The 56,581-nt window shown below is 61.9% G+C and carries 53 protein-coding genes and 1 other RNA gene (1 of these 54 cut by a window edge); 41 read left to right on the top strand and 13 right to left on the bottom strand.

Features of this window, described 5'->3' with window-relative positions; genetic code table 11:
* Positions 1 to 169: 169 nt before the first annotated feature.
* The 4 genes from rplU to proB all read left to right on the top strand — a co-directional run bounded on the left by rplU (position 170) and on the right by proB (position 3,302).
* On the top strand, positions 170 to 481 hold the full coding sequence (rplU, locus tag HW452_RS14560; RefSeq protein ID WP_224106824.1) for a 50S ribosomal protein L21: 312 nt from the start codon (positions 170 to 172) through the stop codon (positions 479 to 481).
* Positions 482 to 513: 32 nt separating this feature from the next.
* Entirely contained in the window at positions 514 to 771 is a 258-nt protein-coding gene (gene rpmA, locus HW452_RS14565) for a 50S ribosomal protein L27 (protein WP_224106825.1), read from the top strand.
* A 137-nt stretch (positions 772 to 908) separates the two neighbouring features.
* Entirely contained in the window at positions 909 to 2,096 is a 1,188-nt protein-coding gene (gene obgE / locus HW452_RS14570; RefSeq protein WP_224106826.1) for a GTPase ObgE, read from the top strand.
* 66 nt (positions 2,097 to 2,162) lie between these two features.
* Positions 2,163 to 3,302: a glutamate 5-kinase gene (proB, locus tag HW452_RS14575; protein WP_224106827.1), complete on the top strand. Its 1,140-nt coding sequence runs from the start codon at positions 2,163 to 2,165 to the stop codon at positions 3,300 to 3,302.
* A 78-nt stretch (positions 3,303 to 3,380) separates the two neighbouring features.
* Here the strand turns inward: proB and HW452_RS14580 are convergent, their stop codons facing one another.
* Complete coding sequence (locus tag HW452_RS14580; RefSeq protein ID WP_425348114.1) at positions 3,381 to 4,391, bottom strand: DUF1853 family protein; 1,011 nt, start codon at positions 4,389 to 4,391, stop codon at positions 3,381 to 3,383.
* A gap of 121 nt (positions 4,392 to 4,512) precedes the next feature.
* Here HW452_RS14580 and HW452_RS14585 point away from each other — a divergent pair, with 121 nt between their 5' ends.
* The gene (locus HW452_RS14585) at positions 4,513 to 5,883 is read left to right on the top strand and encodes a Glu/Leu/Phe/Val family dehydrogenase (RefSeq protein WP_224106828.1); all 1,371 of its coding nucleotides are present in this window, start codon (positions 4,513 to 4,515) and stop codon (positions 5,881 to 5,883) included.
* A gap of 86 nt (positions 5,884 to 5,969) precedes the next feature.
* Here HW452_RS14585 and HW452_RS14590 read toward each other — a convergent pair whose 3' ends face one another.
* On the bottom strand, positions 5,970 to 6,446 hold the full coding sequence (locus tag HW452_RS14590) for a PepSY domain-containing protein (RefSeq protein WP_224106829.1): 477 nt from the start codon (positions 6,444 to 6,446) through the stop codon (positions 5,970 to 5,972).
* Positions 6,447 to 6,586: 140 nt separating this feature from the next.
* Between HW452_RS14590 and HW452_RS14595 the strand changes: the two genes are divergently transcribed.
* The 11 genes from HW452_RS14595 to HW452_RS14645 all read left to right on the top strand — a co-directional run bounded on the left by HW452_RS14595 (position 6,587) and on the right by HW452_RS14645 (position 19,113).
* On the top strand, positions 6,587 to 6,973 hold the full coding sequence (locus tag HW452_RS14595) for a PepSY domain-containing protein (protein ID WP_224106830.1): 387 nt from the start codon (positions 6,587 to 6,589) through the stop codon (positions 6,971 to 6,973).
* 11 nt (positions 6,974 to 6,984) lie between these two features.
* Positions 6,985 to 7,659 (top strand): winged helix-turn-helix domain-containing protein, encoded by a 675-nt coding sequence (locus tag HW452_RS14600; RefSeq protein WP_224106831.1) that lies wholly within the window; start codon positions 6,985 to 6,987, stop codon positions 7,657 to 7,659.
* Between the two features lie 74 nt (positions 7,660 to 7,733).
* Positions 7,734 to 9,050: a sensor histidine kinase gene (locus HW452_RS14605; RefSeq protein ID WP_224106899.1), complete on the top strand. Its 1,317-nt coding sequence runs from the start codon at positions 7,734 to 7,736 to the stop codon at positions 9,048 to 9,050.
* Positions 9,047 to 10,969, top strand: a complete 1,923-nt coding sequence (locus HW452_RS14610; RefSeq protein WP_224106832.1) for an alkaline phosphatase D family protein — start codon at positions 9,047 to 9,049, stop codon at positions 10,967 to 10,969. Before HW452_RS14605 ends, HW452_RS14610 begins: the two co-directional genes overlap by 4 nt.
* Positions 10,970 to 11,166: 197 nt before the next feature.
* Positions 11,167 to 12,921, top strand: coding sequence for a bifunctional diguanylate cyclase/phosphodiesterase (locus tag HW452_RS14615; RefSeq protein ID WP_224106833.1), 1,755 nt, complete (start codon positions 11,167 to 11,169; stop codon positions 12,919 to 12,921).
* Between the two features lie 99 nt (positions 12,922 to 13,020).
* The gene (gene phnD / locus HW452_RS14620; protein WP_224106834.1) at positions 13,021 to 13,986 is read left to right on the top strand and encodes a phosphate/phosphite/phosphonate ABC transporter substrate-binding protein; all 966 of its coding nucleotides are present in this window, start codon (positions 13,021 to 13,023) and stop codon (positions 13,984 to 13,986) included.
* A gap of 75 nt (positions 13,987 to 14,061) precedes the next feature.
* Complete coding sequence (gene phnC, locus HW452_RS14625; RefSeq protein ID WP_224106835.1) at positions 14,062 to 14,895, top strand: phosphonate ABC transporter ATP-binding protein; 834 nt, start codon at positions 14,062 to 14,064, stop codon at positions 14,893 to 14,895.
* The gene (gene phnE, locus HW452_RS14630; protein WP_224106836.1) at positions 14,892 to 15,725 is read left to right on the top strand and encodes a phosphonate ABC transporter, permease protein PhnE; all 834 of its coding nucleotides are present in this window, start codon (positions 14,892 to 14,894) and stop codon (positions 15,723 to 15,725) included. Before phnC ends, phnE (HW452_RS14630) begins: the two co-directional genes overlap by 4 nt.
* 74 nt (positions 15,726 to 15,799) lie before the next feature.
* Positions 15,800 to 16,615, top strand: coding sequence for a phosphonate ABC transporter, permease protein PhnE (gene phnE / locus HW452_RS14635; RefSeq protein ID WP_224106837.1), 816 nt, complete (start codon positions 15,800 to 15,802; stop codon positions 16,613 to 16,615).
* A 110-nt stretch (positions 16,616 to 16,725) separates the two neighbouring features.
* Positions 16,726 to 17,211 carry a C40 family peptidase gene (locus HW452_RS14640; protein WP_224106838.1) on the top strand — a complete coding sequence of 162 codons (486 nt, stop codon included), beginning with the start codon at positions 16,726 to 16,728 and terminating at the stop codon, positions 17,209 to 17,211.
* Between the two features lie 132 nt (positions 17,212 to 17,343).
* On the top strand, positions 17,344 to 19,113 hold the full coding sequence (locus HW452_RS14645; RefSeq protein WP_224106839.1) for a putative bifunctional diguanylate cyclase/phosphodiesterase: 1,770 nt from the start codon (positions 17,344 to 17,346) through the stop codon (positions 19,111 to 19,113).
* Between the two features lie 12 nt (positions 19,114 to 19,125).
* On the opposite strand, the gene HW452_RS14650 is transcribed toward HW452_RS14645, so the two are convergent.
* Complete coding sequence (locus HW452_RS14650; protein ID WP_224106840.1) at positions 19,126 to 19,743, bottom strand: putative metalloprotease CJM1_0395 family protein; 618 nt, start codon at positions 19,741 to 19,743, stop codon at positions 19,126 to 19,128.
* A gap of 114 nt (positions 19,744 to 19,857) precedes the next feature.
* Here HW452_RS14650 and HW452_RS14655 point away from each other — a divergent pair, with 114 nt between their 5' ends.
* From HW452_RS14655 to HW452_RS14670, 4 genes are all read left to right on the top strand, one after another.
* Complete coding sequence (locus HW452_RS14655) at positions 19,858 to 20,085, top strand: DUF2835 family protein (protein WP_224106900.1); 228 nt, start codon at positions 19,858 to 19,860, stop codon at positions 20,083 to 20,085.
* Between the two features lie 174 nt (positions 20,086 to 20,259).
* On the top strand, positions 20,260 to 20,838 hold the full coding sequence (locus tag HW452_RS14660) for an antibiotic biosynthesis monooxygenase (RefSeq protein ID WP_224106841.1): 579 nt from the start codon (positions 20,260 to 20,262) through the stop codon (positions 20,836 to 20,838).
* Positions 20,839 to 20,972: 134 nt separating this feature from the next.
* Complete coding sequence (locus HW452_RS14665) at positions 20,973 to 21,644, top strand: glutathione S-transferase (protein WP_224106842.1); 672 nt, start codon at positions 20,973 to 20,975, stop codon at positions 21,642 to 21,644.
* Positions 21,645 to 21,739: 95 nt separating this feature from the next.
* On the top strand, positions 21,740 to 24,262 hold the full coding sequence (locus HW452_RS14670; RefSeq protein ID WP_224106843.1) for an EAL domain-containing protein: 2,523 nt from the start codon (positions 21,740 to 21,742) through the stop codon (positions 24,260 to 24,262).
* Between the two features lie 46 nt (positions 24,263 to 24,308).
* Here the strand turns inward: HW452_RS14670 and nhaD are convergent, their stop codons facing one another.
* Positions 24,309 to 25,784 (bottom strand): sodium:proton antiporter NhaD, encoded by a 1,476-nt coding sequence (gene nhaD, locus HW452_RS14675; RefSeq protein WP_224106844.1) that lies wholly within the window; start codon positions 25,782 to 25,784, stop codon positions 24,309 to 24,311.
* A 549-nt stretch (positions 25,785 to 26,333) separates the two neighbouring features.
* Here nhaD and HW452_RS14680 point away from each other — a divergent pair.
* Complete coding sequence (locus tag HW452_RS14680; RefSeq protein ID WP_224106845.1) at positions 26,334 to 27,302, top strand: TAXI family TRAP transporter solute-binding subunit; 969 nt, start codon at positions 26,334 to 26,336, stop codon at positions 27,300 to 27,302.
* A gap of 96 nt (positions 27,303 to 27,398) precedes the next feature.
* On the opposite strand, the gene HW452_RS14685 is transcribed toward HW452_RS14680, so the two are convergent.
* On the bottom strand, positions 27,399 to 28,358 hold the full coding sequence (locus tag HW452_RS14685) for a calcium/sodium antiporter (RefSeq protein WP_224106901.1): 960 nt from the start codon (positions 28,356 to 28,358) through the stop codon (positions 27,399 to 27,401).
* A gap of 287 nt (positions 28,359 to 28,645) precedes the next feature.
* Between HW452_RS14685 and HW452_RS14690 the strand changes: the two genes are divergently transcribed.
* The 3 genes from HW452_RS14690 (at position 28,646) to HW452_RS14700 (ending at position 31,496) form a co-directional block, all read left to right on the top strand.
* Positions 28,646 to 29,365, top strand: coding sequence for a metal-binding protein ZinT (locus HW452_RS14690; protein ID WP_224106846.1), 720 nt, complete (start codon positions 28,646 to 28,648; stop codon positions 29,363 to 29,365).
* Positions 29,366 to 29,583: 218 nt separating this feature from the next.
* Positions 29,584 to 29,982 carry a lysozyme inhibitor LprI family protein gene (locus HW452_RS14695; protein WP_224106847.1) on the top strand — a complete coding sequence of 133 codons (399 nt, stop codon included), beginning with the start codon at positions 29,584 to 29,586 and terminating at the stop codon, positions 29,980 to 29,982.
* 152 nt (positions 29,983 to 30,134) lie between these two features.
* Positions 30,135 to 31,496, top strand: a complete 1,362-nt coding sequence (locus HW452_RS14700; RefSeq protein ID WP_224106848.1) for a GntP family permease — start codon at positions 30,135 to 30,137, stop codon at positions 31,494 to 31,496.
* Between the two features lie 154 nt (positions 31,497 to 31,650).
* Here HW452_RS14700 and ssrA read toward each other — a convergent pair.
* Positions 31,651 to 32,030: a transfer-messenger RNA gene (ssrA, locus tag HW452_RS14705) on the bottom strand.
* 44 nt (positions 32,031 to 32,074) lie between these two features.
* Positions 32,075 to 32,566 carry an SsrA-binding protein SmpB gene (gene smpB, locus HW452_RS14710; protein WP_224106849.1) on the bottom strand — a complete coding sequence of 164 codons (492 nt, stop codon included), beginning with the start codon at positions 32,564 to 32,566 and terminating at the stop codon, positions 32,075 to 32,077.
* A 126-nt stretch (positions 32,567 to 32,692) separates the two neighbouring features.
* On the opposite strand from smpB, the gene HW452_RS14715 reads away from it, so the two are divergent.
* A complete protein-coding gene (locus HW452_RS14715) occupies positions 32,693 to 33,127 on the top strand; it encodes a type II toxin-antitoxin system RatA family toxin (RefSeq protein WP_224106850.1) in 435 nt (144 codons plus the stop codon).
* Positions 33,117 to 33,428 (top strand): RnfH family protein, encoded by a 312-nt coding sequence (locus HW452_RS14720; RefSeq protein ID WP_224106851.1) that lies wholly within the window; start codon positions 33,117 to 33,119, stop codon positions 33,426 to 33,428. Before HW452_RS14715 ends, HW452_RS14720 begins: the two co-directional genes overlap by 11 nt.
* Before the next feature lie 9 nt (positions 33,429 to 33,437).
* Here the strand turns inward: HW452_RS14720 and HW452_RS14725 are convergent, their stop codons facing one another.
* Positions 33,438 to 33,908 carry an outer membrane protein assembly factor BamE gene (locus tag HW452_RS14725; RefSeq protein ID WP_224106852.1) on the bottom strand — a complete coding sequence of 157 codons (471 nt, stop codon included), beginning with the start codon at positions 33,906 to 33,908 and terminating at the stop codon, positions 33,438 to 33,440.
* A 72-nt stretch (positions 33,909 to 33,980) separates the two neighbouring features.
* Between HW452_RS14725 and fur the strand changes: the two genes are divergently transcribed.
* The gene (fur, locus tag HW452_RS14730) at positions 33,981 to 34,433 is read left to right on the top strand and encodes a ferric iron uptake transcriptional regulator (RefSeq protein WP_224106853.1); all 453 of its coding nucleotides are present in this window, start codon (positions 33,981 to 33,983) and stop codon (positions 34,431 to 34,433) included.
* A gap of 114 nt (positions 34,434 to 34,547) precedes the next feature.
* Here fur and recN read toward each other — a convergent pair whose 3' ends face one another.
* Positions 34,548 to 36,221 (bottom strand): DNA repair protein RecN, encoded by a 1,674-nt coding sequence (gene recN / locus HW452_RS14735; protein ID WP_224106854.1) that lies wholly within the window; start codon positions 36,219 to 36,221, stop codon positions 34,548 to 34,550.
* A 230-nt stretch (positions 36,222 to 36,451) separates the two neighbouring features.
* Here recN and grpE point away from each other — a divergent pair, with 230 nt between their 5' ends.
* From grpE to HW452_RS14770, 7 genes are all read left to right on the top strand, one after another.
* Positions 36,452 to 37,081 (top strand): nucleotide exchange factor GrpE, encoded by a 630-nt coding sequence (grpE, locus tag HW452_RS14740; protein ID WP_224106855.1) that lies wholly within the window; start codon positions 36,452 to 36,454, stop codon positions 37,079 to 37,081.
* Between the two features lie 130 nt (positions 37,082 to 37,211).
* Positions 37,212 to 39,143 carry a molecular chaperone DnaK gene (gene dnaK, locus HW452_RS14745; protein WP_224106856.1) on the top strand — a complete coding sequence of 644 codons (1,932 nt, stop codon included), beginning with the start codon at positions 37,212 to 37,214 and terminating at the stop codon, positions 39,141 to 39,143.
* 125 nt (positions 39,144 to 39,268) lie between these two features.
* On the top strand, positions 39,269 to 40,426 hold the full coding sequence (dnaJ, locus tag HW452_RS14750) for a molecular chaperone DnaJ (RefSeq protein WP_224106857.1): 1,158 nt from the start codon (positions 39,269 to 39,271) through the stop codon (positions 40,424 to 40,426).
* Positions 40,427 to 40,504: 78 nt separating this feature from the next.
* Complete coding sequence (locus tag HW452_RS14755) at positions 40,505 to 41,404, top strand: DMT family transporter (RefSeq protein WP_224106858.1); 900 nt, start codon at positions 40,505 to 40,507, stop codon at positions 41,402 to 41,404.
* A gap of 218 nt (positions 41,405 to 41,622) precedes the next feature.
* A complete protein-coding gene (locus HW452_RS14760; RefSeq protein WP_224106859.1) occupies positions 41,623 to 42,384 on the top strand; it encodes a gluconate 2-dehydrogenase subunit 3 family protein in 762 nt (253 codons plus the stop codon).
* Positions 42,385 to 42,392: 8 nt separating this feature from the next.
* A complete protein-coding gene (locus HW452_RS14765; protein ID WP_224106860.1) occupies positions 42,393 to 44,159 on the top strand; it encodes a GMC family oxidoreductase in 1,767 nt (588 codons plus the stop codon).
* Positions 44,156 to 45,382 (top strand): c-type cytochrome, encoded by a 1,227-nt coding sequence (locus tag HW452_RS14770; RefSeq protein WP_224106861.1) that lies wholly within the window; start codon positions 44,156 to 44,158, stop codon positions 45,380 to 45,382. Before HW452_RS14765 ends, HW452_RS14770 begins: the two co-directional genes overlap by 4 nt.
* 72 nt (positions 45,383 to 45,454) lie before the next feature.
* On the opposite strand, the gene HW452_RS14775 is transcribed toward HW452_RS14770, so the two are convergent.
* From HW452_RS14775 to HW452_RS14785, 3 genes are read right to left on the bottom strand one after another with little or no spacing between them, the layout of a single operon-like run.
* Entirely contained in the window at positions 45,455 to 46,204 is a 750-nt protein-coding gene (locus HW452_RS14775; RefSeq protein ID WP_224106862.1) for an ABC transporter ATP-binding protein, read from the bottom strand.
* Positions 46,198 to 47,268, bottom strand: a complete 1,071-nt coding sequence (locus HW452_RS14780; protein WP_224106863.1) for a FecCD family ABC transporter permease — start codon at positions 47,266 to 47,268, stop codon at positions 46,198 to 46,200. Before HW452_RS14780 ends, HW452_RS14775 begins: the two co-directional genes overlap by 7 nt.
* Positions 47,258 to 48,382, bottom strand: coding sequence for an ABC transporter substrate-binding protein (locus HW452_RS14785; RefSeq protein WP_224106864.1), 1,125 nt, complete (start codon positions 48,380 to 48,382; stop codon positions 47,258 to 47,260). The genes HW452_RS14780 and HW452_RS14785 overlap by 11 nt, the downstream gene beginning before the upstream one ends.
* 266 nt (positions 48,383 to 48,648) lie before the next feature.
* Here HW452_RS14785 and HW452_RS14790 point away from each other — a divergent pair, with 266 nt between their 5' ends.
* The 5 genes from HW452_RS14790 to greA all read left to right on the top strand — a co-directional run bounded on the left by HW452_RS14790 (position 48,649) and on the right by greA (position 55,078).
* On the top strand, positions 48,649 to 48,936 hold the full coding sequence (locus HW452_RS14790) for a DUF2218 domain-containing protein (RefSeq protein ID WP_224106865.1): 288 nt from the start codon (positions 48,649 to 48,651) through the stop codon (positions 48,934 to 48,936).
* A 79-nt stretch (positions 48,937 to 49,015) separates the two neighbouring features.
* On the top strand, positions 49,016 to 49,828 hold the full coding sequence (dapB, locus tag HW452_RS14795; RefSeq protein WP_224106866.1) for a 4-hydroxy-tetrahydrodipicolinate reductase: 813 nt from the start codon (positions 49,016 to 49,018) through the stop codon (positions 49,826 to 49,828).
* A 331-nt stretch (positions 49,829 to 50,159) separates the two neighbouring features.
* On the top strand, positions 50,160 to 51,305 hold the full coding sequence (gene carA, locus HW452_RS14800; protein WP_224106902.1) for a glutamine-hydrolyzing carbamoyl-phosphate synthase small subunit: 1,146 nt from the start codon (positions 50,160 to 50,162) through the stop codon (positions 51,303 to 51,305).
* A gap of 69 nt (positions 51,306 to 51,374) precedes the next feature.
* Complete coding sequence (gene carB, locus HW452_RS14805; RefSeq protein WP_224106867.1) at positions 51,375 to 54,605, top strand: carbamoyl-phosphate synthase large subunit; 3,231 nt, start codon at positions 51,375 to 51,377, stop codon at positions 54,603 to 54,605.
* The gene (greA, locus tag HW452_RS14810) at positions 54,602 to 55,078 is read left to right on the top strand and encodes a transcription elongation factor GreA (RefSeq protein WP_224106868.1); all 477 of its coding nucleotides are present in this window, start codon (positions 54,602 to 54,604) and stop codon (positions 55,076 to 55,078) included. The genes carB and greA overlap by 4 nt, the downstream gene beginning before the upstream one ends.
* A gap of 108 nt (positions 55,079 to 55,186) precedes the next feature.
* On the opposite strand, the gene yhbY is transcribed toward greA, so the two are convergent.
* On the bottom strand, positions 55,187 to 55,513 hold the full coding sequence (gene yhbY / locus HW452_RS14815; RefSeq protein WP_224106869.1) for a ribosome assembly RNA-binding protein YhbY: 327 nt from the start codon (positions 55,511 to 55,513) through the stop codon (positions 55,187 to 55,189).
* Between the two features lie 114 nt (positions 55,514 to 55,627).
* Between yhbY and rlmE the strand changes: the two genes are divergently transcribed.
* Positions 55,628 to 56,275, top strand: coding sequence for a 23S rRNA (uridine(2552)-2'-O)-methyltransferase RlmE (rlmE, locus tag HW452_RS14820; RefSeq protein ID WP_224106870.1), 648 nt, complete (start codon positions 55,628 to 55,630; stop codon positions 56,273 to 56,275).
* A 201-nt stretch (positions 56,276 to 56,476) separates the two neighbouring features.
* Positions 56,477 to 56,581, top strand: partial view of an ATP-dependent zinc metalloprotease FtsH gene (gene ftsH, locus HW452_RS14825; protein ID WP_224106871.1) — the start only. Its footprint extends 1,902 nt past the window's final position; the window shows 105 of its 2,007 coding nt (coding positions 1-105); it begins with the start codon at positions 56,477 to 56,479; the stop codon falls past the right edge of the window.

Genomic DNA, 56,581 nt, shown 5'->3' on the forward strand with positions numbered 1-56,581 from the left:
CTTGTGATAGATCTTGTGGTAGAGGGTGAATGTCGTTATAATCCGCGACCCACTCATCATGCTCCCTGTCAGATGGCTGCCAAAAGGGGCGCCACTCGCAGCAGGTCGACAAGAGCGTAAGGCGATGAGCGCTGCCGAAGCGGCATTAACGACAAGTCCGGAGAGCGACATGTACGCAGTTATCAAAAGCGGTGGCAAACAGTACCGCGTTCAAGAAGGTCAAACGCTCAAGCTCGAGAAAATCGAAGTCGCCACCGGCGAAACGATCGAGTTTGACGAAGTGCTGCTGGTAGCAGATGGCGACGACTTCAACATTGGTGCGCCGCTGATCAGCGGTGCCAAGGTTTCCGCAGAGGTCGTGTCTCACGGCCGCGGTGACAAGGTGACGATCATCAAGTTCCGTCGTCGTAAGCACCACATGAAGCGTCAGGGCCACCGTCAGTGGTTCACTGAAGTCAAGATTACCGGAATTTCCGCTTAAGCGGTTGAATTCCCTCAGAGGAGGTTTTTGCAATGGCACATAAAAAGGCAGCAGGCTCCACGCGTAACGGTCGCGATTCCGAATCCAAACGCCTGGGTGTGAAACTGTTCGGTGGCCAGGCAGCAAGCGCTGGCAGCATCATCGTTCGTCAGCGTGGCACACGCTTCCACGCCGGCACCGGTGTTGGCCTGGGTCGTGACCACACGCTGTTCGCTCTGAACGAAGGCGTCGTGAAGTTCGAGACCAAAGGTCCGAAAAACCGTAAATTCGTCAGCATCGTTTCTGCCTAAGCAACCTAGTTGCGCAGGACGTAGTTGATGAAAGAAAAGCCCCGCTATGGCGGGGCTTTTTTGTCTGTTTGAACCCGTTTGCCCGCGTCGGGCAGGGTGTTGCATATCAGGGCGGCGGAAGCGGCCGGGAGAATCCAATGCAGTTCGTCGATGAAGCCTCGATCATTGTTGAGGCGGGAAAAGGCGGCAATGGCTGTCTGAGCTTTCGCCGCGAGAAATATGTCCCCAAGGGCGGCCCCGATGGGGGTGATGGCGGTCACGGCGGCAGCGTCTATCTGATCGGTGACGATGCGCTCAATACGCTGGTGGATTTCAAGTTCCAGCGTTTCTACAAGGCGGAAAATGGCCAGGGCGGCATGGGCCGTCAGATGAGCGGCAAGGCCGGCGCCGACCTGCACGTCAAGGTGCCGGTCGGCACCACCGTGGTGGATGTCGATACGCTGGAAGTCATTGCTGACGTGACTGAAGCCGGTCAGGTCGTACTGGTGGCGGAAGGGGGGCGCCGTGGGTTGGGCAATATCCACTTCAAGTCCTCCACCAACCGCGCGCCACGGCGCACCACGCCGGGTACCGAAGGCGACCGGCGCAACCTGCGCCTGGAAATGAAGGTGATGGCCGATGTGGGCCTTTTGGGCATGCCCAATGCGGGTAAATCCACCCTGATCCGCTCGGTCTCCGCGGCCAAGCCCAAGGTGGCCAACTACCCGTTCACCACGCTGGTGCCCAACCTGGGTGTCGTGAAGCTGGGCATGCACGAGCACTTCGTGATGGCCGACGTGCCGGGGCTGATTGAAGGCGCCTCGGACGGCGCGGGGCTGGGACTGCGCTTTCTCAAGCACCTGACCCGCACGCGGCTGCTGTTTCACGTGGTCGACGTGGCGCCCTTTGATGAGTCCGACCCGGTAGAAGCCGCCCAGGCAATCGTGCACGAGCTGGGCCAGTTCTCGCCTGCGCTCTCCGAGCGCCCGCGCTGGCTGGTGCTCAACAAGTTCGACCTGCTGCCGGAAGAGGAGCGCGAAGCGCGCGCCGAGGCGATCATCGAAGCGCTCAACTGGGAGGGCCCGGTGTTTCGCATCTCGGCGATCTCGAGTGAAGGCACCGACAAGCTGGTTCAGGCGGCCTACCGCTGGCTGACCGAACAGCGCCGGCTTGAGAACGAGGACGAAGAGGCCCAGGCCCGCGAGCAGGAAATGCGCCGGCGCATGGAAGAGGAGTCCGTTGCGCGTATCGAAGAGCGTCTCGGGCGTCGGCGTAAAAAGACCGAAGACGATGATGACGACTTCGATGACGACGATTATGACGTGGAAGTCGAATACGCGCCCTGATCACGCGCTTGTCCAGCGGTGGCAATATGAGCGTGCTTAATAACGTGCCTTGAAAGGTAGGAGCGGATGGAGAGTCATGAGCTGGGGGTGGGCCGCACGGCCCTGAGCCGCGCCCGACGTATCGTGGTCAAGATCGGCAGTGCGCTGTTGACCAACGATGGCCGCGGCCTGGACGAAGCCGCCATTGGCGGCTGGGTCGATCAGGTTGCCAAGCTGCATCAGCAGGGGGTGGAAGTGGTGCTGGTCTCCTCCGGCGCGGTGGCAGCGGGCATGGTGCGCCTGGGCTGGCAGGCCCGCCCGAGCGCGGTGCACGAGCTTCAGGCCGCCGCAGCGGTCGGCCAGAATGGCTTGACCCAGTGCTATGAGCAGCATTTTGCCCGCCACGCCATGCTGACGGCTCAGGTCCTGCTCACCCACGATGATCTTTCCAACCGCAAACGCTACCTCAATGCGCTGTCTGCCCTGCGTACCCTGGTCGAGATGCGCGTGGTCCCGGTGATCAACGAAAACGATACCGTGGTCACCGACGAGATCCGCTTTGGCGACAACGACACCTTGGGTGCCCTGGTCGCCAACCTGCTGGAAGCCGATGCGCTCTTGCTGCTCACCGACCAGGAAGGCCTGTTCGACGCCGACCCGCGCCACAACCCCGACGCCCGGATGATTACCGAAGGGCGCGCCGATGACCCGCGCCTGGCCGCGGTGGCGGGCAGCGGCGGGGCACTGGGGCGGGGCGGCATGAGCACCAAGGTGCGGGCGGCCAAGCTGGCGGCGCGTTCCGGCGCGGTGACGGTCATTGCCAGCGGCCGCCAGCCGGAGGTCATCAACCGCATCATGGCCGGCGAGGCGCTGGGCACGCTGCTGCACCCGGAGCAGGCGCCCATGGCCGCGCGCAAGCGCTGGCTGGCGGGCCAGCTTCAGGTACGCGGCACGCTGGTGGTGGATGCCGGGGCGGTCAAGGTGCTGCGGGAGCGCGGCTCCAGCCTGCTGCCGGTAGGCGTGCGTGGCGTCAAGGGCGAGTTCAAGCGCGGCGATATGGTGGTGTGCGTGGATGAACAGGGCACCCCGGTGGCCAAGGGGCTGGCCAACTATGGCGTGGATGAAGCGCGCCTGCTGGCCGGCCAGCCCAGCCATCAGATCGAAGCGATTCTGGGCTATGTCGAGGCCCACGAGCTGATTCATCGCGATAACCTGGTCGTCCTGTAGCGTCTTGGCGTTATCCACCATCTTGCAACGGCCGAATAGCACGCCGCTTATCGTTTCAGATAAGCGGCGTTTTTTTGTTCACCCCTTTTGAGCAGGCGGCAGGGGCACCTGACGAGGCCAGTCATCCGGCACGATGAATACGCGCTCGAAGTGCTGCTGCTCGGGCAGGTAGAGCATGACCTGCTGCGGCCCGCGCTTTTCAATCTGCTGCTGAATGGCGGGCATCACCAGGCGGGGCGAGTGAAAGTCTTGCAGGCCGGGTGGAGCCAGCCAGTGGGGCTTTTGCAGCCATGCCAGGGTGAACGGTGAAGCCTGGCTTTGTGCCAGGGCGGGCCAGTCGCGCAGAAAGCACCACCGGCCGCGTCGATGTGCTGCTGTAGCGCCCTCGGGGGGTGGCAGCGGCGCGTGCCAGGGGTAGAACAGCACGCCGGGCATGGCCAGTCGCTGGCTCAGCATGAGCGGGCGGTCAAGCGGCCCTTGGGTATCGCGGGGCGTCAGCCAGTGGGCGAGGGCAGCAAGCGCCAGGGGCGTGGTGGAAAGCGGCAACTGATGGCGATGCAGATGGCTCGCCTTCAGCGCCAGGCTATCGAGCCCGCCGGGGCCGATCCAGCGGCTCTGGCTGTGAGCCTTGCCGGGGCCTTCCGGCAAACCGAGATAGAACTTGATCGCCACTTCCAGGTGTACCGGCGCCGGGTTGGCGCGGGTACGGTAGAGCATGTCCAGCTCGCCCAGGGTATTGCGTCGGTGGGCAATGCGCACGTTGCGGGCAAGCAGACGTGTACCGGGAGCATTGCCCAGCATGATATGCCACAGCCGCTCGTGATAATGCCCCAGCCGCGTGGCCCGCGGGTCCTGGGCGCCGGCAAGCGACGCCTTGGAAAGCGTCAGCAGCCACTGTTCGAGGACGGGCTCTGCCAATCCCAGTTCAACCAGGGTGGGCCGCCCCGCGCAGGGAATGGGCGGGGCAAGTTCCACCAGGTCGGGGGCGTGCGCCAGCCAGGCCATATCGCGCAGCAGCGCCGACGCCGGGCGCTCGGGCAGCGTATAAAGTGCGGCACTTACACCTTCGGCGTGTGGGGGAGTGGGCAAGGTGATCTCCTGGGGCGCTAACGGGGGCAGCGCACCGCCCGGATCCGCGCCAAGCTGCTACGCTTTCCTTGATCGACATTAACGCGATCCCCCGCACTAGCCAAGGAAAGGAGTGTGTCGAATGGGTAAGTCCAAATCCAGAAAAGCCAAGGCGCAGCATGAAAAATCCCGGCCAGAAGCGTCCCGGTCAGAAACCCCCCAGGCGCAGCGGTCGGCCCCGCAGGCCCTGACGCCGGAAGTCGGCGCGGCGCTGTTCGAGGATGCCCGCTCACGGCTTGAGGACGTGTTTACCGCGCTGGATATCCACCCGGATGCACGGGCACGCCTGATGCAGCCAAGCCTGTCGCTTCAGGTCAGTGTCCCGATCCGCATGGATGACGGCAGCCTGAAGGCGTTTCCCGCCTGGCGAGTGCAGTACGACACCAGCCTGGGTCCGGCCAAGGGCGGCGTACGCTTTCATCCGGACGTCAACCAGCACGAAGTCACCACCCTGAGCTTCTGGATGGCGGTCAAGTGCGCCGTGGTGAATCTACCCTACGGCGGTGGCAAGGGCGGCGTGCAGGTGGATGCCAAGGCGCTTTCGGCGCTGGAGCGCGAGCGTCTGGCCCGCGGCTATATCCGTGCCATTGCCGATGTGATGGGCCCGGATCGCGATATTCCCGCGCCGGATGTCAATACCGATGCGACCGTCATGGGCTGGATGATCGATGAGTACGAGCAGATTGCGCGCGCCCATGCGCCGGCGGCGATAACCGGCAAACCGCTGGCGCTGGGCGGCTCGCCGGGGCGGGTAGCGGCCACCGGCCGGGGCGCACTGAAAGTGCTGGACCTGTGGGCCGCGCGCGAAGAGCGCAAGCCCGAGGAGACCACCGTGGCGGTACAGGGATTTGGCAACGCAGCCTATCACTTCGCCCGCCTGGCCGAGGCGCGAGGCTACAAGGTAGTGGCGCTTTCCGACTCCAGCGGGGCGATCTACCGCGCCGACGGCATCGACATTGCCACCGCCCACAAGGACAAGGCCCAGCACGGCAAGCTGAGCAAGAGCGACGCGGGCAAGCACATCAGCGGCGCCGAGCTGCTGGCCCTGGAGGTCGATGTGCTGGCCCTGGCCGCGCTTGAAAACCAGATTCACGACGAGAACGTGGGCGAGGTGCAGGCCAGCACGATTCTGGAAATTGCCAACGGCCCGCTCACCAGTGCGGCGGACGACGCCCTCGCCAAGCGGGACGTACCGGTGCTGCCGGACGTGCTGGCCAATACCGGCGGCGTGGTGGTCAGCTACTTCGAGTGGCTGCAGAACCGGGCGGGTGAAACCTGGGAAGAAGAGGAGGTGAATCGCCGCCTGGAGGCCTTGCTGGAGGCGGAAGCCGGGCGCGTGTTGAGCCGCGCTGAAGAAGAGGGCGTTACCTATCGTCAGGCTGCCTATCGCCAGGGGATCGAGCGCATCGCCGATGCCATCATGGCGCGGGGCAATTGCCTGGATAGCCGCTAGTCACGGCTGAACCAGGACGGGCTCCCGGAAGGGAGCCCGCTGGGGGCGAGGATATAGAGCAGATAAAGGAGATATAGAGCAGATAATCAGTCGCGGTCGATCCGGGTCACGTCCGCAGAGCCCTGGCGCACGCTGATCTCAAGCTCGCGGCCGCTTTCGTCGCGGCCTTCGATATCGATGATGCCGCTCTTGTCGATGTCGATATCTTCAAACTCGGTCATGCCTTCCTGCCGGGCGACTTGCAGGGCTTGACGAATATCGTCCTCGCTCATGCCCCAGGCGCCGGTAATCAGGCGCTCGCGCTGCTCCTGAAGCGTCTCGCCGCTGTCGATGGAGAACTCCACATCAGCGTACCACTCGTCATCCAGCCAGCCTTCCACTTCGGCGCGGCCGCGATCTTCTATACTGATCTCTTCATACTGGGTGAAGCCATAGGCGGCAGCATGCCCCAGAACGTCATCGATGCGGTCGATGGGTAGTGAGTCGGCCTGGGCGCTACCTACCGCCGCGGCGAACAGCAGGGCGGAGGTCGGGATGACGAACATTTTTTTCATGGCGTTCATGGCAAAATCCTTCTCTGGTTGAAGACGAACGTGAAATAGCATTCAGCGAATGCGACATGACCGTTATAGCACCCGGGTCTTGCCATAAACTGAATGGGCCGTTCATCTAACGTTCATGTAGCCTTAGGCATGCTGACACCATGAAAGCCACCCTGCAGTTCCCTGCCGCTTTTGGCCGTATCGGCCGTTGTCTGTCCCGATGCCTTGTCGGTACCGGGCTCTTGCTGGCCGCTTCTCTGGGCGCCGGGTTTTCTGCAGGTGCGCTGGGTGATCAGCACTGGGAAGCGCTGCACGGTGACGTGCGCCGCGGCGACGTGGTGCCGCTTGAAACCATTCTCGACTGGCTGGACGCTCACTATATCGGCGAGGTGCTGGAAGTGGAGGTAGAGCGCGAGAACGGCTATATCGAGTATGAAATCAAGCTGCTGGGTCCGCAGAACCAGGTGGTCGCGTTTGAATTCGATGGCCAGAGCGGCCGGTTAATGTCAATCGAGGGCGTGCGCATCGACGACATGCGCCGCCCCTGAGGCGTATGAAAATGAAGTGTTTGCTGGTAGAGGATGACCAGGCACTGGCGCGGGAACTCAGCCAGGCGCTATGCGACGGTGACTGGCTGGTGGAGCATGCCGAAAGTGGCCAGAAGGCCGATTTTCTGGTTCGAACCGAAACCTACGATACGCTGATTCTGGATGTGGGCCTGCCTGACGGCGATGGCACCCGCTGGCTCGCCTCCTGGCGCGATGACGGCATCGACCTGCCGGTGCTGATTCTCACCGCTCGCGAGCGCTGGGCCGACAAGGCCGCAGGCTTTACCGCCGGCGCCGACGACTACGTCACCAAGCCGTTCGAATCCGCCGAGGTCCTGTTTCGCCTGCGTGCGCTGGTACGGCGCAGCCACGGCCACGCCCATCCGGTACTCAAGGTAGGCGAGCTGAGCCTGGATACCCATACCCAGCACGTGACGCTGGCCGGCAGGCCGGTGGGCCTGACCGCCCAGGAGACCCGCCTGCTGGGCTATCTGATGCACGCCGCCCCCCGCGTGGTAAGCCGCAGCGAGCTTGCCGAACACGTTTACGACCGCGACCAGGAACCCGACTCCAACGTGATCGATGTACAGATCAGCCGGCTGCGCCGCAAGCTGGGCGCCTGGCGGTTTGCCACGCTCAGGGGCCAGGGCTACCGGCTGCTGGCCGACGAGCCGGACGGGCAGTGAGCGCCTTGCCCGTATGGCAGAAACGCTGGGCGGCGCGTTCGATCAGCCTGCGCCTGCTGCTGGCCGTCGTGCTGATGATCGGCATTGCCTTGCCGGTGGCAGGACTGCTGCTGGCACACCACTTTCGCACCGCTGCTACCGAGGCCTTCGATGAGCGGCTGGAGGCCACGCTTAACGTGATCATTGCCGGCGTGGCGTTCGATCCCATGAGCGAGACGCTCGACTACCAGGGAGCGCTGGGGGAGCCGCGTTTTGATCAGGTATTTTCCGGCTGGTACTGGCAGGTGACCGACCAGCGAGGCCATACCACCACGTCGCGCTCGCTGTGGGACCAGCGCCTGCCGGTCACCGACAGTGAAGAGGCCCGCGGGCGCAGCATCGCCGGACCGCGCGGGCAGACACTGCGGGTCATGGAGCGGGATATCTATCTGGCGCCGCTGGAAGCGCCCCTGCATGTCAGCGTGGCGGTTCAGGACGATGAGCTGAAGCGCGATATAGGTGAGTTTCAGCGCCTGATGTGGCTGGGCCTGCTGAGCCTTGGGGCGCTGCTGCTGGCACTGCTTGCCCTGCAGGTGCGCTGGGGGCTGGCGCCGCTGCGGCGGATGAAGGCCAATCTGCAGGAAGTGGAGCGAGGCGACGCCGAACAGCTCGACACCGACCTGCCCGAGGAGCTTGCGACACTGGCCGCCTCCATGAACGCCGTGCTGGCGCGCGACCAGCGGCTGATCGAGCGGGGCCGGCATACTGCAGGCAATCTGGCCCATGCGCTGAAAACGCCGCTCAGCGTCATGCGCCTGCTGGTGCGCCAGTTGCCCGAGGCCAACCGCGCCGCCTGGGAGGTCGAGCTTTCTCGGGTGGACGACGCCGTTCGCCACCATCTGGCGCGAGCGTCGGCGGCCGGAGAGGGCGTGCGCTTTGCCCCCATCGACCTGCATGACACCCTGGCCCCGCTGCTGAACGGCCTGGCCCGGCTGGCCCGGCGGCGCGAAATTACCCTCGACACCGCCTTTGAAGGCTCGCCGCGTGTGCATGTCGACACCCAGGATATCCAGGAACTGGTCGGCAACCTGCTGGATAACGCCCTGCGCTGGGCGCGGTGCGAGGTGACCTTGCGGGCCCAGGTGATGGACCGCACGCTGCGCCTGACGGTCAGCGATGACGGCCCGGGCATGAGCGAGCAGGAGTGCCAGGCCGCCATTGGCCGCGGCCACCGGCTCGATGAGCAGCGCTCGCAAAGCGGCCTGGGTCTGGCCATCGTGGCGGACCTGGTCACGCTGTACCGCGGCAAGATGCGTCTCGAACGCGCCGAGGTGGGCGGACTTGCCGTCATCATCGACCTGCCGGTGATCGTGCGCGGCGAGGCAACAAGCAGCAGAGGAGGCCGAGCATGAGAGAGGTGCTTCCCGATGTGCTGGTGGGCCCGCTGCTGCGCCGGATAAGCCCCACCCGTCTGGTAATGTGGCTGGTGGGCACGCGTGCGCTGACGCTTTCGCTGGTGCTGCGCCCTGGAGCCGGTGATGAGCAGCGTTTCAGCCTCAACGACCATCAGCAGTGCCTGCCCATTGGCCGGCACGCATACATTCACCTGATTGACCTGCATTTGCCCCAGGCGCTGCCCGTCGATGAGCGCATCGAGTACGACCTGCGGGTGCAGACCCTCAAGGGCGAATGGCAGCCATTGTCTGAGTGGGCGCCCTGGCTGTGTTACTCGGGGGAGCGCTTTCCGGCCTTCGTGTTGGCCTCGCGCCATCACCGGCTGATGCACGGCTCGTGCCGCAAGCCCCATCACCCAAGTGCCGATGGACTGGTACGCGCCGACGGTTGGTTGGCCGACAATCAGGCGGCGCCCGAAGAGTGGCCAGCCTGGCTGTTGATGACCGGTGACCAGGTGTATGTGGACGACGTGGCCGGCCCCACGCTGCGCGCCGTGCATGCCCTGATCGAGCGCCTCGGGCTGTTCGACGAACGGCTCGAAGGCGCCACGGTGGAGGACAGCCAGGCGCTGTATATCTCGCCCCAGAGCTACTATCACCGCGAGGCGCTGCTGCCGGACGTGACCAGCAACGTGGCCCTGCGTGAGCGATTCTTCGGCGGCGTCAGAAAACCGGTGTTTACCTCGGCGAACGCCTCCAATCACCTGATGACGCTTGCCGAGATGTTCGCCATGTACTGTCTGGTGTGGTCGCCCACGCCCTGGCAGGTCATTGCCCCGGTGATGCCTGCGCTTAGCCGGGAGAATGCCGACACCTACCGCCAGGAGCAGGGCGCAATAGACGATTTCGTGGCCGGGCTTCCCCAGTGTGCAAGGCTCCTGGCGCATCTCCCCTGCCTGATGATCTTCGATGATCACGACGTTACCGATGACTGGAACCTGACGGCCGACTGGGAGCGCTGCGCCTACGGGCATCCGTTTTCCAGGCGAATCATCGGTAATGCTCTGATTGCCTACTTGCTGTGCCAGGGTTGGGGCAACGCGCCGGACAAGCTTGCGCCGCTGGTCGCCCAGGCCACCGAGCTGTTGAGCACGGGGCCCACGCATTTGCCGCTGGAGGCGCAGGATGTGTTGATCGAGCGGCTGCTGAGCTTTCAGGGCTGGGGGTTTCACGTACCCGGCACGCCCGCGCTGATCGTGCTGGATACCCGCACCCGGCGCTGGCGCAGCGAACGAAGCCCCAGGCGGCCTTCAGGGCTGATGGACTGGGAAGCGCTGATGGAGATGCAGCAGGCGTTACTGGGCTGCAAGAGTGCGGTGATCGTCTCTCCGGCGCCGATGTTTGGCGTCAAGCTGATCGAGGGCGTGCAGAAACTTTTCACCGTGCTGGGCAAGCCGCTGGTGGTGGACGCCGAAAACTGGATGGCCCACCGGGGCGCAGCCAACGTGCTTTTGCAGATATGGCGCCACTCCAGGACGCCCGGCAACTACGTGATTCTATCGGGGGATGTACACTACTCGTTTGTCTACGACATCATCGTGCGCCGTCGGGAGCGGGCGCCGCACCTGTGGCAGGTGACTTCCAGCGGGATCAAGAACACCTTTCCGGTACAGCTTCTCAACACCTTTGATCGGCTCAACCGCTGGCTCTACGCGCCCTGGTCGCCGCTCAACTGGCTGACCAAACGACGCAAGCTGAGCATTCACCCGCGGGATCCCAGCCGGGCGAGCGCCGGAGAGCGGCTGTGGAACGCCAGCGGTATCGGCTTGGTCACGCTGGATGAGCAGGGTCGCCCGGTGGATATTCGCCAGCTCGATGTCAGCGGCGATGACGTACTTTTCCCGCCGCCGGAAGACCTGGCAAGCCCCGCGAAGTAACCGCCATGGGCGTCATTAAAGTGTCATAAAGATGCCGCACGCTTGCAGCCGGTATCGCCCACTGAAAAACCTTAATAAACAGATCAGTAACAAGGCATTCCGTGAGGCGTCATCCGGCGTTGTACACCGTCTCTACCAACAAACATCACGACGTTTTCGGCACCGGCACGGCTGGCGCCGGATGAGGCAGCAGGCATATGACCGCTCAAGAAGCGCACTGGCTTAACCGCATTATTGCCGCAGAAGATCTGCATGTACTCTTTCAACCTATCGTGGATGCCAGCCAGCAGGCCATTTACGGCTATGAAGCGCTGGTACGCGGCCCGAAAGGCTCGCCGCTGCACTCGCCGCTACGCCTTTTTGATGTGGCCATGCAGGCAGGATTGATGGTGGAGCTTGACCTGTTGTGTCGGCGGCTGGCCATTCGCCGCTTTGCCGAGCTTGAGCTGCCGGGGCTTCTGTTTCTCAACGTCATGCCGCTGACCATCGTCGAGCGCGATTTCAAGGAGGGCATCACGCTTGGCTTTATCCGCGAAAGCGGCCTGCCGCCGGAGCGGGTGGTGATCGAACTGACCGAACACGTGCCGATCCATAACTATGACCTGATGCGCCAGGCCGTGGCTCACTACCGCGACATGGGCTTTCAAGTGGCGCTGGATGATCTGGGCGCCGGGCACTCGAGCCTGCGCCACTGGTCGGAGCTGCGCCCGGATTTCGTCAAGCTGGACCGCCATTTCATCTCGGGCATTGACCAGGAGCCAGCCAAGCGCGAGTTTCTGCGCTCGATACTGGACGTGGCGCGAAGCCTTGACTGCCAGTTGATCGCCGAAGGGGTGGAAACCGCCGCCGAGCATCTCTGCCTGTGGGAGCTTGACCGCGGGCTTGCCCTGCTGCAGGGCTTTTACTTCGCCAGGCCGAGTTCGGAGCCACCGCTGCAACTGCATACGCTTCTGCCCGCCGCCACTACTCAGCTGACAAGCCCCGCCGGGCGTACGGCGCGCTCGATCTTTCGCCCGCTGGAAGCGGTTGCGCCCGACTGCTCGGTCCTCACCCTGGCCGAGCGTTTCCGCCACCGCCCGGCGCTTCGCTGCGTGGCGGTGGTGGATAACGGCAAGCCGGTAGCCGTCGTGCGCCGCAACGCGTTTCTGACGCTGTTCACCAATCCCTACAGCCATTCGCTGTACGCCAAGCGCCGGGTGCTGGACGTGGCGGATTCCCGGCCGCTGGTCGCCGATGCGGATATGCCGCTTGAGCTGCTCAGCCAGCAGCTCACCGACAGCCATGATATCGAGCAGGAAGATTTCGTGATCGTGGACGGCAGCGGCGACTACCTGGGCATGGGCAGCATCGTCGACCTGCTGCGCGAGATCACCGCGATTCAGGTGCGCCAGGCCCGCCATGCCAACCCGCTGACCGGGCTTCCGGGCAACATTCTGATCAACGAGACGCTGACCCAGTACCTGGCCGAACGCCAGGGCTTTGCCGCCGCCTACGTGGACCTGGACAACTTCAAGGCATTCAACGATGCCTACGGTTACGCCCGCGGCGATCACGTGATCATTTCGCTGTCGCGCCTGCTGCAGGCCCAGGTGGAGAGCGCCGGGGGCTTTATCGGCCATGTCGGCGGGGATGACTTCATGATGCTGCTGCCCCTTGGTCACTGGGAGCACGTGTGCCAGCAGATACTGCGTTCGTTCGAGCTGATGGCGCCGGACTTCTACGCAGAGGAGGACCGTGCTCGCGGCGGCATCACCATCGAAAACCGCCAGGGCCAGGCTGATTTCTTTGCCTTCGTCAGTGTGTCCATCGCCGTCAAGCCGGTCATTGACACGGCCACCTGCAAGGCGCTGGATATTGCCGCCCAGCTCTCGGAACTCAAGCACCAGGCCAAGAAGATTCCCGGCAACAGCCTGTTTACCGAGCGCCGGGGCTGCTGCGTAGCGGCATCCTGAGCGCTTGAGGGCGTCACCAAGCGGTCACCGAAGTGTCTTCGTCCTGTCATATGCGGTGGGCAGGATAGCGCTATCTTCGAACAACACCTCAGGTGACCCATGTCTACTCTGTCTCTGCCCCGTACTCTTCTCAGCGCGGCCGTTGCCAGCGCCTTTGCTCTGGCCGCTGTCAACGCGTCGGCCGACCTGTCCGCCCGCTATACCGATAGCGACGGCGACATGGTGGCGGATGCGCCGAGCGATGAGTCCCAGTGGGTAGACCCGGATACGCTGGTATTTGCCTACACGCCGGTGGAAGACCCGGCGGTGTACGCCGACGTGTGGTCGGATTTTCTGAGTCACCTTGAGGAGGCCACCGGCAAGCGGGTGCAGTTCTTCCCCGTGCAGTCCAACGCCGCCCAGCTTGAAGCGCTGCGCGCCGGGCGCCTGCACGTGGCGGGGTTCAATACCGGCAGTACGCCGGTGGCCGTCAACTGCGGCGGCTTCCGCCCGTTTGCCATGATGGCCGCCGACGACGGCAGCTTCGGCTACGAGATGGAGATCATCACCTACCCGGGCAGCGGCATCGAAAACGTTGAAGACCTGGAAGGCCGCCAGATGGCCTTCACCTCCGAGACCTCCAACTCAGGCTTCCGGGCGCCCTCGGCGCTGCTGCGCTCCGAGTACGGCCTTGAAGCCGGTGAAGACTTCCAGACAGCCTTCTCGGGCTCTCACGACAACTCCATTCTGGGCGTGGTCAACAAGGACTACGACGCGGCGGCCATTGCCAACTCGGTAGCCAAGCGCATGATAGCCAGGGGCGTGGTGAACGAAGGCGATTTTGAGGTCATCTACACCTCGGAAACCTTCCCCACCACCGCCTATGGCTTGGCCCATAACCTGAACCCGGAACTTGCCGAGAAGATTCAGGACGCGTTCTTCAGCTACGACTGGGAAGGCACGCCACTTGAAGCCGAGTTCGCCAACTCCGGCGAAGCGCAGTTCATCCCGATCACCTACCAGGAGAACTGGTCGGTGATACGCACCATTGCCGATGCCAACGGTGTGACCTACGACTGCGACTGATGCGCTGACTAAATGGCTGCACGGCCAGAAAGGCTCTCCTTTCTGGCCGTTTCGCTATACATGAGAGGCAAGAACATGTTGACACTAAGCGGCGTGACCAAGCGCTACCCGACCGGCGACCGGGCGCTGACGGATATTCAGCTGACGCTGCCCAAGGGCCAGGTGATGGCGCTGATCGGCCCTTCCGGGGCGGGCAAGAGTACCTTGATTCGCTGTGTGAACCGGCTGGTGGAACCGACCCAGGGCAGCATCCGCCTGGAAGAGACCGAGATCACCCGGCTTTCCGGCAACGCGCTGCGCCAGGCGCGCCGCTCGATGGGCATGATCTTTCAGGAGTATGCGCTGGTCGACCGGCTGAGCGTCATGGAGAACGTGCTCTCGGGCCGGCTTGGCTATGTGGGCTTCTGGCGCAGCTTTCTGCGCCGCTACCCGCAAGACGCCGTGGCCGAGGCCTTCCGTCTGCTGGAGCGGGTCGGCCTGCCCCACGCCATCGACAAGCGCGCCGATGCGCTTTCCGGTGGCCAGCGCCAGCGGGTGGGCATTGCCCGGGCTCTGCTGCAAAGCCCCAAGCTGCTGCTGGTCGATGAACCTACTGCAAGCCTCGACCCCAAGACCTCGCGCCAGATCATGCGCCTGATTCGCGAGCTGTGCGCTGAGCGCGAACTGGCTGCGATCATCAATATCCACGATGTGGCGCTGGCGCAGCAGTTTGCCGACCGGATCGTCGGACTGCGCGCCGGTGAAATCGTCTTCGACGGCCTGCCGAACGAGCTGACCAGCGACATGCTGACCACCATTTATGGCGAAGAAGAGTGGGACACCACGCCGGAGCCCATGGACGACGAGCCCGCCGCCGAGCCGCCCCGCGCACGCGTCTTCGAAGGGCTGGCCGCTGGAGGCGCCCAGTGAGTACCCGAGAAACGCTGCTGGAGTCGCGCGCTCAGGCGGCCCGCCAGGGTCGGTGGCAGCGGCTGCCGCTGATCGAGAATCCGCGCTGGCGCTGGGGCATCGCCATTGGCGTGGTGGTCTATCTGGTGCTGGCGCTTGCCTCTGTCGAGGTGAACTGGGCGCGGGTCGCCGAAGGCGCCGGGCGAGCGGTGAATTTTCTGAGCGCGTTCATGCAGCCGGATTTTGTCAGCCGCCAGAAGGATATCGTGGCGGGGCTGCTGGAAAGCTTGACCATGACGCTGACCTCGACGGTGCTGGGCGTGCTGCTGGCGATTCCCGTGGGGCTTGGCGCGGCGCGCAATATCTCGCCGCTGCCTGTCTACCTGGTCTGCCGGGGGATCATTGCCGTATCGCGCACCTTTCAGGAGATCATCATCGCCATCCTGTTCGTGGTGATGTTCGGCTTCGGGCCGCTGGCCGGGATGATCACCCTGGCCTTTGCCACCATCGGTTTCATGGCCAAGCTGCTGGCCGAGGATATCGAAGACCTGGACTGGCGCCAGGTAGAGGCGGTGCGCGCCACCGGCGCGAGCTGGTGGCAGACCATGAACCACGCCGTTCAGCCTCAGGTCATGCCAAGGCTGATCGGGCTGTCGGTGTACCGGCTGGATATCAACTTCCGCGAATCAGCGGTGATCGGGATCGTAGGGGCGGGGGGCATCGGCGCTACGCTCAACACCTCGCTGAGCCGCTATGAATATGACACCGCCGCCGCCATTTTGCTGATCATCATCGCCATCGTGCTGCTGTGTGAATACAGCTCGAGCCACGTGCGCCGCTGGACCCAGTGATGCTGAGCGAGTGAGATGCCGGGTTAGAGATACCGGGCCAGCCATGCCTGGCCCCGCCATTCTGGAGAGAGTCAATGCCTGTTTCGCTTACCCCGCAGGGCCTGCCTGCCTGGCAGCAGCGCACTACCCGCGCCCAGTGGCTGCAGTATGCGGCCTGGCTTTTGGGTATCAGCCTGTTTCTGCTGTGCTGGAAGGTGATTTCCGACAACACCATGTGGGTGTTCGTGGAAGATGCCGGCCGTCAGGGGAGTGACCTGCTCAGCCGCATGCTGCCGCCCAGGTGGGACTATGCCAGCGTGCTGTGGAAGCCCATGTGGGACACCTTGAATATCGCCACGCTAGGCACCGCGATCGGCATCATGATGGCGTTCCCGGTGGCCTTTCTGGCGGCGCGCAATACCACGCCGCATCCGCTGGTGCGCAGTGTGGCGCTGATGGTGATCGTCTCCTCGCGCTCGATCAACTCGCTGATCTGGGCAATGCTGCTGGTCACCATTCTGGGGCCGGGGGTGCTGGCCGGGATCATCGCCATTGCGCTGCGCTCCATCGGCTTTGTGGGCAAGCTTTTATACGAGGCGATCGAGGAGATTCACCCAACCCCGGTAGAAGCCATCAGCGCCACGGGCGCAACTCGCCTGCAGGTGATGAACTACGGCGTGCTGCCGCAGATCATGCCGGCCTTTGCAGGCATCAGCGTGTACCGCTGGGATATCAACATCCGTGAATCCACCGTGCTGGGGCTTGTCGGCGCGGGCGGCATCGGCCTGCAGTTGAACGCCTCGATCAACAACCTGGCCTGGAATCAGGTCAGCGTCATCTTCATCATGATTTTCGCCACGGTGCTGGTTTCCGAGTGGATCTCGGCGCGGGTACGCCATGCGATCATCTAGCAGCATGAGCAGGGCGACCCCAGCCAGATCGAGTGGATTGGCCGTTAGTTGAGCTTGGCGCTTCACCCGGTTTGCGCCATGATGAGGCGTTGCCACAAGGAGAGTCGACAATGCCCGTCACGCTGGGAAAATTCACCTTCGCATTGATGCTGCTTGCGTGGCTTTCGGGCTGCGCAAGCCGCGATGTTGCCCTTTCAACACCTGAACCCCCGATGCCCCGCGACGGCCTCTCCATGGAGCGCGTGCTGATTCTGGCCCACGCCCAGCAGGCCATCGGTACGCCGTACCGCTTTGGCGGCAATACGCCGGATGGCCTGGACTGTTCCGGGCTGGTGGAGCTTGCCTACCGCGCTGCCGGCATGCGCGTACCGCGTACCGCCGACGATCAGTTTCGTGCGCTGCCGGCGGTGGATACACCCAAGCCCGGCGACCTGCTGTTCTTTGGCGAGCGCAGCCGGGCCACTCATGTGGGAATCTATCGCGGCAACCAGCAGATGATTCATGCCCCGGGCAGTGGCCGCGCCGTGGTCAGCGTTCCGCTGGATATCGACTACTGGCAGCAGCGCTTTCTGGGTGCCGCCTCGCTTGCCCCTTGAGCGCTGACTCGGCACACGGGAACGATTCACGGTGATAGTATGTGGACGTACCTTTACAAAAAAAGCGCGTAGCAGGCAGTAGAGAGGCTGCCGCCAAGCGTGCTCGTGCTGCGCAAGAACAAGGAGCCTACCATGTGTCCGCCTACTCATGGGCCGCAGAAGACGCCTTTCCAGCGCCAGGTGGATGCCATGCCCAACAAGAACGTCGATGAGACCAGCGCAACCGCTGCAAGTGCATTCAGGCATGCCAATGAAGCGATCATCATTACCGACAGGCACAACCGGGTCATCGAGGTAAATCCGGCGTTTTGTGAGCTGACCGGCTTTGCGCTCGAAGAGGTGCTGCATAAAACGCCGGAGTCTTTCAGCATCCTGCCGCTGAACAGTGGGCATGTCCAGACGCGCACGGGAGAGACGTATCGGCTGCGTGACCGCAGCAAGCATCAGGTAAGCTATCGTGGCCATGACGGCAAGTACTATCCGGGCATGATGTCGGTGAAACGGGTGCGCGATGCCCACGCCCGTGTCGATCATCACGTGCTCGTGCTGACGGATCTGTCGGCGATTCCTGCCCATGCCCGCCACTTGAGCCGCGACGTCTATTTTGATGCCCTGACCGGCCTGCCCAATCTACAGCTGCTGACCCAGCTGATTCAGGAGTCGATACAGCACGCCGATCAAAAGGCGCAGCCGCTGGCCATCTGTTCACTGGATATCGACTTTTTCCAGACGATCAATGAGCGCCTGGGCGGGCAGGTGGGCGACCTTCTCTTGGCCTCGTTTGCCCAGCGCGTCAGCCACCTGCTGTTCGGGGATGACGTGCTGGCTCGGGTCGGCGGCGATGAGTTCGTGTTGCTGCTGCATCACGGGGTGGACGATGCCTTTTTCGAGCAGCTGCTGACGGCCATTCGCCAGCCCATGGTGATCGAAGGGCAGAGTATCTATCTGACCGTCAGTCTCGGCGTGACCCTTTATCCACGCGATCACGTGCAGGGTGATGTGCTGCTGCGCCACGCCAACCAGGCCATGTACCGCGCCAAGCAGCGCGGGCGCGATACCTTTCACTTCTTCGACCCTGAGCTCGACCGCTTGCTGCAGGTGCGCCACGAGCAGCGCCAGCGCTTCATCGACGCCATCAACCATGGGGAGCTGCGGCTTTATTACCAGCCCCAGGTCGATATGCGCAGCGGCCGGGTGGTCGGGGTTGAAGCGCTGATTCGCTGGCAGCACCCCGAGCAGGGGCTGCTGCCACCGGGGGAGTTCCTGCCCACAATCGATACTTCCTCGCTTGAGATTGACCTGGGAGAGTGGGTGCTGGCCCAGGCGCTCTCGCAGCTCACTCGCTGGCAGGCGCAGGGCGTTGCGATACCGATCAGCGTCAACATCAGCCCGACCCATCTGCTGGCCAGCGGTTTTAGTCACCGTCTGGCGGAGCTTATGGCGCGCTACCCGCAGGTATCGCCCGAGATGCTCAAGCTGGAGGTGCTGGAAAGTGCGGCGATGCACGATGTCGAGGCCGCACTCAAGAGTATCGCGAGCTGTCAGGCGCTGGGGGTGGGAGTCGCGATCGACGATTTTGGCACCGGCTTTTCGTCGCTGACCCATTTGCGCCAACTGCCGGTGAACCTGATCAAGATCGACCAGAGCTTTGTGCGCGACATGCTGATCGATGCCAACGATATGGCCATTGTGGAAAGCGTGATCTACATGGCCAACCGCTTTGATCGGCCCATGCTGGCAGAGGGGGTGGAAACACTCGACCACGCCAAGGCCTTGATGAAGCTGGGGTGTCATCTGGCACAGGGGTTTGGCATTGCCAGGCCCATGCCGCCTGAAGCGCTACCCGAGTGGCTTGCCGACTGGCCAGGACGGGCCGACTGGCAGGCGCTTGCCGGTCAGTGAGCAGGCCAGCCGTCAGGCCGCCTGTTGGGGCGGGGCAGTGGCCGCGGCATCCTCCGGTGAGCTCGGCTCGTCTGATTCACCATCGCCCCGCGCCCTGGCCATGATGCCCTGCTGCTGGGCGGCTTCGAGCTTGGCCTCCAGCAGGTACTGACGGGCCTGGGCGGCTATCTGCAAATCCTTGGGTGACGGGTCGGCGGGGGCCAGGGCGGCAGCAATCACGGTCTGCATCTTTTCGATGGTCGCCTGCGGGTCGCCGCGCACCGGACCATAGTCGATCGGTACCTCACCGGCGACGGCGTAACGCTTGCCATCCGGGCCGGTTTCGTATTCGTAGGAAGCGCCGCCGGTATAGGCGCCGCCGGCGATCTGGTGCGCCATCTCGTGCTGGCGCACTGCGCGGTCGGTCTGCTTTAGCTGCTCGAGCAGCTGAACCTCTTCCGGCGCTAACGGCGTGCCGTCGGCCCGCGTCGGGCCAGGCGCTGTCTTGCTGTCGGCGCGGCGGGTGTCGTCCTGGCGCAGGTCATCACTGCCGGGTGTCTTCGCCTCTTCGGCGCCAGACAGTGGAGGGCTGGCCGGGCGGGCATAGGCCGCGGTCACCGTGGAGTACGCACTGATAGAGGTAAGATCCATAAGCAGTCACCGATGCTCGAGCCGTCAGGTGGGAATAAGTATCCGCGAGAGCGTAAACGCGTGCAAGAACGTATACTGGCTAGCCGCTGACATCATCGACTCCTCTTGCACATCATGCCTTCCATCGACGTCATTCTTCATTTAAGCCCTGCTGAGTGCCTGGCCCATTACGAGGGCCGGGCCGCCAATGTACGTGCACGCAGCGTGGACGGGCGCTGGGTAGTATTTCCCGCCGAGGCCATTCGCCGTGTGATCGGCCCGAACGGGATTCACGGGGTGTACCGGCTGACATTTTCCGACCAGGGGCGATTTACCCGTATCGAGCCTCTTGCCCGGCGATAGGGGCAAGCCCTGATATCGATACGCCGAGGGGCGTGGCGACAATGGGCTGGTACAGGAGACTGATATCGTCTATATAGTGTGCCACCGATTGTTGTCGTCAACGCGTTCAGGCTAACCCGCCTAGGCGCTTGCAGCCTCGCCTACCCGGCACCGGCTGTCTACAGGAGATATACCATGTCTGCCTCACCCGTCACACTGATGGTGGCTCGGCGCGTTGCCAGCGGCCGCTATCACGATTTCAACCGCTGGTTGAACGAAGGCCGCGAACTGGCGGCGGATTTCCCCGGCTATCTGGGATCCGGCGTGCTGGCACCGCCCGACCACGACGACGAGTACCAAATCATCTTCCGTTTCAGCAGCAGCGATACGCTGCACGCCTGGGAACACTCGGCGTCCCGCCACGCGTGGCTGGTACGCGGCAAAGACCTGTATGACGCTCCCCAGGAGCATCGCGCCCTGGGTCTGGATGCTTGGTTTCAAACGGGAGCAGGCAGCCCGCCACCCCGCTGGAAGCAGGCGGTGGCCGTGTGGCTGGCCTTTTTCCCGATCTCGCTGGTGTTTCAATGGATATTCGGTGGCGTACTGGCCGAGTGGGCACTGGTGCCTCGCGTACTGGTCAGTACCCTGATGCTGACACCCGTCATGGTCTTTGTATTTATTCCGCTTTCCACACGTTTACTGGCACCGTGGCTGCAAGGAAAGTGGTCGCTGGCGGATATCTGGACACGCTTGCGCCACGTTTCTCGAACTTAATTAATTCTACGCTTTTTTATTTAGATAATTACTCCGTGGTGGGCAACGCTGCTAAGCTAAACAGGCTTGCTGCAACAGGATAGCCGTCGCAGGTGCAAGGCCTGTGCATGCTATCGTCACCATGGAGTGTTTTTATGATCCACGTTCATCATCTGGAAAAGTCCCGTTCGCATCGAATTCTGTGGCTTCTCGAAGTGCTTGAGTTGGATTATGAAATTCATGTCTACCAGCGTGATCCCAAGACTCAGTTGGCGCCTGATGCATTAAAACAGATTCATCCTTTAGGCAAGTCGCCGGTCATTACCGATGGCGAACTGGTTATTGCCGAGTCCGGTGCGATTATCGATTATTTAATACAGCACTACGGTAATGGTCGCTTGCAGCCCTCGGCGGACAATACGCGTGAGTGGGTCGATTATCGTTACTGGCTACATTACGCCGAAGGCTCTTTAATGCCGTTATTGGTAATGCAGCTGGTATTTACGAAGATGCCTGCCCAGTCCCCCTGGTTGATTAAACCCGTAGCGAAAGGCATCGGGGATACGGTTATCCAACGGTTTCTGAGCCCTCAGATAAAGCGACATCTAAGCGTGATCGAGGCTCACCTGGCGAAACGCGGAAACTTTGCCGGCGAGTGGCCCAGTGGCGCGGATATTCAGATGAGCTTTCCGCTCCAGGCCATCGGCGGCACCCAGTCTCTGGCGGCGTACCCCGCCATGGCCGAATTCGTGAAGCGTATCGATGACGACCCTGCCTGGCAGCGCGTTGTAGAGCGTGCAGGCCCGCTCACCATGCCGGGTGGTTAAACGGAACCATGCTTGCAGTGTTCAACGTGACGGGCTGTCGCCGTTGGTCCGGGCGAATAGCGTCCCTTGGCCGAGCATTGAGCCTCGCCTTCCAGGTGAGCCTTTTACTGAGCGGCCTTGGCGCGGCCTCTTCAGGCAGTGCCAATGAAACGCTTCTGGTAGGGGTTTACCACAACCCGCCCAAGCTGTTCGTGGACGACCAGGGCAGGCTGCGGGGCGTTCTGGGCGAGCTGCTCGAAGCCATCGCGCGCCAGGAAGAGTGGTCGCTTGAAAGCATTGCCTGTGAATTCCAGCACTGCCTGGAACTGCTCGAGCGTGGCGATATCGACCTGATGCCCGATGTGGCCTGGAGCGAGGAGCGCGCGCAGCGCGTGGCGTTTCACCACGAGCCCATCATGCATACCTGGTCACAGCTTTATCAGCACGAGGGGGAAGGGGTCGAGGCGATTCTCGACCTCGAGCAAAAGCGTGTCGCGGTGGTGAAGGGTTCCATCCAGCAGGAGTATCTGCGCGCCGTGACCGAGCGCTTTGACGTCATGGTGGCCTGGCACCTGGTGGATAGCTATGCCGAAGGGTTTCAAGCCGTTGCCACGGGCGAGGCGGACCTGGCGGTGTCGGACCATCTGTTTGGCGACTGGCGGGCGCATAACTACGGGCTTTTTGAAACACCGATCATCTTTCAGCCGATTCGGCTTTTCTACGCGGGCTCGCCCACGCTTTCCGCCACGGTACTGGAGCGTATCGACAGCGTGCTGCGCCGCTGGAAACAGGACCCGCGCTCCGAGTACTTCGTGACGCTGCGCGCCTGGCGGGCAGAAGCGCCGCCCGCGGGCATCATCCCTGCCTGGCTGTGGTGGTGTTTTGGGCTGCTGGCCACCATTTGCGCGCTGACCCTCGGCGTTGCCCTGTGGCTACGTCGGCGCATGACACTCAATCGTGCCCAGCTCAAGGCCAATGAAGCCATGCTGGCAACGATTCTGGACAGCGTTGATGCCTATATTTATATCAAGACGCCTGCGCTGCGCTATCAGTACGTCAATCGACGCGTCAGCGAGCTTTTTGGGTTGCCTGCCGAGCAGATTCTGGGCAAGAGCGACGAGGCATTCTTTGATAGCGAAACGGCGCAGGAAGTCGCCCAGGTCGATCGTAACGTCATGGAGTCCGGCAAGAAGATCACGATCGAAGAGAGCAATGTGCTGCAGAGCGACAGCCATGTCCGCACGTTTCTGAGTATCAAGATGCCGCTGGTACTTGCGCCGGGTGAGCCTGCCAGTTTGTGCGGAATCTCGACGGAGGTGACCGATTTTCTGGAAATGCAGTCGCGCTCCAATCACCTGACGTTTTACGACGCGTTGACGGGGCTGCCCAACCGGCGCTTGCTGATGGAGTCGCTGACCCGGGAAATCGCGCAGGAGAATAGCGCACGGCCCTACAGTGCGCTGCTGGTGATCGATCTGGATAATTTCCACCTGATCAATGATATTCAGGGCCATGAGAGCGGCGATCAACTGCTGATCGATGTAGCCAAGCACCTGCGCCAGCATCTGCCGGAAGGGGCAGTGCTGGCTCGCTTTAGCGGCGATGAGTTTGTCGCGCTGCTGGCCAGGCTCGGCGAGCATCAGGCCGACACGGCCATTGGCGCCGAGCACGCCGCTCGGCAGCTGCTGGAGGCGGTCTCCACGCTGCGCACCGGCAATGCGCTGCCGGTAAGTGCCAGCATCGGCATCACGCTGTTCGATGGCGTCGAGCACAGCATGAACAGCGTGCTCCAGCAGGCGGACCTGGCGCTGCAGCAAGCCAAGACGGCCGGTGGCAATACGCTGCGTTTCTTCAACCAGGCCATGCAGACCAGCCTGATCGAACGCGCCAACCTGGAAGCCGACCTGCACCATGCCCTGGCCCGTAACGAGCTGGCACTGCACTATCAACGCCAGGTGGACCACCAGGGGGTGACCATCGGCGTCGAGGCGCTCTTGCGCTGGTACCACCCGCAGCGTGGCTGGGTATCGCCCGCCACGTTCATTCCCCTGGCAGAGGAGACCGGGCTCATCGTGCCGATTGGCTACTGGGTGCTGAAATCCGCCTGTGAGCAGTTGGCCAAGTGGTCCCACCAGGCGCCTTACGCCACGCTCACCATCTCCGTCAACGTAAGCTCGGTACAGTTTCAGCAGCCGGAGTTCGTACGCAACCTGGAAGGCTTGCTTGCCCAGACCCAGGCTCCGCCCGGGCGGCTGGTGCTGGAGGTGACCGAAAGCCTGTTGATGCGCGAGCCCAAGCGAGTGCGCAACACCATGCTGAAGCTTCGCGCCCAGGGCATCCGCTTTGCCATCGATGATTTTGGAACCGGCTACTCCTCGTTGAGCTATCTCAAGCGGCTGCCGCTGGATGAGCTCAAGATCGACCGGTCGTTCATCCGCGAGCTGCTGACCGACAAGGCCGATGCGGCCATCGTGGACACCACCATCCTGCTGGCCGTCAGCCTGGGGTTGACCGTGGTGGCCGAAGGTGTCGAGAAAACAGAGCAGCTGGACTGGCTGAAAGGGCACGGCTGCTACCGCTACCAGGGATATCTGTTCGGACGCCCCATGCCGATCGACAACCTGTTTGAAAGCTACTGAACGGCCCCTTCACGGAGTGCCGTGAGGGCCGTTCAGGAGGATGGGGTCAGTAAACTGCAAAGCCTTCGGCATTGAGCCACAGGTGCATCAGGATGCTGGCGATGTAGCCCAGCATGATGACCGGCGCCCAGCGCAGATGACCCATGAAGGTGTACGAACCCCGCGCCTGGCCCATGACCGCCACGCCCGCTGCCGAGCCAATTGAAAGCAGGCTGCCGCCCACACCCGCGGTCAGGGTGATCAGCAGCCAATGGCCGTGGGACATCTCGGGCTGCATGGTCAACACGGCAAACATCACGGGAATGTTGTCCACCACCGCCGAGACCACGCCCAGCACGATATTGGCCCAGGTGGCGTTCCAGTTGGTATAGAGCGCTTCGGAGAGCAGGCCCAGGTAGCCCATGAAACCAAGCCCGCCTACGCACATCACGACCCCGTAGAAGAACAGCAGGGTGTCCCACTCTGCCCGTGCCACCCGATTGAAGACATCGAACGGTACCACGCTGCCCAACTGCTCCAGCTTCTTGTTGTCGCCACGCCGGCTGTAGCGCTCCCGCTTGCGTTCAAGCGACCGCGGCAGGCTCTTGCGCAGATAGAACCCGAAGAACTGTAGATAGCCAAGGCCGGTCATCATGCCGAGTACCGGCGGAAGATGCAGGAAGGTGTGACAGATCACGGCAGTCAGGATCGTCAGCAGAAACAGCAGGATGATGCGCCGGGCGCCGCGCTTTAGCTGCACGTCTTCATGCACACTGGCCGGCTTCTGATTCTTGATGAACAGGCTCATGATCAACGCCGGAATCAGAAAATTGATCAGCGATGGCAAGAACAGCGAGAAGAACTCCTGGAATTGAATGATGCCTGCCTGCCAGACCATCAGCGTCGTGATGTCGCCAAAGGGGCTGAACGCTCCGCCCGCGTTGGCCGCCACCACGATGTTGATGCACGCCAGGTTGATAAAGCGCTTATCGCCTTCGGCTACCTTGGTAATGACTGCGCACATCAAAAGCGCCGTGGTCAGGTTGTCGGCGATGGGGGAGAGAATGAATGCCAGGCCCCCGGTCAGCCAGAAGAGCGTGCGGTAGTTGAACCCCTTGCGCAGCATCCAGGAGCGCAGGGCGTCAAAAACCCGGCGCTCCTCCATGGCGTTGATATAGGTCATGGCGACCAGCAAGAACAGCATCAGCTCGGTGAACTCCAGAAGGGTCATGCGAAACGCGTATTCCGAGGTTTCCGACATGCCATTTTGAACATACACCCAGCCGATGAGGCTCCAGATGATCCCGGCGGCTACCAGTACCGGCTTGGACTTGCGCATATGGATCTTTTCTTCCGCCATGACCAGCGCATAGGCAAGCACGAAGATGGCCACGGCAAAAAAGCCGATGATCGAGGCGGTCAAGTCAATCTCGCCGGTCACGGCGAAGGTGGACGCGCTATAAAACGATAGCAGCGCCACCAATAAAAAAAGCCAGCGACGAGAGACTCGTCGCTGGCCCGGAACATCATGGTGCGTCGGCATGGCGTATTTATCCTGAATGAAGTGTATGAAAGGGTGAGTAAGCCTGATTAGTCTATCAAGCACCTTTATCGTGAAATACAGAATAAAAACGAATAGAGAGAGTTGATTGATCTGGATAAACGTCTTTTTTTAGTAAATTAACCGTTTCGCTAATAGTAACTTGCTCGATAAAGTGTCATATCTGCTAACGTGTTTATCATTAAACTAATGTCGTAAAAGAAACGGCAGTTAACGCCTGCATGGCTGGATAAAGACACGTCGTCAATAATAAAGATTAATGTTCTCCAGGGGCGAGAAACGATAAGAGGGCTCTATGGCCTCAGCAGAGGTTGCGGGGTTGGCGTACAAAAAGCTGCCTTGGTCCCTTCAAGAAGCAGAAATCTTGCTCAAGGGAAGAGCCCCTGAAGCAGCCGCACGGCGCTTAATCGATAGCCTGAAAAGCATGTTTGTGTCCGGCAAAGGTCATGCTATGTTAGGCGCTCGCTGCGCCACTGTCCCGGCCTGGGCGAACGATACCGGCAAGTATTAAGTTAACCCAGGAGTTGATTCATGCCTTCTCCCTTTCGCTCCGCTGTCACTTTTTCGCTGCTTCTAGCCGCTTTTTGCTCCACAAGCCAGGCGGTGCATGCTGAAACCCGTATTACCTACAAGTCGGCAACGGCCGGCACGGCGTATCATGAAATGGGCGCCGAGCTTTCCGAGGCGATTGACAGCGCCACCAGCGGGCAGATCATCCTCGCCCAGGAGGAGAGTCAGGGATCGGTTCAGAACGTGATGGAGGTGATGGCCCGCCAGGGTAACTACGTGTTTACCACCCCTTCAGATCTGGTGGAGCAAGCCCTGACGGCAACGGGGCCGTTTACCGAGCGCCCGCATCCGCGCTTTCAGAATATCCGCGGGCTGTTTCCTCTTCCTGCCATGACCATGCATTTCATTCTGGGAGGCGATGACGGCGTGGTCAGTACCGATGCGCTCAAGGGCAAGCATATCCTGATTGGTCGGGGCACCTTCAGCGCTCGCGAAGCCGCACGCTACTTCACTCTGTTTGGGTTGGACAAGCAGATAAGGATTGCCGATGCGACGCTGGGCAGCGGGCCGGAAGCGCTCAAGAATGGCCAGATCGACGGTTTCGTGACGGCCAGCTCGTTTCCTACGCCCAATATCTTCGACGTGGCCGCCAGCATGCCGATTTCCATGGTCAGCCTGAGCGATGAGCAGATCGACATGATCGGCACGCCGCGTCGAATCATTCCCGGCGGTACCTATCCCGGGGTCAATCGGAACGTGCAGACCACATCGCTGCCGGTCATGGCCTATACCACGACGCAGATGGATGACGACCTGGCCTATACCCTGACCAGAACCTTCTGGGAGGTGCTGCCCGCCATGGCGGCCGAGTCTTCCTGGTGGAGTGGCATCACGCCCGAGCTGCTGGGCAATATGGCAGGCAAGCTGCACGCCGGGGCATTGCGTTACTACGAAGAAGTGGGCATTGATATACCCGAGGCGCTGCGCTAGGGCCTGGCTGGGAACGCTGGATACGATAAAAAACGCCGCTGCGGTTTTATCGCGGCGGCGTCATTGCTAGAGCATGGAGAGAATGTGTACCAGCGCTTAGCTGATAACGGTAAAGCTTGCCGTCAAATAGGCTGCATAGCCTAGCAACAGCAGCGCCCCTTCACCACGCGACAGGCGCAGGCCGGTGTACAGGAACACCATCAAGATCGCCGACGCCCCCAGCATGACCCATTGGTCGAACGTTGCCATGCGCTCTACCAGGGTCAGCGGCTGGAGAAAGGCTGATACCCCCAGGATGCCCATGATGTTGAAGATATTACTGCCCAGTATGTTGCCTACTGCCACATCGGCATGACGGCGCAGCGCGGCAATGATCGATACGGCAAGTTCGGGCAGGGAAGTGCCGACCGCGACGATCGTCAGGCCGATCACTGCTTCGGAAACGCCCATTGCCTGGGCCACGCCCACGGCACCATAAAGCAGCAGTTGGGAGCCACCGATCAGCAGCGCAAGGCCGCCCACCAGCGCGACCACGATCATCGGCACGCCCATGGGCAGTTGCGTCACTTCTTCTGCTTCGGCGGCATGTACGGTAGCTGCGGGGGCGTCGTGGCGGCTTTCGCTCCAGTAGGCCCAGCCAAGGTAGATCGCAAGCCCAAGCAGCAACAGCAGGGCATCCAGGCGTGCCAGGCTGCCATTCAGGGCCAGCACGATAAACAGTACCGCCGCCAGCAGCATGACCATGCCATCGCGCTTGAGGGCCTGAGGCTGTACCGTCATTGGGCAGATCAGTGCGCAAAGCCCCAGAATCAATAGAATGTTGCCGATATTGCTGCCCACTACATTGCCGATGGCAATATCCGGCTGGTGATTGATGGCCGCCTGAATGGATACCACCAGCTCCGGCGAGGACGTGCCAAACCCGACGATCACCAGGCCGGTAAACAGCGGCGAGACGCCCAGACGTTTTGCCCCCGCCACCGCCCCGCGTATCAAACCTTCGCCGCCCAGCGTCAGCAATACGATTCCAGCCAGTAAACTCAGCCCATAAAGCAGCATGCTTACCCCCTCAGCAGTGTCCGAACGTTCAGGAAAAACCTGTATTAGCGACTATAGATGTGAGCCTGAAAGATAGCGAGACGAATATGCCTAACGCGCACACCGGCGTATGGCAGACAGCATTTCAAGATGCGAGCGCGTGCACTGGCAAGAGAGAACCTGGGGCAGGCAGGTGCAGATGATATATCGATTGAAATTGTGTTTGTTTAATGAAATGTTATATCGTAATTTTAGTGATCGGAAAGCACTGCTCATTTCACTCATCAAAAAAGGAACCCGACCCTATGACGCTTTTTTCAAGCAAGCATCTCGGCGCATTTGCCATCAGCTCGCTGGTAATGGCCAGCACCAGCACCGCCCTCGCCGCTGATCACGAGCACCACGACCACGGTCATGCTCACGACCACTCGCACGATCATGCTCACGACCACTCGCACGATCATGCCCACGACCACGGACACTCTCACGACAGCGATATCTATGCGGGCCATTTTGACGATGACCAGGTCGCCGACCGTCCACTTTCCGACTGGGAAGGCGACTGGCAGTCCGTGTTCCCGTATCTCGAAGACGGCACGCTGGATAAGGTGTTCGCCCATAAGGCAGAGCATGGCGACAAGACTGCCGAAGAGTACAAGCAGTACTACACCACCGGTTATGAAACCGACGTGGATCGCATCGTGATCGAAGGGGATAGCGTTACCTTCTACGAGAACGGTGAAGAGAATACCGGCGAGTACCGCTACGATGGCTACGAAATCCTGACCTACGCAGCAGGCAACCGCGGCGTACGGTTCATCTTCGAGCTCGAAGACGACGCCGACAATATGCCCCAATATATCCAGTTCAGCGACCACGATATCTACCCGACGGACGCGCACCACTTCCACCTCTACTGGGGCGATGATCGTGCTGCTCTTCTCGAAGAAGTTACCCACTGGTCGACTTACTACCCATCCGAACTCGATGGCGATGGAATCGTTGACGAGATGCTCGCTCACTAACCGACAGGTACCGGCGTGCGTTCACCCGGTCACGTGTTCAGGCAGCAACGGGGCGCTGGCAGACATGCTGGCGCCCTGGCATTTTCGCGCTGTGCAGAATGGACTATAAGGTAAGGGTGGCTATATAGCCGCTTTCGTACTCTCGATTCGTATTCTTGATTCGTACTTTCGGTTCGTACACTCGGTTCGTACTCTCGACAAAAGCGGGCAGAATTCTTATGCGCTTATCTTTACTGTGTGCAGGTGTGGTCCTTTTGGTGGCAAGCAGCCTGGTGATAGCCGGCGACGAGTGCGAAAACGCCAGTACGCAGCAGGCGCTCACGGCGTGTGCGGGGCAGGCGTATCAAGCCGCGGATGACACGCTTAACGAGGCTTATCAGTCGCTGGTCAAAAGGCTCGAGAACAATGATTTGTCGCTTGAAAAACTCAGGGCAGCCCAGCGCAAGTGGATCGGCTTTCGTGATGCAGAGTGCGCCTTCGAGAGTAGCGCCGTGGAAGGCGGCAGTGCCCAGCCCATGGTTCGCAACGGCTGCCTGGAAACGCTGACCCGAGCGCGTACCGAGCAGCTGAGAGAGTATGCCCGCTGCGAAGAGGGGGATATGAGCTGCCCGCGGTAAGTAACTGGCCATGCCCGGCACGGTTTTTTCATCTTGTTGTGTACGCCCCCTAGCCGCTTCGGGTAGGTTATGCCGTCGCTTGGGCGATCGACGCGCTGAGCGAAGGTGATACGCATCACGTTGAATGAGCAACCATTTAGTAGGGGAAAGGCATGGGGCTGGTCTTAATATTGTTGATAGTGGTGGCATTTATCGTCCTTGCCACCAGCAAGTGGAAGGTGCATCCCTTCCTGGCGCTGCTGGGCGCGGCCTTCATGGCCGCCTTTGCCTACCGGCTACCCATCGACTCGGTGGTAGGCACGATCACCTCCGGGTTTGGGGGAATTCTCGGCTATATCGGCCTGGTGATCGTGCTGGGCACCATCATCGGGGTGATTCTGGAGAAAAGCGGGGCAGCCATTACCATGGCCGATTTCATCATCGCCCGGCTGGGGGATCGTTTCCCGACGCTGACGGTATCGATGATTGGCTATATCGTTTCGATTCCGGTGTTCTGCGATTCCGGCTTCATCATTCTCAATTCGCTCAAGGAGTCGCTGGCCAAGAAGCTGAATACTTCGTCGATCACCATGAGCGTGGCGCTCGCCACCGGGCTTTATGCCACGCACACCTTCGTGCCGCCCACGCCGGGGCCGATTGCGGCAGCAGGCAACCTGGGGCTCGAGTCGAACCTTGGGCTGGTGATTGCGGCGGGTATTCCGATTGCCGCGGTTGCGGCCATCGCCGGCATGCTCTGGGCAAAGCGCTTTGCCCGCACGGCGCCAGACGTGCACGACACGCCCCTGCACGCGGATGACCAGTGGCAGGATTGGGAGGCACTCAAGGCAAGCTACGGGCGCCTGCCGGGGCCGTTGGCGGCGTTTGCGCCGATCATCGTACCCATCCTGTTGATCTGTATCGGCACCATTGCCCGCCTGCCGGCCGCCCCTTTCGGCGACGGGATGATCATGGATATCCTCAGCCTGCTCGGGCAGCCGTTGACGGCCTTGCTGATCGGCCTGCTGCTTTCCTGCACGCTGCTGAAAAGCGACGACAAGGTCGCCGAGTTCAGTGAACGTATCAGCGACGGTATCCTGTCGGCAGCGCCCATCTTGCTGATCACCGGAGCCGGGGGGGCCTTCGGCGCAGTGCTCAGCGCGTCACCGCTGGGGGATTATCTGGGCAACACGCTCTCTGCGCTGGGTATCGGTATCCTGATGCCGTTTATCGTCTCGGCGGGGCTAAAGTCTGCCCAAGGGTCGTCCACGGTAGCGCTGGTGACGACCTCCGCGCTGGTCGCGCCCATGCTGGATTCGTTGGGACTGGGAAGTGATATCGGGCGTACGCTCACGGTAATGGCCATCGGCGCCGGTGCCATGACAGTGTCGCATGCCAACGACAGCTTCTTCTGGGTCGTCTCGCGCTTCAGCCGCATGAGCGTAGGGCTCGCTTACCGTGCTCAGACGATGGCAACGCTGGTTCAGGGCGTGACCGCAATGCTGCTGGTATATGGGCTGTCGCTGGTACTGCTGTAGGTTGCTGTTTGCTTTAATGCCCTTGGCCGTGCCCAGCGGTGCGGCCAGGGGCTTGTAAAACGCAGTTCACTACCTGCTGAATTGATGGCTCGCGGTATTCTCATATTTCAGGCACAAAAAAAGCACCGTCAGGTGCTTGATTTGCAGGGGTGTCTGGTGGAGGCGGCGGGAATTGAACCCGCGTCCGCCAGCACGCGCCTATTGGCTCTACATGCTTAGATTTCGTCATTTGCTTTAACGCGACTGACTCCGACGATCAGGATTCAGCCACGCGAGCCTTCTAAAGTTTAACGGTTGACGAGAAGACACCGCCAACCGCGGTCCTATCAGCTTTAGCTCATATCCCCGCAGTGATGAATAGGCACATCACCTTGGGGCCAGACAAGAAGCTAGCAGGGTTTAAGCTGCCAGCGCGCCTTGAGCGTAGTTTTCGTCGTTTGCGACTATTTTTCGTGATGTGGGATTTACGAGATACATCACGCTCTCGGCATGCACCGCAAGGGTTGTCACCGGCGTCGAAACCATGTCGCCCCCTTATTCAGAGCCGTATTCTAACGTGCTCGGAATCAATTGACCAGTTATGCGCGATTATGTTCCCGCATGATCCGACCTTTTTGACGATTCCAGTCACGATCTTTTTCGGTGGCGCGCTTGTCATGCAGCTGTTTACCCGTAACCAGCGCCAGTTCGCACTTCACCTTGTTGCGCTTCCAGTAGAGCTTGAGTGGCACGCAGGTGTGGCCCTTGTCCTGGGTGACCGAGAAGATCTTGGCGATCTCCTTGCGGTGGAGCAGCAATTTGCGCGTACGCGTCGGGTCGGCGATCTCGTGGGTGCTGGCCGTGTTGAGCGGCATGATGTGACTGCCCAGCAGGAATGCCTCGCCGTTACGCACCAGAATGTAGGTGTCGGTAAGCTGGGCCTTGCCTGCGCGCAGGCTCTTGACTTCCCAGCCGGCAAGCACCAGGCCTGCCTCGAAGACCTCGTTGATATGGTATTCGAACTTTGCCTTCTTGTTCTGGGCAATAACGCTGCTGCTAGGGCCCTTGCTGTTGCCTTTCTTCGTGGCCATGGAACCTCATCTATAATCTGTCGGTGGCACCCCCTTCGTTATATGGGGAGGCGTGATACCATTCAAGGTCTGAAAAAATGTTTCCCATGATACGCTTTGGGCACTGTGAAGTCAGCGGAGAGGTCAATGCCAACCGTCAATCGTTCCGCCCTGGTGCGGCACACCCCCCAGCAAATGTTCGATCTGGTCAACGATTTCGAGCACTACCCCGAATTCTTGCCGGGCTGTCGTCGTGCGCGTCTGCTTGAGCGTGATGCCGACCATCTGATTGGTGAAATGACGCTGGGTCGTGCGGGGGTGGAGCAGACCATCACCACGCATAACGACCTGTTTGCCCCGGAGCGAATCGAGCTTTCCCTGGTGAAGGGGCCGTTCAAGCGCTTGAAAGGGCGCTGGCTGTTTACACCGATGGGAGAAAACGCCTGCAAGGTGAGCCTGGAGATGGATTTCGAATTTGCCAACCGTCTGTTAGGCATGGCGTTCGGCAAGTTGTTCCAGCAGGTGGCCGGGCAGCTCGTGGAGGCCTTCACCAAGCGCGCTGATGAGCTGTATGGCCCCTGATACCCTGGTGGTAGAGATCGCCTTTGCCCTGCCTCACAAGCAGCGTATCGTGGCGCTGGAGGTGCCCTCAGGCACAACGGCCCGTCAGGCGGTCACGCTGGCCAACATGCCCGAACTGTTTCCGGAGTTGCCGGCGGTAACGTTCAGCCAAGCGCCGCTGGGTATTTTTGGCAAGGCACTGCGCGAGCCCGATGCGCACGTGCTGCGCGCCGGGGACCGCGTGGAAATCTATCGCCCGCTCGAGATCGATCCCAAGGCCGCCCGTCTGGAGCGTGCCAGGCGCCAGGCGAGCGGCCAGTAAGCCAACAGGCTACTCGGCTTGAATCACCGGTTGCGGTGTCGGGGCCGTATCCGGCGTTTGAGCCTGCGGGCGCTCGGTAGGCAGCGCATCCAGCGGATCGGCGCCTTCCAGGGCCGGGCCCAGGCCTTGATTGCTGCTTACCGGGAGATCGCGCGAGAAATTCCCCTGCTGCTGCACATTGCTGAGCCGACCCGAACGGTCGAAGGTAAGCGTCACGCGCCGCTGCTCGACGCCGCCGTAGGCTTCGTCCAGGCGGTAGACGTAATCCCACTGGTTGGCATCGAACGGTGCTTCCATCAACGGACGGCCCATCACATACACGACCTGATCCTGGGTCATGCCCGGCTGCAGCTGGCTGACCATCTGCTCGGTCACCAGATTGCCCTGGGGAATGTCACGCTTGTAGACACCGACGTAACTACAGCCACTTACGACAGTAAGGGCAACGGAAAGGGTGATGATACGAGTCAATTTTTGCATTTGAGCCTGTTCTTCACTATCGTGGTTTCGGTCGATCATACCCGACCTAACCTGTTACTGCGAAGAGCAACCATGGCCGATCAGAACCATGAACTGCGCAAAGCCGGGCTGAAAGTGACCCTGCCGCGCGTCAAGATCCTGCAGATTCTCGAAAATGCTTCGGGTCAGCATCACCTTAGCGCAGAAGAAGTGTACAAGACACTGATTGATGCGGGCGAAGATGTTGGCCTGGCTACCGTTTACCGCGTCCTGACTCAATTCGAGTCAGCCGGGCTTGTGATTCGTCACAATTTCGACGGTGGTCATGCAGTCTTTGAAATGACCCAGGAAGACCACCACGACCATATGGTGTGTCTGGAAAGCGGTGAAATCATCGAGTTTCTTGATGACATCATCGAGCGGCGCCAGCAAGAGATCGCCGAAGAGCACGGCTATGAGCTTGTCGATCACGCCCTGGTACTATACGTACGTCCCAACGGTTCGGACGTGACGCGCCAGATCAACGTGAGCACCAGCAAGAAGTAGGCGCAACCCCGCCTTTGTTAGCCGTCGCCTAAAACCCCCATGCTGCCCTCGTGATCAACGGGAAGCGGCATGGGGGTATTTTGCGTGGTAGTGTTTTTTTTCAGCGGCAGGCTATCAGTGGGGCGGGCGCTGGCTGGCGTGAAGCATCTCGCGGGCGTGGGCGAGCGTCTGGTCGGAAAGCGTCACTCCGCCCAGCATGCGGGCAAGCTCGCTGACCCGACCGCGCTCGTCAAGAAGCGCCATGTGGGTAAGAGTGGTATCGCGCGTCGCGCGCTTTTCGATATGCAGATGCTGGTGCGCCTGCGCCGCCACCTGGGGCAGGTGGGTAACGGTCATCACCTGGCCATTTTCACCCAGCCTGCGCAGCAGCTGGCCGACAATTTCCGCCGTGGCGCCCGAGATACCCACGTCCACTTCGTCGAATACAAGGCTTGGAATGGTGGAGTGCGAGGCCGCCACCACCTGAATGGCCAGGCTGATACGCGAAAGCTCGCCGCCGGAAGCCACCTTGGCAAGCGGGCGTGCGGGCTGGCCCGGGTTGGCGCTGATCAAGAACTGGGTGTGGTCGAGGCCCTCTGGTGAAGGGGTTTCCCGCGGTGAAACCGCCACTTCGAAGCGTGCCTTGCCCATGGCCAGGAATGCCAGCTGCTGCTGCACTTCCTTGCCCAGACGCACGGCGGCCTTTTGACGGGCTTCGCTGATCTGCTTGGCATCGTGGCGGTAGCGTTCGCGATACTCGGCTACCTGGTTGCTGAGGGACTCCAAGTCGTCATCGCTGGCTTCCAGCTGGGCCACTTCTCGCTGCAGAGATTCATGCAGCGCGCAGATCTCTTCCGGCGCCACGTGATGCTTGCGCGCCACGCGGTGTACATCTGCCAGCCGGTCTTCCACCCAGGCCAGGCGTTCGGGGTCGAGTTCCGTGGTGCCGGCAAGGCGGTGCAGTTCACCGGCCGCCTCTTCGACCTGAATGCGCGCATCAGACAGCATGGCCAGCGTATTGGCCAGCGTGCCCTTGTCGCTGCCCGGTAGGGCGCTCAAGCGGGCGTAGGCCTGGTTGAGCAGGGAAAGGGCACCGCCGTCGTCGCTTTCGCAGCAGTCGGCGGCAAACTGGGTTTCACGCAGCGTCTCCTCGGCGTGAGCCAGGGTGTGCTGCTCTTCTTCCAGGGTTTTCAGCTCGTCTTCACCCAGCGCCAGTTGATCCAGCTCCTCTACCTGATAGCGCAGAAGCTGGCGCTTGGCCTCCACTTCGCTGCCTTCCTCGCTGAGCTTTTTGAGCCGCCGCCGGGCCTGGCGCCATTCGCGGAAGGTGTCCGCCAGCGCGTTGCGCGCCGCGTGCAGGCCCGCGTAATCATCCAGCAGGGCGAGGTGCATCTCTTCACGCATCAGCGCCTGATGGGCGTGCTGGCCGTGAATCTGGATGAGCTGTTCGCCGAGTGACTTCAGGTCGCTGATGGTGGCCGGGTGGCCATTGATCCATGCTTTCGAGCGGCCGCTTGCCGTCACCACGCGGCGCAGCAGACATTCATCGAAGGGCAGCTCGCGCGCCTTGAGCCACTCGATGGCGGCAGGCAGGCGCTGAATGTCGAAGCGGGCGGAGAGGTCGGTGCGCTCGCAGCCATGGCGGACGCTGCCCGCATCGGCGCGCTCACCAAGGCAAAGGCCCAGGGCGCCGAGCAGAATGGATTTACCGGCACCTGTTTCCCCGGTAATGGCGGTCATGCCCTGGGTCAGATCGAGCTCAAGGCGGTCGACGATGGCGTAATCTTGAATCGCTAGCTGAGTAAGCATGATGCCTCCTGAGGCGATGCGGCACAGAAGCTGGATACTTATCCAATAATTGGTGTTTTATACAGTAGTCGATAACTCACTTCAATGCCCCTCTTGAGATGGCTTTTCATGGCCCCCATATAACGCGCATACGTATTCATGACGCCTGCCTGTTAGGCAAGCATCCAGATTCAAGACGCTTTTTTTAACGCCGGGCATGCATGGCCCGCCCTCATTTTCAGGAGCATGGCATGGCTAAAGAACCGCAAACGCCGCTGGATAACGAACTATCCCGCCAGGAGCAGGAAGCCGACTTCACCGACCAGGACGCCGAGGAGCGTCTGGTGGATGGTGAGCTAGAAGGCCTGATCAATGATGAAGCGCCGCTTGAAGGCAGCATTGCCGACCCGGAAGCGGACATTCTGGCCGCCAAGGTAGAGGAGCTCGAGCAGAGCCTTTCCGACGCCAAGGACCAGGCGCTGCGCGCCGCCGCCGAGGCCCAGAACGTTCGCCGCCGGGCCGAGCAGGAAGCCGACAAGGCTCGCAAGTTCGCCCTGGAGAAGTTCGTCAAGGATCTGCTGCCCGTGGTGGATAGCCTGGAGAAGGCCCTCGAATCCATGCAGGACGGCGCGTCTGAGGTACACCGCGAAGGCGTTTCCATGACGCTGAAAATGCAGCTCGACGTGCTCAACCGTTTCGGTGTCGAGAGCGTAGAGCCTCAGGGCGAGCCCTTCGACCCTCAGGTGCACGAAGCCATGGCCATGGTGCCAAACCCAGAGCTTGAGCCCAATACGGTGATGGACGTGATGCAGAAAGGGTATCTGCTGAATGGTCGCCTGGTTCGTCCGGCGATGGTCGTGGTCAGCCAGAAGGCAAATTAAGCCGATTAGTGGCACAAGGTGCAAAAAAAGCCCTTGAAAAGTTACCGGCGGCCCCCAGATAAGGGGCAACCCTGCGGGGAAGCCCGCAAACGTTTTAAGTACCGAGACAACTGAATTCGAGGTTTTTGCTATGGGACGTATTATTGGTATTGACCTGGGTACCACCAACTCTTGCGTGGCGGTACTCGATGGTGACAGTGCTAAGGTGATCGAAAATGCCGAAGGCGGCCGCACCACGCCTTCCATCATCGCTTACACCGACGATGGCGAAACCCTGGTAGGCCAGGCGGCCAAACGCCAGGCGGTTACCAACCCGGAAAACACCCTGTATGCCATCAAGCGCCTGATCGGCCGTCGCTTCAAGGACGACGTCGTTCAAAAGGACATCAAGATGGTGCCCTACAAGATCGCTGAAGCCGATAACGGCGACGCGTGGGTAGAGGTCAAGGGCAAGAAGATGGCACCGCCGCAGGTAAGCGCGGAAGTGCTGAAGAAAATGAAGAAGACCGCCGAAGACTACCTCGGTGAAACCGTTTCTGAAGCGGTCATCACCGTGCCGGCCTACTTCAACGACAGCCAGCGCCAGGCAACCAAGGATGCCGGCCGCATTGCCGGGCTTGACGTCAAGCGCATCATCAACGAGCCGACCGCTGCCGCCCTGGCCTACGGCATGGACAAGTCGCGTGGCGACAAGACCATCGCGGTCTACGACCTGGGTGGCGGTACCTTCGATATCTCGATCATCGAAGTGGCCGACGTTGAAGGCGAAACCCAGTTCGAAGTACTCGCCACCAACGGCGACACCTTCCTGGGTGGTGAAGATTTCGACCTGGCGCTGATCAACTACCTGGTCGATCAGTTCAAGGCCGACAGCGGCATCGACCTGTCCGGTGACAACCTGGCCATGCAGCGTCTGAAGGAAGCCGCCGAGAAAGCCAAGATCGAGCTTTCCAGCGCCCAGCAGACCGACGTGAACCTGCCCTACATCACCGCCGACAACACTGGCCCGAAACACCTGAACGTCAAGGTGACCCGTGCCAAGCTGGAATCGCTGGTCGAAGATCTGGTTCAGCGCTCGCTCGAGCCCTGCAAGATGGCCCTGAAAGACGCAGGTCTTTCTGCCTCTGAAATCGACGAAGTAATCCTGGTCGGTGGTCAGACCCGCATGCCGATGGTGCAGAAGAAAGCGGCTGACTTCTTCGGCAAGGAAGCGCGTAAAGACGTCAACCCGGACGAAGCCGTGGCCGTGGGCGCTGCGATTCAGGGTGGCGTACTGGGCGGCGACGTGAAAGACGTCCTGCTGCTCGACGTGACCCCGCTGACCCTGGGTATCGAAACCTTGGGCGGCGTGATGACGCCCCTGATCGAGAAGAACACCACCATCCCGACCAAGAAGACGCAAACCTTCTCGACCGCGGATGACAACCAGACCGCCGTGACCATTCACGTGGCCCAGGGTGAGCGCAAGCAGGTCGCGCAGAACAAGTCACTGGGTCGTTTCGATCTCAGCGACATTCCGCCGGCACCGCGCGGTGTTCCGCAGATCGAAGTGGCTTTCGATCTCGACGCCAACGGTATCCTGAACGTGTCCGCCAAGGACAAGGCGACCGGCAAGGAGCAGTCGATCGTCATCAAGGCGTCCAGCGGCCTGTCCGATGAAGAGATCGATCAGATGGTGCGCGACGCGGAAGCCCACGCGGACGAGGACAAGAAGTTCGAAGCGCTGGTGCAGCTGCGTAACCAGGCGGATGGTATGATCCACGCCACCCGCAAGACCCTCGAAGAGGCTGGCGACAAGGCGACCGATGAAGAGAAGCAGAACATCGAGACCGCCATCAGCGAGCTGGAAGAGGCTGTCAAGACCGACGATCAGGACAACATCCAGAAGAAGCTCGATGCCCTGACCGAAGCGTCCGGCCAGCTGGCCCAGAAGATGTACGCCGAGCAGGCGGAAGCGGCCCAGCAGGGTGGTGAAGGCGCCGAAGAAGCCAGCACCAAGCAGGACGATGACGTGGTTGACGCCGAGTACGAAGAAGTCAACGACGACAAGAAACAGCAGTAAGATCCTCTTTCTGCCAAGGAAGAAGGTAACGCGGGAGACACCTCCCGCGTTGCTGTTTCCGCGGTTGAGACCCTCATCATGTGCATCGTCATCGAGTGCATAGTTAACCAGGAGGCGTAGGACCCATGTCCAAACGCGATTATTACGAAGTCCTGGGTGTCGATAAAGGGGCCGATCAGAAAGAGATCAAGAAGGCCTACCGCCGCCTGGCGCAGAAATTCCACCCAGATCGAAACCCGGACGATAACACCTCGGCGGAAAAATTCCGTGAAGTGTCAGAAGCCTACGAAGTGCTGAGCGACGGCGAGAAGCGCGCGGCGTATGACCAGTTTGGTCATGCCGGCGTGGATGGCCAGGGCGGCGGCTTCGGCGGCGGCGGTTTTGGTGGAGGTGGCGCTGGCGACTTTAGCGACATCTTCGGCGATGTGTTTGGCGATATCTTCGGTGGCGGCGGTGGTGGCCGGCGGCGCGGTCCCAACGCACCGGCGCGCGGCTCTGATCTGCGCTACAACCTCGAGCTCGACCTGGAAAGCGCCGTGGCGGGTACCACGGTGGATATCCGCGTGCCGCGGCATATCAACTGCGACCGCTGCGAAGGCGATGGTGCCGAGCCAGGCTCCACCAAGGAAACCTGCCCGACGTGTCATGGCCACGGCCAGGTACGTATGCAGCAAGGCTTCTTCGCGGTGCAGCAGACCTGCCCGACGTGTCATGGCAACGGCCAGCACATCAAGGTGCCGTGCCACAAATGTAACGGCGAAGGCCGCGTGCGGGAAACCCGTACGCTGTCGGTGAAGATTCCGCCCGGCGTGGATACCGGTGATCGCATTCGTCTTAACGGCGAAGGTGAAAGCGGCGTCAACGGCGGCCCGGCGGGTGATCTGTACGTGCAGGTGGCCATCAAGGCGCACCACATCTTCCAGCGTGACGGCAAAAACCTGCACTGCGACGTGCCGATCAACTTCGTGGATGCCGCACTCGGTGGCGAGCTTGAAGTGCCCACGCTCGATGGCCGCGTGAAGCTCAAGATTCCGCCGGAAACCCAGACCGGCAGGCTCTTCCGCCTGCGCGGCAAGGGCGTGAAGCCGGTTCGCGGCGGCGCCCCGGGGGATCTGCTCTGCAAGGTCGTGGTCGAAACGCCGGTCAACCTGGGCGACGAGCAGCGTGACCTGCTGCGCAAGTTCCAGGAAAGCCTGGAAGGCAGCAACAGCCACAGCCACTCGCCCAAGAAAACCGGCTTCTTCGACAGCGTGAAGAAGTTCTTTGAAGAGATGAAGCCCTGACCCTGACGTCGTGGTAAACGTTAGGTTCTCTAGACCCTCGGCCATGGCCGGGGGTCTTTGACGTAAGGAACATGGATAATGGATAACCTTCAAGATCGGCCTGGGCTCGGCATCTTGCTGCGCATTCTGTCCGGGGTAATGTTCACCGGCATGATGGTGTGTATCAAGGCGGTGAGCGAGGCGGTGCCGGTGGGCCAGTCGATCTTTTATCGCTCGCTGTTCGCGCTGATTCCCATCGTGATCTTCTTGATGATTCGCCGGGAGTTCCCCGGGGCATTGGCGACTCGGCGGCCGCTCGGGCACCTGCTGCGCTCGGGGTTGGGGGCGGCGGCGATGTTCTTTTCGTTCTCGGCGGTCGCGTTTTTGCCGGTGGCCGAGGCGACGCTTCTGGTGCAGCTTTCGCCGATCTTCATGGCGGTGGGCGGGGTGCTGCTGCTGGGCGAGACGTTCTCGTTCTATCGGGCCGGGGCCATCGTGCTGGCGCTTTTGGGCATGGCGGTGCTGGTGGTGCCCGAGCTTGGCGCGGGCGGCGGCGATGGGCGGCTTTGGGGCTACGCGCTCGGCACTGCCGGTGCGCTTCTGACCGCGGGGGCGCTGCTCACCATCCGCCATATTTCGCGTACCGAAACCGCCGGGTCGATCGCGTTCTACTTCATCGTGGTGTCGTCGCTGGCCGGGCTCGCCACGTGGCCGCTGGGCTGGGCCGATTTGACCGGTACCGAGTTTTCCCTGCTGGTGCTTTCGGGGCTGTTCGGCGGCGCGGGGCATATCGCCATGACCCTGGCGTTTCGCTATGCCGAGGTATCGAAGCTCGCGCCGTTCGAGTACGTGGCGCTGGTCTGGCCGATCGCCGCCGACTGGGTACTGTTCGGCATTCCCATCTCCAGCGGCTTTCTCATGGCGCTGCCCTTGATGCTTGCCGGCGTGGCGCTGGCCTCGCTCGAAGGCCGCCGGTTCGGGCGATCCTTCAAACGATAAGCCGAAGGCGGCGCGCATTCCGCGCCGTCTCGGTACGGCCCTCACCTCCATTTCCCCTGCCGAATTTCGCTTCGACGTTGCGACAAGCTGCCCCGTCTCCTATGTTTTAAAAAATAATTAGCAGGTTACGCAGTCGGGTGATCTGCACGCGCTGAGGGTAGTGCCCGTTCCGGGCGTTCGCTGCCTGACAGCGGGCCAACACAAGCAAGGGAACCGTGATGAAGCATAAAGACGATGACGCCGCGCCCGGCGGGCTGACGCGCAGGCAACTGCTGGGCTCGTCGGCGGCGCTGTTGGTGGGCGCTTCCGGCGCGGCCAGCGGGCTGACGTTTCAGGGAACGCCGGAGTGGAAGCCCTTCGACAACGTGGCCGTCGAGCCCGTCGATACCGAGGCCGAATGGCAATTCTTTACCGATGAGGAAGCGGCGACGGTCGAGGCCATCGTCGAGCGCCTGATTCCCGCCGATGATCTGAGCATGAGTGGCAAGGACGCGGGCTGCGCGGTGTTCATCGACCGCCAGCTGGCCGGCGCCTACGGCGGCTACGAGCGCCTCTACATGCATGGCCCCTTTCAGGATGGCACGCCGGAGCAGGGCGACCAGTCCGCCCTGACCCCCAGGCAGCGCTATCGGCTGGGGCTGGGCGCGCTCAACGACCACTGCCGCAACGAGCACGGTGCCGTCTTCGCCGAGCTGGGCGAAGATCAGCGCGACCGGCTATTGGCCCAGCTGGAGGACGAGGAGATTCAGCTCGACGATATCGACACGCCGATTTTTTTCGAGCTGGTCTTGAAGAACACCATGGAGGGCTTCTTCGCCGATCCTATCCATGGCGGCAACCGCGATATGGTTTCCTGGAAAATGCTGGGCTTCCCCGGTGCCCGCTACGACTACCGCAACTACGTCGAACGACACAACGAAGACCTGGGATTCGAGCCGGTAAGTATCGGCGGGCGTCCTGACTGGCAAACGCAGGGATAGCAAAGCATATGGCAACCAAACTACCTCCTACCGACGCCGTGGTGGTCGGGCTCGGCTGGGCCGGCGCGATCATCGCCAATCAGCTCGTCGACGCGGGCCTCAAGGTCGTGGGCGTCGAGCGCGGCCCGTGGCGCGATACCGCCAGGGATTTCAACATCGCCTCGGTCACCGACGAGTTGCGCTACGCCCAGCGCCAGGAACTGATGCTGCGTACCGCCCAGAACACCATCACCCTGCGCAACAACCCCACGCAAACGGCGCTCCCGATGCGCCAGTGGGGGTCGTTCCACCCCGGCAACGGCACCGGCGGCGCGGGCAATCACTGGGCGGGCATCACGTTTCGTTTTCAGCCCGAAGAGTTCCGGCTGAAAAGTCATCTGGAAGAGCGCTACGGCGCGGACTCGATTCCCGACGAGCTCTCGCTGCAGGACTGGGGCACGGACTGGGAAGAGATGGAGCCGCACTACGACGCCTTCGAGAAGATCGCCGGCACCTCCGGCCGCGCGGGGCAGCTTGCCAGCGGCCGGCAGGAGGGTGGCAACCCCTTCGAGGGCGTACGGTCGAGCGACTACCCCACGCCGCCGTTGAAGCAGCCCTACTCGCCGACGCTGTTCGCCGAGACGGCCCGGGAAATGGGGTATCAGCCGTTCCCGGTGCCGTCGTCGCTGGTGTCCGAGGCCTACACCAACCCGCTGGGCGTCACCATGGGGCCGTGTACCTTCTGCGGCTTCTGTACCAACTACGGCTGCGCCAACTACTCCAAGGCCAGCGCCATCACCACGGTGCTGCCGGCGCTGATCCGCAAGGAGAATTTCGAGGCGCGCACCCACTGCGAAGTGCTCAAGGTAACGACCGACTCCGACGGGCGCCGCGCCACCGGCATCGTCTACGTCGACTCCGCCGGGCGACGCTGGGAGCAGCCCGCCGAAATCGTGGTCATCGCCGCGTTCACCTTCGAGAACGTGCGCCTGATGCTGACCTCCAACATCGGCGAGGCCTACGACCCGGCCACGCGCCGCGGTACCACCGGGCGCAACTACGCCTACCAGACCGCCAACAACGTGCAGCTCTTCTTCGATGACAAGAACTTCAACCCGTACATCGGCGCGGGTGCCGTGGGCATGGGCATCGACGAGTTCAATAACGACAACTTCGACCATGCCGGGCTTGGCTTTTTCGGCGGCGGCAGCACCCGGGTCACGCCCATTGGGGCCACGCCGATCAACGCACGACCCACGCCGCCGGGCACGCCGCGCTGGGGCTCGAACTGGAAGCGGGCCACGGTGGATAACTACGCCAGCACCATGACGATCGGCTGCGAGGCGAGCAACTACTCCTCGCCCAACAACTACCTCTCGCTGGACCCCACCTACCGCGACCGGCTGGGCCGGCCGCTTCTGCGCATCACCTTCGACTTCACGGAAAACGACCTGCGCATGGCGCAGTACGTGACCGAGAAGACCGCGGAAATCGCCCGGCGCATGAACCCGCGCCAGATCGTCGCCAATCCGCGCACCGGGCCCTGGGATGGCCGTCCGTATCAGTCGTCTCACGTGGTGGGCGGCTTCGTCATGGGCGCCGACCCGAGCAACAGCTCGGTCAACAAGCATCTGCAGGTGTGGGGCGTACCCAACCTCTTCGTGGTCGGGGCCTCCGCGTTTCCGCAGAACCCGGGCTACAACCCCACCGGCACGGTCGGGGCGCTGGCCTTCAAGGCCGCCGACGGCATCGTCAACCACTACCTGCGCAACCCCGGGGAGATGATCAGCACATGAAAACGCTCGTGGGGGTTACGCTGGCGCTGGTGCCCATGGCGGGCTGGGCGGCCAGCACCGAATATCAGGACATCGAGCGCGGGCGCTATATCGGCGTGCTGGGGGATTGCGCGGCCTGTCACACCGCCAACGACGACCAGCCGTTTGCCGGCGGCGTGCCGCTGGAGACGCCTTTCGGCACGCTCATTGCGCCCAACATCACCCCGGACCCAGCCACCGGGCTTGGGCGATGGAGCTATGAGGAGTTCAAGGCGGCGATGACCGAAGGGGTCGGCAAGGGCGGTTATCATCTCTACCCGGCCATGCCGTATCCTTCCTATACGCTGATGCACGAGAAGGACATTCGCGATCTCTGGTCGTTTTTGCAGACGGTGACGCCGGTCGAAAACGCCATAGAGGCCAACCAGCTGCCGTTCCCGTTCAGTATTCGCTCGGTGATGATGGGCTGGAACTGGCTGAATTTCGACGAGCGAACCTTCGAGCCCGACCCGGAACAGTCCGACGAGATCAATCGTGGCGCCTACCTGGTCGAAAGCCTGGGACACTGCGGCACTTGCCACACGCCGCGCAACTTCATGGGCGGCGAAGGGAGCGACAAGTTTGCCGGGGCCACCGTCGAGGGGTGGTACGCGCCCAACATCACGCCGAACGCCCACGTGGGCATCGGAAGCTGGAGCGACGACGAGCTGGTCGAGTACCTGCAAACCGGCGGCAATCGCTACGGCTTCGCCTCCGGCCCGATGGCCGATGAAGTGCATCACTCCTCTCAGCACTGGACCGAGGACGACTTGTACGCCGTGGCGCGCTACCTGCTCAGCGGGGCGGGCCTCGACTCGAGCGACTGGGACCGCGAGCCGCCAGAGCCGCTGCCCGAAGACAACCCGCAGGTCGCTGCCGGAAGCCACATCTACTTCGACCGCTGTTCCGGGTGTCATACGCCCAACGGCGGCGGCGAGTACGGCATCTTTCCGCAGCTGGCCAGCAACCCCCTGGTCAACGGTGACAACACTACCTCGCTGATCCGGGTCGTGCTGGCCGGCAGCCGCCCGGTGGCCACCGATGCCAAACCCACCGCACCGGCCATGCCGTCGTTTGCCTGGAACTTGAATGACGAGGAGGTCGCCAGCGTGCTGACGTTCGTGCGCAACAGCTGGGGAAATGCCGCGCCGGCGGTATCGGCCGGGGAGGTGGCGGATCTGCGCGAAGAGATGCGCGGCAATTGATCGTGACGCCGGCAGGCAGCGGTCGCCTGCCGGTGTCGATAACGTCGGGTCGTGAATAGCGGGCCAAAAGCGCTAGACGGCCTCTTCGACGATCAGCTGAGGCCGCCCCTTCGAGCAGGGTTCGATACGCGCCTCGACCCGGTAGACCTGGCGCAGAAGCGCGGGAGTGATCACCTCCTGGGTGGCGCCGCAGGCGATCAGTCGGCCCTGCTCGATCACCATCGCGCAGTCGGTGAAGCGCAGCGCATGATTCAAATCGTGAAGCGCCACCAGAATCAGCATGCCGCGCTCGTCGGCCAGCCGTCGCAGCACGGTGAGCAGGTTGATCTGGCGGTTCAGGTCGAGCGCCGAGGTGGGCTCGTCGAGCATCAATATCTCCGGCTCCTGAACCAGCGCCTGGGCCGCACTCACCAGCTGGCGCTGCCCGCCGCTCAAATCGCCGATGTCGCGCTCGCCAAGCGAGGTGATGGCAAGCTCTTCAAGCGCCCGGTCCACCTGGGCGAGATCCTCCGGCTGAACCTTGAGGCTTCGCCCCTGCATGCGCGCAAGCAGCACCGACTCATAGACGCTCAGTACCGCTTTCGCGCCGGTCTCCTGGGGCATGTAGGCCACCGGGCGCTCGGCATCGCTGCCTTCGATGGCGACCTCGCCTTGCCCCTGAACCAGGCCCAGGATGCGGCGAAAGAGCGTCGATTTGCCCGCCGCGTTGGGGCCGAGAAGCGCCACGACCTGGCCGCCGTGAAAGGTGGGCGTGGTGACGTCGTCGACGATGGTGCGGCGCCCGTAGCGCGCGGATACGTGAGTGAGCGTGAGCCTTACCATGACGCCTTCTTGTGGTTGAGCACCAGAAACAGGAAAAACGGAATGCCGACCAGGGAGGTGATGATGCCGATGGGGATGATCGTACCGGGAATCACGAGCTTCGAGATCACCGAACCCACCGAGAGTATCAGCGCGCCGCAAAGCGCCGAGCCGGGCAGGAAGAAGCGTTGGTCCTCACCCAGCAGCATGCGCGCGATATGCGGGCCGACCAGGCCGATGAAACCGATGGTGCCCACGAAGGCCACCGCCACGGCGGAGAGAAGCGACACCAGAATCAGCACCTCGAGGCGCAGCGCCCGCGGCTTCACGCCCATGCTCTCGGCCTTGGCATCGCCCAGGCGCATGGCGGTCAGCGCCCAGCCGTGGCGGGCCAGAAGCGGCATGACCGCAGCGAGAATGCCCAGCGCGATCCAGAACTTGGGCCAGGTGGCCTTGGTGAGGCTGCCCATGGTCCAGAACACCACGGCGGCCACCGCCTCCTGGCTGGCGAAGAATTGAATCAGCGCCATGAGGGAGTTGAAGATGAACACCATGGCGATGCCCAGCAGCACGATGGTTTCCACCGTCACGCCCCGCTTCATGCTCAACAGATGGATCATGAATGCGGTGAACATCGCCATGACGAAGGCGTTGATGGGCACCACGAACTCGATGGCAGCGGGAATGATCGCCACGCCAAAGGCGAGCCCCAGGGCGGCGCCGAAGCTTGCCCCGGCGGAGATGCCGAGCGTAAAGGGGCTCGCCAGCGGGTTGCTCAGGATGGTCTGCATCTGGGCGCCGGCCACCGACAAACTCGCCCCCACCACCAGCGCCATCAGCGCCACCGGCATGCGGATCTCCCAGAGAATCACCCGCGCCTGGTGGCTCACGCTACCCGGGGTGAGCAGCGCGGCGATCACCTCGGACAGCGTATAGCGTGCCGGGCCCAGGGCCAGGTCCACGCACAGGCTGAAAAACAGTGCCACGATCAGGGCGGCCAGAATCAGCTGGCGGCGCAGCACCTGACTTTTGTAGTGTGTCCGCCCAAGCGTCGCCGGGGCCGTGACGGCGCTGTCACTCATCATCGAGGGAAATCCAGTAGCCGGACTCAAACTCGATCGGCAAAAAGCGTTCGTGGAGCTCGCGCATCGTCTCTTCCGGGTCGAGATCCTCGAAGAGTTCCGGATGCAGCCACTTGGCGATCTGCTGAATGGCCACGAAGTAGTAGGGGCTGTTGTAGAACTGGTGCCAGATGGCGTGGACGTTGCCCTCCGCCACCGCCTGAATGCCGGTCATCGCCGTACGCTCGGTCAGTCCTTCGAGCTTGGCGCGGGCGACCTCAAGATCCGCGCCCGGGCCCACACCCACCCAGTCGCCGCCGGGCACGTAGGCATCCCAGTTGCCGCCGGTGACGATCACGTGCGCCGGGTCGGCGGCGATGATCTGCTCCGGGTTCAGCACACCGAAGGTGCCCGGGATGATGCCGTCGGCGATGTTGGCGCCGCCGGCAAGGGTCACGTACTCGCCGAAGTTGGCCGGGCCGAAGCTCATGCAGCACTCGTCGGAGTAGCCGCCGGCGCGGTCGATGAACACGCTGGGACGCTCCGGGTCTTCGCGTTCGATCACGTCGGTCACCCGGGCAAGCTGCGCCTCGGCAAAGTCGATGAACGCCTCGGCGGCGTCTTCGTCATCCATGATCTGACCCATCAGGCGCATCGAGGGGATCGTATGGGCGATCGGGTCCTCGCGAAAATCGACGTAGACGATGGGAATGCCGAGCTTGGCAAGCTTGTCGTCATAAGCCGCGTCTTCGGTGGCCGCCTTGGCTTCCAGGTTCATGAACACCACGTCCGGCGAGAGCGACGCCGCCTGCTCCACATCAAACGTGCCGTCCTTGAAGCCGCCGAAGGTGGGGATATCGGCGATCTCGGGGAAGCGCTCGGCGTAGCGGGCGTAGTTGTCCGGGTCGGCCTGGGGGAAGTCCTCGCGCCAGCCCACCACATGAGTGAAGGGGGCCTCGGGCTCGAGCAGGCCCAGCAGATAGATCTGGCGGCCTTCACCGAGGATGACGCGCTCGGCGGGGGCATCGAAGGTGACCTCGCGGCCGGTGATGTCCACTACCTCGACGGGGGCGGCCTGGGCCGCCGCGCAGCCAAGCGCGGCAGCGCCGGCCAGGCCTTTCAACAAATGAGTGCGCATGAACGTTTCCGCAGATTCAGGGTGTAAAAGACGTCGTGCCAGCAAGCGCGAGGCGCGATGGCGATACAAACGTGTCAAAACAACTGTGTATGATTCGCATTTACATGAGCGTATTATCGAGAAAACCCGCCAGCCTGTCGAGAGATTGCAGGGCGGCTGTTCCATTTTTTTAAACGAGCCGTTGCGTACACGAGCCGCGCCGCCATTGTTAGCGTATAGCGCTGGTTTCATGAAACATCAGCGGTTTCTTATTCGAGGAGAGCATCATGCCGATATCCCGTGCCGCCATTGCTACCGAGTCCGGTGAGCGTCTGATCAACCGTCTGTGCAAGCACTGGTCCCACAAGCTCGAGGTCGAATACACCGAGCGCGACGCCAAGATCGTCTTTCCCGAGCAGAACAGCACCTGCCTGATGCACGCCGAGGCGAGCAAACTCGCGGTGTCCGTCGAAGCCCCCAGTGATGAGACGCTCAAGCAGCTCGAAGGCGTGGTGCAGAGCCACCTGGAGCGCATGGCGAAAGACGAGACGCTGGAGATCGTCTGGCAGAACTGAGGCGGCGCCCGGCCCCGGGCGTCTCTGGTATACTCGCGCCATTTCACCCAACCGGGCCGCGCGCCCTCAAGGAGATCGTATGACGCGAATTGCCATCGTAGGCGTGGCGGGGCGCATGGGCCGCACGCTGGTCAGCGCCGTGAACCAGGATGACGGCGTAACGCTTGCCGGCGGTATCGTCGAGCCGGGAAGTTCGCTCGCCGGCGCCGACATCGGCGAGCTGGCCGGCACCGGCAAGAATGGCGTGGCCGCCGTCGACTCCCTTGACGCGATCAAGGACGCGTTCGATGTACTGATCGATTTCACCGCGCCCAAAGTCACCCTTGCCAATCTCGCCTTCTGCGCCGAGCACGGCAAGGCGATCGTGATCGGCACCACCGGCATGAACGACGACGAGATCGAGGAGCTCGACCGTTACCGCGACCGTGTGCCCATGGTGTTCGCTCCCAACATGAGCGTGGGCGTGAACCTGACCCTGAAGCTTCTCGAAACCGCAGCCAAGGCGCTTGGCGACGAAGGCTACGATATCGAAGTGATCGAGGCGCACCACCGTCACAAGGTCGATGCTCCCTCCGGCACCGCCATCAAGATGGGTGAAGTCGTGGCCGACAGTTTGAATCGCACCTTGAAAGAGCACGGTGTGTTCGAGCGCGTGGGCCAGTGCGGGCCGCGCACCGATAAAGAGATCGGCTTTGCCACGGTACGCGCCGGCGACATCGTCGGTGAGCATACGGTGATGTTCGCCACTGAAGGCGAGCGCATCGAGATCACCCACAAGGCGTCGAGCCGCATGACGTTTGCCAGGGGCGCGGTGCGCGCGGCGCGCTGGGTCGCGACTCAACAGGCGGGCCGTTTCGACATGCAGGACGTGCTGGGGCTGAATGAGGCGTGAAACCAGTCGCCGGGGGTAGCCGGCGGGGTGGAAATGCTGTAACATTCCAAAAATTTTGGCCGGGTGGTGCACGTGAATAGAAGGTAAAACGGCGAAAGCGCTTCGCTTGTTGCCCTGGCGCCACTCGATGGTCGCCCAACGCCGTAAGCAATGCCCTGGCCACCGCCACGGATAGAGAACAACAAGCGGGATGAAACCGATTTTTTTACTGTCGGCTTCGTCCCGCTTTTTTACGACCCGACGTTTATCGACAAACGCCGACACCGGATCGCCGAGCCTGCGCCCACAGGCTCCCACCAGCATGGGAGAACTTGCCTTGAATAACCCCGCATTGAGCAAACCTGCGATATTGGCCCTGGAAGATGGCAGCGTGTTTCACGGAATTGCCATTGGCGCCGACGGCGTCACAAGCGGTGAGGTGGTGTTCAATACGGCCATGACCGGCTACCAGGAAATTCTCACTGACCTCTCCTATTCCCGCCAGATCGTTACTCTTACTTACCCCCATATCGGCAATACCGGCATCAATACGGAAGACACCGAGTCCGCCTCGATTGCCGCAGCGGGGTTGGTGATTCGCGATCTGCCTCTGCTGGCCAGCAGTTTCCGCTCCGAGCAGTCTCTGTCTGACTACCTGAAGAGCCAGAACGTACTGGGTATCGCCGATATTGATACCCGCCGCCTGACGCGTATTCTGCGCGATAAAGGTGCTCAGAACGGCGCGATTCTGGCAGGAAGCGAAGCTGAAGGTGATGACGCGGTAGAGCGCGCCCTGGCAGCTGCCAAGGCCTTCCCGGGCTTGAAAGGCATGGATCTGGCCAAGGAAGTTTCCTGCAAGGAGGCTTACGAGTGGACAGAGGGCGAGTGGACGCTGGGCACGGGCTACGCAGACACCTCGAAAGGCGAACGTCCTTTCCACGTGGTGGCGTACGACTACGGCGTGAAGTTCAATATTCTGCGCATGCTGGCCGCCCGCGGCTGCCGGCTGACGGTGGTGCCGGCGCAAACCCCGGCGCAGGAAGTGCTGGCGATGAACCCGGATGGCGTGTTCCTGGCCAATGGCCCCGGCGACCCCGAGCCCTGCGACTACGCCATCAAGGCGATCCAGGAAGTGCTCGAGACGGATACCCCGGTGTTCGGCATCTGCCTGGGCCATCAGCTTTTGGCGCTCGCGAGTGGGGCGAAGACCGTCAAGATGAACCACGGCCACCACGGCGCCAACCACCCGGTCCAGGACCTGGACACCGGCACGGTCATGATCACAAGCCAGAACCACGGCTTCGCCGCGGATGAAACGACGCTTCCCGCGAACCTGCGCGCCACGCACCGCTCGCTGTTCGACGGCACGCTGCAGGGCATCGAGCGTACCGATCGCCCGGCGTTCAGTTTCCAGGGGCACCCGGAAGCGAGCCCCGGCCCGAAGGACGTGTCGCCGCTGTTCGATCGTTTTATCGAGATGATGCAGGCGCGCCGCTAGAGCGCGCCCCAGCATCGCCGTATTGCCGTCTCTTGTCGCTCATCGTCACCATTTCTTGCGGGAACCGTTATGCCTAAGCGTACCGACTTAAACAGTATCTTGATCATTGGCGCAGGCCCCATCGTCATCGGCCAGGCCTGCGAATTCGACTACTCCGGCGCCCAGGCGTGCAAGGCGCTGCGCGAAGAGGGTTACCGGGTCATTCTGGTCAACTCCAACCCGGCCACCATCATGACCGACCCGGCCATGGCGGATGCCACCTACATCGAGCCGATCACCTGGCAGGCCGTCGAGAAGATCATCGAGGCGGAAAAACCCGACGCCATCCTGCCCACCATGGGCGGCCAGACCGCGCTGAACTGCGCGCTGGATCTGGAAAAGCACGGGGTGCTCGAAAAGCATGGCGTTGAGATGATCGGCGCCAACGCCGATGCCATCAACATGGCCGAAGACCGTGACCTGTTCGACCAGGCGATGAAGCGCATCGGCCTCGAGTGCCCCAAGGCGAAGGTCGCCCACACCATGGACGAGGCCTGGGAGATCCAGGCGGAGCTCGGCTTTCCGACCATCATTCGCCCCTCCTACACCATGGGCGGCTCCGGCGGCGGCGTTGCCTACAACAAGGAAGAGTTCGAGGAGATCTGCACCCGCGGTTTCGAGCTTTCCAACAACCACGAGCTTCTGATCGACGAGTCGCTTCTGGGCTGGAAGGAGTACGAGATGGAGGTCGTTCGTGACAAGAACGACAACTGCATCATCGTCTGCGCGATCGAGAACTTCGACCCGATGGGCGTGCACACCGGCGACTCGATCACCGTGGCCCCGGCGCAAACGCTGACGGATAAAGAGTACCAGATCATGCGTGACGCGAGCCTTGCGGTGCTGCGCGAGATCGGCGTCGAGACCGGCGGCTCCAACGTCCAGTTCGGTATGGACCCGAAGACCGGGCGCCTGGTCGTCATCGAGATGAACCCGCGGGTGTCGCGCTCATCTGCCTTGGCCTCCAAGGCGACCGGCTTCCCGATCGCCAAGATCGCCGCCAAGCTCGCGGTGGGCTACACCCTGGACGAGCTGCAAAACGATATTACCGGTGGCGCGACCCCGGCCTCTTTCGAGCCGGCCATCGACTACGTGGTCACCAAGATTCCGCGCTTCACCTTCGAGAAGTTCCCTCAGGCCAACGACCGTCTGACCACCCAGATGAAGTCCGTGGGCGAGGTGATGGCGATCGGCCGTACCTTCCAGGAATCCCTGCAGAAGGCGCTGCGCGGCATGGAGACCGGCAACGACGGCCTCGACCCGATCGTCACCGAGTTTACCGAGGAGTCGATGGCCCTGATCAAGGGCGAGCTGCAGGCCGCCGGCGCCGAGCGCATCTTCTATGTGGCGGACGCCATGCGCGCTGGCATGAGCGTGGATGAGATCTTCGCGTTGACCAATATCGACCGCTGGTTCCTGGTCCAGATGGAAGACCTGGTGCTGACCGAAGCCGCCGTGGCCAAGCGCGCGCTGAATGATTTCTCCGCCCAGGAGCTCTACCGGCTCAAGCGCAAGGGCTTTGGTGACGCGCGTCTGGCGAAGCTTCTGGGCGTCAGCGAAAAAGCGTTCCGCCAGACTCGCCAGGCCGCCGGCATTCGCCCGGTCTACAAGCGGGTGGACACCTGCGCGGCGGAATTCGCCTCCAGCACCGCCTACATGTACTCCACCTACGAGGAGGAGTGCGAGGCGGACGTTTCCGACCGTCAGAAGATCATGGTGCTCGGCGGCGGGCCGAACCGTATCGGTCAGGGTATCGAGTTCGACTACTGCTGTGTCCATGCGGCGTTCGCCATGCGCGATGACGGCTATGAGACCATCATGGTCAACTGCAATCCGGAAACCGTCTCCACCGATTACGACACGTCTGACCGTCTCTACTTCGAGCCGGTAACGCTTGAGGACGTACTCGAAATTGCCGACAAGGAGAAACCGGTCGGCGTGATCGTCCAGTTCGGTGGTCAGACCCCGCTGAAGCTCGCCCGTGAACTCGAAGCTGCCGGCGTGCCGATCATCGGCACCACGCCGGATGCCATCGATCGCGCCGAGGACCGTGAGCGCTTCCAGGTGATGATCGACAAGCTCGGCCTGAAGCAGCCGCCCAACGCCACCGCCAGAAGCTTCGAGGAAGCCTTCACCAAGGCCGAGAAGATCGGTTATCCGCTGGTGGTACGCCCAAGCTACGTGCTCGGCGGCCGGGCCATGGAGATCGTCTACGACGCCTCGGAGCTCGAGAACTACATGACCAACGCGGTCAAGGTCTCCAACGATTCGCCGGTACTGCTGGATCACTTTCTGAGCGCGGCGGTCGAGGTGGACATCGACGCGGTTTCCGACGGCCAGCAGGTGGTGATCGGCGGCATCATGCAGCACGTCGAGCAGGCCGGCGTTCACTCCGGTGATTCCGCCTGTGCGCTGCCGCCCTATTCGCTGCCGGCGGATGTGCAGGACGAGATGCGCGACCAGGTCAAGCGCATGGCCGTGGAGCTCGGCGTCAAGGGTCTGATGAACGTGCAGCTCGCCTGGCAGGATGGTGAAATCTACGTCATCGAGGTCAACCCGCGCGCCTCGCGCACCGTGCCCTTCGTTTCCAAGTGCATCGGCACCTCGCTTGCCCAGGTCGCCGCGCGCTGCATGGCCGGCACCACGCTTGCCGAGCAGGGCTTCGAGCGCGAAATCATCCCGCACTTCTACAGCGTCAAGGAAGCGGTCTTCCCGTTCAACAAGTTCCAGGGGGTCGACCCGATCCTGTCGCCGGAGATGAAATCCACCGGTGAAGTGATGGGCTCCGGCGATACCTTCGCCGAAGCGTTCTTCAAGGCGCAGCTGGGTGCCGGCGAGGCGATTCCGGCGCTTGAGGGCGAGCGCAAGGCGTTCTTGTCGGTACGCGAGCCGGACAAGGAGGGGATTATCGAAGTGGGCCGTTCTCTGCTAACATTGGGCTTCACGTTATGCGCAACCCACGGCACGGCAGCGGCGCTCGAAGCGGCGGGCCTGGCGGTGGAGCGCGTCAATAAAGTCTATGAAGGCCGCCCCCATATCGTCGATCTGCTCAAGAACGACGAAATCGCCTATATCGTGAACACCACCGAAGGTCGTCAGGCAATCAACGACTCTTCGATCATTCGCCGTACTGCTCTCGCGCGCAAGGTGCCCTATGCGACCACCCTGGCGGGCGCCAATGCCGTTTGCATGGCGCTGGAGTACGGTCGGGAGATTACGGTGCGGCGCCTTCAGGATCTGCATGCAGGAGCGAGTCAATGAACAAGGTCCCGATGACCGTTGCGGGCGAAAAGAGCCTTCGCGAAGAGCTTGATCATCTGAAGGGCACGGCACGCCCCCAGGTGATTGCCGCTATCGCTGAAGCACGCGAGCACGGCGATCTCAAGGAGAACGCCGAGTACCATGCCGCCCGCGAGCAGCAAGGATTTATCGAGGGTCGCATTCAGGAGATCGAGAGCAAGCTTTCCGTAGCCCAGGTGATCGACGTCACCAAGCTGCCCAAGACCGGCAAGGTGATCTTTGGCGTCACGGTATCGCTGCTTAACCTGGATACCGATGCCAACGTCACCTACAAGATCGTCGGTGAGGACGAGGCGGATATCAAATCGGGTCGCATCTCGGTCACCTCACCCATTGCCCGCGCGCTGATCGGCAAGGAAGAGGGCGAGGTGGTCGTGGTGAAGACGCCCGGCGGCGACGTCGAGTATGAAGTCGAAAGCGTCGAGCATCTGTAGGCACGTGCCTGCGTAGCCGTACCGAGGCGCCTGGTAACCGGGCGCCCACAAAAAAGCCCGCCAGTTCATCATCTGCTCGCGGGCTTTTTGACGTCAGGGCAGTGGTGCTTAATGCCGGCCGTGGTGGTTCTCGAAGCGTGCCACGTTGGAGAGCTTCGGGTTGGCCTTGGGGTTGCGGCGGTAGAGCAGCGCCATCTTGCCAATCGTCTGAACCACGTCGGCACGGCTGTCCTGGGTCAGTTCATTGAGCATGGCCGCACGGTCGTCACGCTCAGCCAGGGCAAGTTTCACCTTGATGAGCTCGTGATCGTTGAGCGCGCGGTCGAGTTCTGCGAGCAGATTTTCGGAGACGCCGTTCTCGGAAACGGTGACCACGGGGTTCAAATGGTGGCCAATGCTGCGAAATGCTTTCTTTTGTGCCTGTGACAAGCTCATGGTATCTTGCGGTATCCCGGTTAGCGCTTAACGCTCCATCTTACGGTGAAATGCCGGCGAGTGAAAGCAATCGCGTCAATGCGCCCATCTCTCATGCCAGTGTCAGATTCTCATATGCAGCAAAAGCCCCCAAAGCGTAAACACGCCGTCAGCAAGACCAGCAATAACTGGAAGAAGGAGCATTTTGACGACCAGTACGTCAAGCAGAGCTGGCAGGATGGCTATCGCTCCCGCGCAAGCTACAAGCTGCTGGAGCTCGATGAGAAGGATAAGCTGTTTCGCTCCGGCATGACGGTGATTGACCTGGGCGCAGCACCGGGCGGCTGGAGCCAGATTGCCGCCGAGAAGGTAGGGCCCGAGGGCGTGGTGATTGCCTCGGACATTCTGGAGATGGACGCGCTCGCTGGCGTGGACTTCGTGCAGGGCGATTTCACCGAAGAGAGCGTGTTGAACGCGATCCTCGAACGGCTGGGAAATCGGCCGGTCGACCTTGTGATGTCTGACATGGCCCCCAATATGAGTGGTATGGCGGCCATCGACCAGCCCCAGGCCATGTATCTGGTGGAGCTGGCCCTTGAGCTGGCCCGGGAAACGCTGCCCCCGGGCGGGCGGTTTCTGGCCAAGGTATTTCAGGGGGAGGGGTTCGACGCCTACCTCAAGGAACTGCGCAGCAGCTTCGACCGGGTCGTGACCCGGAAGCCAGATGCCTCGCGAGCACGTTCGCGGGAAGTCTACTTTTTAGCCGAGGGGTTTCGCGGCTAAACTAGCAACGTGAGCATAGCAAAGATTTATCACCGCGATTGCCAGACAGGCAGGCGCAAGGTGTGTCACATTATAGGTAGGTGATAAGCGTGACACAGATGGCCCAAAGCCGACGCTTTGGCAAGGGTTGAACGTCTGGTACTGCGGCAGGGTCTTAGTATCGGCGGTTAACTGACGGATTCTTGTAATGAGGGTAGCCCCTTGAACGATATGGCGAAGAACCTGATTCTGTGGCTGGTCATTGCGGCTGTGCTACTGACAGTGTTCAACAACTTTAGTACGGAAAGCGCTCCGCAGAACACGAAC

Source organism: Vreelandella aquamarina (genome assembly GCF_020075495.1).
GTDB classification, from domain to species: Bacteria; Pseudomonadota; Gammaproteobacteria; order Pseudomonadales; family Halomonadaceae; genus Vreelandella; species Vreelandella aquamarina_A.

Bases quoted from the DNA above. Each gene is read 5' to 3' on its own strand.
- rplU (WP_224106824.1), top strand. From the start codon at position 170: ATGTACGCAGTTATCAAAAGCGGTGGCAAACAGTACCGCGTTCAAGAA.
- rpmA (WP_224106825.1), top strand. From the start codon at position 514: ATGGCACATAAAAAGGCAGCAGGCTCCACGCGTAACGGTCGCGATTCC.
- obgE (WP_224106826.1), top strand. From the start codon at position 909: ATGCAGTTCGTCGATGAAGCCTCGATCATTGTTGAGGCGGGAAAAGGC.
- proB (WP_224106827.1), top strand. From the start codon at position 2,163: ATGGAGAGTCATGAGCTGGGGGTGGGCCGCACGGCCCTGAGCCGCGCC.
- HW452_RS14585 (WP_224106828.1), top strand. From the start codon at position 4,513: ATGGGTAAGTCCAAATCCAGAAAAGCCAAGGCGCAGCATGAAAAATCC.
- HW452_RS14590 (WP_224106829.1), bottom strand. From the start codon at position 6,446: ATGAACGCCATGAAAAAAATGTTCGTCATCCCGACCTCCGCCCTGCTG.
- HW452_RS14595 (WP_224106830.1), top strand. From the start codon at position 6,587: ATGAAAGCCACCCTGCAGTTCCCTGCCGCTTTTGGCCGTATCGGCCGT.
- HW452_RS14600 (WP_224106831.1), top strand. From the start codon at position 6,985: ATGAAGTGTTTGCTGGTAGAGGATGACCAGGCACTGGCGCGGGAACTC.
- HW452_RS14605 (WP_224106899.1), top strand. From the start codon at position 7,734: ATGATCGGCATTGCCTTGCCGGTGGCAGGACTGCTGCTGGCACACCAC.
- HW452_RS14610 (WP_224106832.1), top strand. From the start codon at position 9,047: ATGAGAGAGGTGCTTCCCGATGTGCTGGTGGGCCCGCTGCTGCGCCGG.
- HW452_RS14615 (WP_224106833.1), top strand. From the start codon at position 11,167: ATGACCGCTCAAGAAGCGCACTGGCTTAACCGCATTATTGCCGCAGAA.
- phnD (WP_224106834.1), top strand. From the start codon at position 13,021: ATGTCTACTCTGTCTCTGCCCCGTACTCTTCTCAGCGCGGCCGTTGCC.
- phnC (WP_224106835.1), top strand. From the start codon at position 14,062: ATGTTGACACTAAGCGGCGTGACCAAGCGCTACCCGACCGGCGACCGG.
- phnE (WP_224106837.1), top strand. From the start codon at position 15,800: ATGCCTGTTTCGCTTACCCCGCAGGGCCTGCCTGCCTGGCAGCAGCGC.
- HW452_RS14640 (WP_224106838.1), top strand. From the start codon at position 16,726: ATGCCCGTCACGCTGGGAAAATTCACCTTCGCATTGATGCTGCTTGCG.
- HW452_RS14645 (WP_224106839.1), top strand. From the start codon at position 17,344: ATGTGTCCGCCTACTCATGGGCCGCAGAAGACGCCTTTCCAGCGCCAG.
- HW452_RS14650 (WP_224106840.1), bottom strand. From the start codon at position 19,743: ATGGATCTTACCTCTATCAGTGCGTACTCCACGGTGACCGCGGCCTAT.
- HW452_RS14655 (WP_224106900.1), top strand. From the start codon at position 19,858: ATGCCTTCCATCGACGTCATTCTTCATTTAAGCCCTGCTGAGTGCCTG.
- HW452_RS14660 (WP_224106841.1), top strand. From the start codon at position 20,260: ATGTCTGCCTCACCCGTCACACTGATGGTGGCTCGGCGCGTTGCCAGC.
- HW452_RS14665 (WP_224106842.1), top strand. From the start codon at position 20,973: ATGATCCACGTTCATCATCTGGAAAAGTCCCGTTCGCATCGAATTCTG.
- nhaD (WP_224106844.1), bottom strand. From the start codon at position 25,784: ATGCCGACGCACCATGATGTTCCGGGCCAGCGACGAGTCTCTCGTCGC.
- HW452_RS14680 (WP_224106845.1), top strand. From the start codon at position 26,334: ATGCCTTCTCCCTTTCGCTCCGCTGTCACTTTTTCGCTGCTTCTAGCC.
- HW452_RS14690 (WP_224106846.1), top strand. From the start codon at position 28,646: ATGACGCTTTTTTCAAGCAAGCATCTCGGCGCATTTGCCATCAGCTCG.
- HW452_RS14695 (WP_224106847.1), top strand. From the start codon at position 29,584: ATGCGCTTATCTTTACTGTGTGCAGGTGTGGTCCTTTTGGTGGCAAGC.
- HW452_RS14700 (WP_224106848.1), top strand. From the start codon at position 30,135: ATGGGGCTGGTCTTAATATTGTTGATAGTGGTGGCATTTATCGTCCTT.
- smpB (WP_224106849.1), bottom strand. From the start codon at position 32,566: ATGGCCACGAAGAAAGGCAACAGCAAGGGCCCTAGCAGCAGCGTTATT.
- HW452_RS14715 (WP_224106850.1), top strand. From the start codon at position 32,693: ATGCCAACCGTCAATCGTTCCGCCCTGGTGCGGCACACCCCCCAGCAA.
- HW452_RS14720 (WP_224106851.1), top strand. From the start codon at position 33,117: ATGGCCCCTGATACCCTGGTGGTAGAGATCGCCTTTGCCCTGCCTCAC.
- HW452_RS14725 (WP_224106852.1), bottom strand. From the start codon at position 33,908: ATGCAAAAATTGACTCGTATCATCACCCTTTCCGTTGCCCTTACTGTC.
- fur (WP_224106853.1), top strand. From the start codon at position 33,981: ATGGCCGATCAGAACCATGAACTGCGCAAAGCCGGGCTGAAAGTGACC.
- recN (WP_224106854.1), bottom strand. From the start codon at position 36,221: ATGCTTACTCAGCTAGCGATTCAAGATTACGCCATCGTCGACCGCCTT.
- grpE (WP_224106855.1), top strand. From the start codon at position 36,452: ATGGCTAAAGAACCGCAAACGCCGCTGGATAACGAACTATCCCGCCAG.
- dnaK (WP_224106856.1), top strand. From the start codon at position 37,212: ATGGGACGTATTATTGGTATTGACCTGGGTACCACCAACTCTTGCGTG.
- dnaJ (WP_224106857.1), top strand. From the start codon at position 39,269: ATGTCCAAACGCGATTATTACGAAGTCCTGGGTGTCGATAAAGGGGCC.
- HW452_RS14755 (WP_224106858.1), top strand. From the start codon at position 40,505: ATGGATAACCTTCAAGATCGGCCTGGGCTCGGCATCTTGCTGCGCATT.
- HW452_RS14760 (WP_224106859.1), top strand. From the start codon at position 41,623: ATGAAGCATAAAGACGATGACGCCGCGCCCGGCGGGCTGACGCGCAGG.
- HW452_RS14765 (WP_224106860.1), top strand. From the start codon at position 42,393: ATGGCAACCAAACTACCTCCTACCGACGCCGTGGTGGTCGGGCTCGGC.
- HW452_RS14770 (WP_224106861.1), top strand. From the start codon at position 44,156: ATGAAAACGCTCGTGGGGGTTACGCTGGCGCTGGTGCCCATGGCGGGC.
- HW452_RS14775 (WP_224106862.1), bottom strand. From the start codon at position 46,204: ATGGTAAGGCTCACGCTCACTCACGTATCCGCGCGCTACGGGCGCCGC.
- HW452_RS14780 (WP_224106863.1), bottom strand. From the start codon at position 47,268: ATGATGAGTGACAGCGCCGTCACGGCCCCGGCGACGCTTGGGCGGACA.
- HW452_RS14785 (WP_224106864.1), bottom strand. From the start codon at position 48,382: ATGCGCACTCATTTGTTGAAAGGCCTGGCCGGCGCTGCCGCGCTTGGC.
- HW452_RS14790 (WP_224106865.1), top strand. From the start codon at position 48,649: ATGCCGATATCCCGTGCCGCCATTGCTACCGAGTCCGGTGAGCGTCTG.
- dapB (WP_224106866.1), top strand. From the start codon at position 49,016: ATGACGCGAATTGCCATCGTAGGCGTGGCGGGGCGCATGGGCCGCACG.
- carB (WP_224106867.1), top strand. From the start codon at position 51,375: ATGCCTAAGCGTACCGACTTAAACAGTATCTTGATCATTGGCGCAGGC.
- greA (WP_224106868.1), top strand. From the start codon at position 54,602: ATGAACAAGGTCCCGATGACCGTTGCGGGCGAAAAGAGCCTTCGCGAA.
- yhbY (WP_224106869.1), bottom strand. From the start codon at position 55,513: ATGAGCTTGTCACAGGCACAAAAGAAAGCATTTCGCAGCATTGGCCAC.
- rlmE (WP_224106870.1), top strand. From the start codon at position 55,628: ATGCAGCAAAAGCCCCCAAAGCGTAAACACGCCGTCAGCAAGACCAGC.